This is a genomic window from Actinoplanes campanulatus (assembly GCF_014647795.1).
Classification (GTDB): Bacteria; Actinomycetota; Actinomycetes; order Mycobacteriales; family Micromonosporaceae; genus Actinoplanes; species Actinoplanes campanulatus.
The window spans coordinates 343,986-384,515 of the sequence record NZ_BMPW01000007.1 but is presented as its reverse complement, the minus strand read 5'-3'; the positions used below and the strand labels follow the sequence as shown (position 1 = coordinate 384,515).

Here is a 40,530-nt window from a genome sequence, read left to right as displayed (position 1 = left end):
CTACGGCACCGCCGAGACCGTGTTGCCCGGAGTGCCGATCGCGGCCGCCATCGGCGATCAACAGGCGGCACTGTTCGGGCAGACGTGCTTCGAGCCGGGCGAGGCCAAGTGCACCTACGGCACCGGCGGATTCCTGCTGATGAACACCGGCACCAAGCAGGTCCGGTCGAGTCATGGGCTGATCACCACGGTCGGCTACCGGATCGGCGCCGAGAAGCCGGTCTTCGCGCTGGAGGGATCGATCGCGATCGCCGGGTCGCTGGTTCAGTGGCTGCGCGACAACCTGGGCCTGATCGGCACCGCCTCGGAGATCGAGACCCTCGCCGGGACGGTCCGCGACAACGGCGGCTGCTACATCGTGCCGGCGTTCTCCGGCCTGTTCGCGCCCTACTGGCAGAGCGAGGCGCGGGGCGTCATCGTGGGGCTGACCTCGTACATCACGAAGGCGCACCTGGCCCGTGCGGTGCTGGAGGCGACCGGCTGGCAGACCCGCGACGTGGTCGACGCCATGAACGCCGACTCCGGCCTGGCGCTGACCGCGCTCAATGTGGACGGTGGGATGACCGCGGACAACCTGCTGATGCAGATCGTCGCCGACTTCCTGGAGGTCCCGGTGCTGCGGCCGATGGTCGCCGAGACGGTGTCGCTGGGCGCCGCCTACGCGGCCGGGCTGGCCGTCGGCTACTGGGCGGATCTGCGGGATCTGCGCGCCAACCGGCACATGGCCGGCCGGTGGCGGCCCCGGATGGACGCGGCCCGGCGCGCAGGTGAGTACGCGAACTGGCGGCGCGCCGTGGAGTGCTCGATCCTGTTCAGCCGGCCCGAACCGTCCTGACCGTCGTGACCGTCCTGACCGGACAGCCGTCAGCGGATCGTGAAGGCGTCGAAGCCCTCGGCCGGCTCCTCGTGAACCTCCAGGTTGTCCACTCGGGCGCCGGTCGGGCCGGTCCGCGCCCAGCTGACCAGCTGCGCGACGCCCTCCGGGTCGCCCTCGAAGACCGCCTCGACCCGGCCGTCCGGCAGGTTGCGCACCCAGCCGCGGACCGCGTGGCGGCAGGCGACGCGGCGGCAGGAGTCGCGGTAGAAGACGCCCTGCACCAGGCCTTCGGCGAGGACGCGTTTGCGGATCATCGGCCCACCCTACGTCGGGATGTGTCACCGGGAGTCGTTATTGAACCGGCGTCCGGCGAGCTTTCCGGTTAGCCGGATGGTGAACATTTCACTTCGATCACACCAACCCCAGCTATCTCAAGATCCACTACAGTCGCGTGCACACACGCGCGCCGGCCGGGTCGCGTGAAGCAGGCATGCGAAAGGAGGCCGACGTGGGTAAGACCAAGGAGAAGGCCAAGAAGGCGGTAGTGGTCGAGGCCGCGCCGGTTGTCGAGGCGCCGGTTGTCGAGGCCAAGGTCAAGAAGGCCAAGAAGGAGAAGGCGGCCGCTCCCGCCGAGGCCGCTCCCGCCAAGGCGGAGAAGAAGTCCAAGAAGGACAAGAAGGCCAAGAAGAAGTGATTCGCCGGACCGCCGCGCAATCGTGCGGCGGTCCGTTTCACGATGCGTTCGTGAACAGTTCGCAAGTCATGTTGTAGTACCGATCGGTCTGTCCCAGGTGGCGCATTCCGAGCCGTCGGCAGACCGCCTGCGAGGCGGTGTTCTCCGGCCAGGTGACGGCCAGCACGGGCGAGACGCCGGACCGGGCCGCGTACGCCATCACGGCGTTGGCCGCCTCGGTGGCGTACCCCTTGCCCCACGCGTCCGGATGCAGGTGCCAGCCGATCTCGGTCTCGCCGGTGGGGGCCAGTTTCTCGCCGGAGCCGAGCAGCGGGACCAGCAGTGCGGTGCCGAGCAGGTGACCGGTCGCCCGGTCCTGGATCGCCCAGATCGTGTGCACGTCGTCCTGCCGGGCCCGCCACCGGGTCAGCGTGGCGACGGCGTCGTCGTGGCCGGCGAGGGCGCGTGGCGCCGAGCCGAGATACTGGGCCACCTCCCAGCGCGAGTACATGTCGAGGAGGAAGTCGATGTCCTTCTCCTCCCACTCACGCAGAAGCAGCCGTGGCGAGATCAGTGACCGCATCGCCGCAGCGTAACGGGGAAAGTGAAGGAATGTAACCGGCCGGTAACTCGGCAACGTCTGTGACGTTGGAAAGGCGTGCACTCGGAGGAACTCGTCATAGGCATGGTCTACGGTCGGCACGTGCTTGAAGAGGAGACGGAGTCCAGTGGTGGCTTCACGGTCCGGTTGGAGAATTTCACCGGGCCGTTCGATCTGCTTCTGCAACTGATCGGCAAGCACAAGCTGGATGTCACCGAGATCGCGCTGCACCAGGTCACCGACGACTTCATCGCCTACATCCGGGCCATGGGCGACGGCTGGGACCTGGGCGAGACCAGCGAGTTCCTGCTGGTCGCGGCGACCCTGCTGGACCTCAAGGCGGCCCGGTTGCTGCCCGCCGCCGAGGTCGAGGACGAGGAGGACCTGGCCCTGCTGGAGGCGCGCGACCTGCTGTTCGCCCGGCTCCTGCAGTACAAGGCCTTCAAAGAGGCGGCCGCGCACATCGCGGAGCTCGAGGCCACCGGGGCGCGTCGCTGGCCGCGGCTGGTCACCCTGGAGCAGCGGTACGCGGACGCGCTCCCCGAGCTGGTCCTGGGCGTCGGCCCGCAGCGGCTGCTGAAACTGGCGCTGAAGAGCTTCCTGCCCAAGCCCGGCCCGCCGCAGGTGTCGATCGCCCACATCCACCAGGTGCGGGTGAGCGTCCGGGAGCACGCCACGCTGCTGCGCGACCGGTTGCGCCGGGCCGGCACCGCCACGTTCAGCCTGCTGGTCGCCGACTGTGCGAGCACGCTCGAGGTGGTGGCCCGGTTCCTGGCCCTGCTGGAGCTGTACCGGGAGGGGCTGATCGAGTTCGAGCAGCCGGTGTCGCTGGACGAGCTGACCGTCCGTTGGGTCGGCGGTGACTCGGACGTCGAGCTCGACATCGACGACTACGAGGGCAGCAAACCGGAGGCCGAAAGTGCCGAATCGGGCGAAACACCGGCGGAGCGGCTTGACGATCCCGGCTCCGATGGCGATCTTGGCACGGGTGATGAGGCCCCGGTGGCTGTGGAGGAGAGTTCGTGAACAGCGAGGAGCGTCCCGAGTCGCTGGCGGCGCAGGCGGCCGCGTGGGTGCCGCCGTGGGAGCGGCGCCGGGAGCCGGACCGGGATTATCAGGACGCGGTCGAGGCGGAGCTTCCGGACGAGCCTTCGCCTACGTCGGAGCCTCCGGCCGAGGCGGAGCCCTCGCAGCCCGAGCCCTCGCAGCCCGAACCGGAACCCTCGGAGCCTGAGCCCTCGCAGCCTGAGGCGGAGCTTCCGCGGCCTGAGCCCGAGGCGGAACCGCAGCCGGAACCCAGGGCCGCGGTCCCCACCCAGGCGCGGCCACGGCGGGAGGATTCGCCCGCTCCCACCCGTACCCCCGCTGTTGTGATGGACGACGCAGAGCTGGCGGCGGCGCTCGAATCGATCATGCTGGTGGTCGACGAGCCGGTAGGCGAGTTGCAGTTGGCGCAGGTCCTGGAGCAGCCGGTGGAGCGGATCGCCCGCGTCCTGGAGGACGTCTCGGCGCGCTACACCGCGGCCGGGCACGGCATCGACCTGCGGCGGGCGGCCGGCGGCTGGCGGCTCTACACCCGCCCGGAGTACGCACAGTACGTCGAACGGTTCGTCCTCGACGGCCAGTCGGTCCGGCTCACCCAGGCCGCCCTGGAGACACTCGCCGTGGTCGCCTACAAACAGCCGGTGACCCGATCGCGCATCTCGGCCATCCGCGGTGTGAACTGTGACGGGGTGATGCGTACGCTGGTCACTCGTGGCCTGATCGAGGAGTGCGGCACCGAACCGGAAACCGGGGCATACCTGTACCGGACGACGTCGCTGTTCCTCGAGAAGCTCGGCCTCAACTCGGTCGACCAGCTGCCGCCGCTCGCCCCGTTCCTGCCCGACGATGTGGAAGAAGTGCTCGATGCCTCAGGCTGACACCGCCGAACGCCTCCAGAAAGTCCTGGCTTCGGCCGGTGTTGGATCCCGGCGCGCCTGCGAAGACCTGATCTTCCGGCGGCGCGTGACCGTCAACGGCCGGGTCGCCAAGCTCGGCGACAAGGTCGACCCCGCCACGGCGGAGATCCACGTCGACGGGCAGCGGGTGATCACCAACACCAAGCTCGTCTACGTGGCGCTGAACAAGCCGCGCGGCGTCGTCTCCAGCCTCGACGACGAGAAGGGCCGCACCGAGCTGGCCGACTTCCTCGGCGCCAACTTCGAGCAGCGGCTGTTCCACGTGGGCCGGCTCGACGCCGACTCCGAGGGGCTGCTGCTGTTCACCAACGACGGCGGGCTGGCGCACAAGCTGATGCACCCGTCGTACGAGATCAACAAGACCTACCTGGCCGAGGTGGTCGGGCCGCTGCCGCGCACCGTGGGCCGGGCCCTCCAGAAGGGCATCGAGCTGGAGGACGGCCCGGCGAAGGTGGACTCCTTCCGGCTGGTCGACGCGATCGGCAAGACCGCCCAGGTGGAGATCGTGCTGCACGAGGGCCGCAAGCACATCGTCCGCCGGATGATGGACGCCGTGGGGCACCCGGTCACCCGGCTCATCCGGACGGCGGTGGGCCCGATCCGTCTCGGCGACCTGCGACCCGGCGGGTTCCGCCACCTGTCGCAGGCGGAGATCGCCGCCCTGTTCAAGGCGGTCGGCGACTAGTAGGTGCGGTCGGGCAGCGCGTCGGCCGCGCTGTCGGAGTCGAAGACCGCCTTCTGCGACTCCACGCGCTTCTGCACCTGGCCGCCGAAGAAGAGGTCGACGACCACCGCCATCAACTGCTCGCCGATCTCCGGGCTGCACTCGACGACGTAGTTCAGCTTGCCCGCCGCCAGGGCCGTCAACCCGGCCCTGGTGGCGTCCACCGTGACGATGCGGACGTCGGTGCCGGGCTTCTTCCCGGCGGCCTGCAACGCCTTGACCGCGCCCAGGCCCATGTCGTCGTTCTGCGCGAAGACGGCGTCGATCTTCTTGACCCGGCGCAGCAGCTTCTTCATGGCCGCCTCGCCGCCGGCCACGGTCCAGTTGCCGGTCTCGCTGTCCATCACCCGCAGCTTGCCGTGCCGGGCGGCGGTCTCCCGGAAGCCCTCGGTACGCAGTTTGGTCGGCGACGATCCGCGGGTGCCGAGCAGTTCCACGACGTTGATGTGGCCGCTCGTGTCCTCGTAGTCGTTCTCCAGGTAGAGCGCCGCCAGGTTGCCCTCGGACGCGAACTCGGCGCCGATCGAGCTGACGTACAGCGACTCGTCCGCGGTCTCGATGAGCCGGTCGGTGAGCACCACCGGGATGCCGGCGTCGCGGGCCTGGCGCAGCACGGCGTCCCAGCCGGTCTCCACCACCGGCGAGAAGGCGATCACGTTGACCTTCGCGGCGATGTATGACTGGATCGCCGCGATCTGCTTCTTCTGGTCGCCGTCGGCGTTGTCGAATTTCAGCGTGATCCGGTTGCGCTCGGCCGCCTTCTTGATCGACGCGGTGTTCGCCTCACGCCAGCCGCTCTCCGAGCCGACCTGGGAGAACCCCAGGACGATCGGGCCGCTGGGGACGTCCCGCAGGTTGAAGCCCTCTTGCTCGTCGTTCCCGCAGCCGGCCAGCGCCGAACACATGCCGGCGGCTCCGAGTGATATGAACAAACGTCTGCGCATAGGTGAAACCCCCGTCAACGGCGATCATCAATCCCGGAACGGGTGTCGACGATAACAACGCGTTGATCGTGGCTCTACCCCATGTGGCGCCAGCAGTGGAAACCACCGCCGGCGCCACAGATGATCACGCTCTCATGACCGTGGCGATGGGAATTCCGGCCGCCCGGACCGCCGGGACGAAGCCACCGAGCACACCGGCGATCAGTCCGGCGATCACCCCGGCCACCCCGGCGTCCCAGGGGAAGACGACACCCTGGAGGAACGGCTCGGAGTTGCCGGCCACCATGACCACACCCTTGAGAGCCACGGCGCTCACCCCGATCGCCAGGGCCGCGGTGAGCAGGCCGGTGATCAGCGTTTCGGCCAGGACGATGCCGGCCAGCAGGGCGCGGGGTGTGCCGACCGCACGGCGCAGCGCGAACTCCTCGACCCGCTCGCCGACGGTGGCCAGGCCGACGTTCAGGATGCCGGCCACACCGATCAGCAGGACCAGGCCGGCCATCGACAGGAAGATCAGCCGCATCAGGGCCAGTTCCTTCTCCTGGTCCTTGCGCGAGTTGATCAGTTCGACGTACGGCTCCGCGTTGATCGCCTTGAGCTTGCTGGTGAGCACCTGCTCGACCGGCGTGTTCCCGGTCATCAGCACGTTCATCTCGCCCATGGACGGGTCGACGAGTTTCGTGGCCGGGATCCAGTTGGCCATCTCGTCCATCCGGACGTACGCCCGCGGCTGGTAGTCCCCGTCGTCGACCACACCGATGAGCTGCGGTGTCACGTTCGCGCTGGCGCCCGGCACACGCATCTCGGCCGGCACCTTGTAGCGCTCGAAGCCCTTGGCCGCCTCCTTGTTGAGCACCAGCCGCGGCGCCATCATCGGCATCGAATCGAAGTCGAGCCACTGGCCGGACTCCGGGCGGAAAGGCTTGAACTGGCGGATGTCGCCGGTGAGCGCGGTCAGCCGTACCTCGATGGCCTGTCCTTCCGGACCGGCCTCCGCGGACGTCTGCTCCCGGCAGTTGCCGGTCGCGTCGCACACCATCGGCATGCCGTAGAACCCGATCTCGTCGAACGGCGAGGCGTTCGGGTTGACCGGCCGGACGCCGGGCTCACCGATGATCGCCGAGACGCCCACCACGGCCACCGCGTCGTCCCGGCCGGGAACGGTGTCCATGATGATCTCGCTGACCCGCGGCTGCGGGGCCATGCCCATGACCTTGGTGCCGTCGATGCCGCGCTGGAGCTCCATGTCGGCGAGCAGGGCGCGTTCGGCGATGCTGGCGCCGGCCTGCACCACCACGACGGCGAGCACACCGAGGAAGAGGCTCACCATGGACAGCAGGGTGCGGGTCTTGCGGGACCGGATGCCCTGCAACCCGATGATGAGAGCCGAGCGGAACCGCCCGGAGAGCCGGATCACACTGCACCTCCGGAAACCCGCACAAGACCGCGATCGTGACGCTCGCTTCGCTCGGTCACGCTGTACCACCCCAAACCCGCACAAGACCGCGATCGTGACGCTCGCTTCGCTCGGTCACGCCGCCACCTTCTGCTCGGCCAGCACACCGTCGTTGAGGTTCAGGATCCGGCCCATCCGGGCCGCGTGGTCCCGGTCGTGGGTGACCAGGATGAGCGCGCACCCGCGGGCGGTGACCCCCTGGAGGGCGTCGATCACCAGCGTGCCGGTCTCGGTGTCCAGGGCGCCGGTCGGCTCGTCGGCCAGCAGGATCCGCGGTTGCCGCACCAGCGCGCGGGCGATCGCCACCCGCTGCTGCTCACCGCCGGACATCTTGGCCGGCCGGTTCTTCGCCAGATGCGCGATGCCGACCTCCTCGAGAGCGGCCATGACCTTGGCCCGGCGCTGCCGGCGGGGCAGCCAGCCCTGGCCGTTGACCAGCGCCATCGCCACGTTCTGCGCGGCGGTCAGATGCTTGAGCAGGAAGAACCGCTGGAACACGAAACCGAAGTGCGAACTGCGCAGCTTCGCGGCCCGGCGCTCCGGCAGCCGGCTGATCTCGGTGCCGTCCAGCAGGTAGCTGCCCTGGTCCGGGCGGTCGAACAGGCCCAGCACACTGAGCAGGGTGCTCTTGCCGGAACCGGACCGGCCGACGATGGCCAGGCTCTCCCCGGGGTGCACGCTCAGGCCGACGCCGTCGAGGATCGTCCGCGGCTGTTCCTGTCCCTTGAGGACCTTGGTGATGCCGTTCAGCTCGATGAGGGCCGTCACCCGGTCACCTCGCCCGGCGGCGGGGTCGGCAGGTTCGGCCCGGGCACCGCGATGGTCTCGTTCCCCTGGAGGCCCTTCTTGATCTCGATGACCTTGCCGTCCGAGATGCCCAGCGTCACGTCGATCGTCTTGCGCCGCCGCTCCTCGCCGATGACCAGGTCGACCTTGCCCCTACCCTGCGAACCGGCGACCGCCTCGACCGGCAGGACCAGCGCGTCCTCGGACCGGCCGGTGATCACGTCGAGGGTGACGTCCGAGCCGTTGATCAGCTTGATCTTCGCCGGGGCGACGCAGACCACCTGGAGGCCGGTCGGTTCGGAACCGGTCGCGCCACCGGCGTCGGGCGCCGGCTCCTCCTTGAACACCGGGGGCGCCGACGGGTTCGCGGTCGGCTGCGTGGTCGGATCCGGCTCGGGCTCCGGCAGCGTTCCGGCGGGCAGCGCCGCGATCGTGCCGATCGGCTCACAGTTGAACGGCCCCGGGCCGTTCTTGATCTGCGCCTTGATCGACTTCACGGCGCCGGAGATCCGGTACGCCTGCGCGCTGTCGATATCGGCCACGATCCCGTAGCCGACGTGCTTCGCCGAGATGATCGGCATGCCCTTCGACACCGGCGACTTGTCTGCCATCAGCCGCCCGGCCATGATCGAGCCCTCCGGGACGTACACCCGGCGCGGGGCGCCCCCGGCCCACACCGATGCCACCCAGGTGTCCCGCACCACCGGCACGGTCGTCGGCTGCCGGTCGGTGAACCGCAGCTCACCCCCGGCCGGCGCGACGATCCCGAAGGTCGGGTTGATGGTCACCTTTCCGGCCAGGCTGATCTGGTTCACCAGATCCTGCCGCGTCGGCTGAACGGTGGTGAGCACGGTCCCGCGGGCCTCGAGCTCCGGGGTCTGCGGCTGCTCGCCCTCCGACGTACAGCCACCCAGGAGCACCACGACAGCCGAGGCCATCACGCACACACGTCTCTTCACCCGGTTCCCCGTTCACGCTGACAGCGGACATTCCGGTATCGAAGGTGATCCCCACCCGATCCCGGCGCGACGGAACGGTACATGACCGTCGCAAGCCAGGGCGAGCCCCGTGAGTCTCGGTATTCGAGACGCCACGATGAGTCATCACCAGGTACGACATCCGTTGCTGTGCGACAGCTGTGCGTGATCGGCAGGCGTGGCCCGGGCCCGGTCCGTGAGTGATCGGCGGGCGCGGCCCGGCTCAATCCGTGCGGTATCCGTGCGCCGCGAGCACCGTCAGCAGCCGCTCATCGAATGCGGTCTCGTCCCCGTCGCGCCATCGGTGCCCGCCGGGACACTCCCAGTTGGGTGGCTGCGGGGGCATGAGACAGCCACCGAGGGCCAGCTCTCCGCTCCGCGCGGCCGCGAGCGCCTCCGGCACCGGAAGACCGAAGATCAGTGGCACCCCGGCCACGCCGCATTCGGGACACAAACTCACCCCCGCACCGTACCCGTGACCTCGCCCACCGCACCCGGGTCTTCCGCCTCGGCTACGCCTTCGCCGCCACCCCGGTCACCCCGGTCGTTCCTCTTCCGCCTTCTTTTCCGGTACGCCTACGCGCCCCCATTCGTGCGGCCGCGGCCTGCCTGCTCACGCCCGCGAGACCCGCGCCGGGCCTGGATCGCGTGCCCCCGCGCGCCGCCGTGGAGCCAGTCGCGGTGAGCCGCCTCCCGGAGCCTCGAGAGCAGGTCAGCGCGCACGATCGAGTGGCCGTGACAGTGGTGACCGCACACGCGGGACCCCGCGTGTGCGGGCACCACTGTCAGAGGGCGGGCAGGCGCACACGAACCCGCGAGTGTGTGCGATAGCCGGGACGGCGTTCGGCGAGAGGCTGAGATCAGCCGGACCCAGTGGCCCGTGCGGCGCCAGCCGCCCGGGCGGGCTGGGGTGAGGTGGGGCACGCGATCTAAGCCCGGCGCGGGCCTCGCGGGCGTGCGTGGCAGGCAGGTCGCGGCCGCACGAATGGGGGCGCGTAGGCGTACAAAAGTGAGAAAGAGGCGAAGCGGAGCGAGCCGGGTCAGGTCAGACGGGTGACCAGGATGCGGCCGCCCTCGAAGACGCCGCCGTCGACGGCGATGACGCGGCCGCCGGTGTAGCGGTGGGCCGAGACGGCCTGGGCCGGGGTCAGGCCGAAGTGGCTGAGCAGCGTGCTGTGGCCGTGCACGATGGCCGAGCCGCCGTAGGCGGACAGCAGCTTGTCGACGGCGGCGGGGGAGCGGAGGTCGCCGCGGCCGCAGAAGCGGGACCACAGGTGCAGCCAGATGTACGGGTCGCTGCTGGCCAGGGCGCCGGTCACGTGATCGTTGACGGCGGTGAGGGTGGCGCCGAACTCCAGGTACGCGGTGCTGTCGCAGTGGGCCAGCAGGTGGTCGTCGGCGACGGTCAGCGCCGGCAGCGTGGCCAGCCAGTCCAGGTGGTCGGGGGTGAGGCCGCGCAGGTCGTTCTCGCGGCCGCCGTAGAGGCGCCAGGCCCCGTAGTAGCCGCCCTCCGACGCCGGCCATCCCGGCACCGGATCGGTGCCGAAGCGGCGTGCGGCCAGCAGGAACACCTCGTGGTTGCCGAGCAGCGCCCGGACGTTGCCGCCGGACTGGGCGGTCAGGCGGCGGATGTCGTCGACGATGCCGAGGCCGTCGGGGCCGCGGTCGAAGTAGTCGCCGAGCAGCCACAGCCGGGCGTCCGCGCCGCACCAGTCGCCGGCCGCGTCGACCAGGCCGGCATCGCGCAGGGCGTCGCGGAACTCGGTTCGGTGTCCGTGCATGTCACTGGCGGCGAAGAGAGGCGGCACGGGCGAGGACTATAGACCTGTCATATGTCGGTGGTGTTGAGATTCATGCGGTCAGCACCGGGGCGTTGAGCAGGGCGTCGATGTCCGCGGCCGGGATCGGGCGGGAGAAGTGGAAGCCCTGGGCGTACCGGTAACCGAGCGCGTGCAGCCGGTCCGCCTGGTCCTGGGTCTCCACGCCCTCGGCCACGGCGCGCAGGCCGAGCGTCGACGCGATGGTGCTCAGGGACGAGGCGATCGCCTCCTGCTCGGCGGTGCCGTTGAGGTCGTCGATGAACGACTTGTCCACCTTGAGGGTGGTGACCGGGCAGGTCCGCAGCAGGGTGAGCGAGCTGTGCCCGGTGCCGAAGTCGTCCAGCGCCACGCCGACGCCGAGCTCGCGGAGCTCGCGGACGGTCTCCAGGGCCGCGCCGCCGGCGAACACCGCGGTCTCGGTGATCTCGATGGTGATCCGGTCCGGGGTGAGGCCGTGCCGGTGCAGGGCGTCGGCGACCATGCCGGGCAGGACCGGGTCGAGCAGCTGCCGGGCCGAGACGTTGATGTTGACGCGTGGTCCGGCGATGCCGTACCGGAGCTGCCAGGCGGCGGCGTCGGCGCAGGCGGTCTCGAGGATCCAGGCGCCCAGGTCGATGATCAGGCCACTGTGCTCGGCGACCGGGATGAACTCGGCCGGCGAGATCACCGGCTGGTCGTTCGGCTGCCAGCGGATCAGCGCCTCGACACCGGCGACCGAGCCGCTGGGCAGTTCCACGATCGGCTGGTAGAGCAGCTTGAACTCGCCCCGTTCGAGGCCGCGGCGCAGGCCGGCGGCCAGTTCGGCGTGGTGCTGGGCGGTGGCGTCCAGGGCGCCGCTGTGCTCGCGGGCCCGGTCCGCGCCGGTGTACTTGGCCGCCTGGAGGGCGAGCTCGGCGCGGCGCAGCAGGTCCGGCACGGCCTTCCCGGTGCCGGTCGCCACCCCGGACGTGACGGTCACCAGGAGGTCCCGGTCGTCCACCCGCAACGGGGTGCGGAACGCGTCCACCAGGGTTTCGGCGAGGTTCCCGTCGATGCCGGGCATCAGGACGCCGAACTCGTCGCCGAGCAGCCGGGCCACCACCACGGCGCCGCCGGTGACCGCGGTGACCCGTTCGGCGGCGGCGCGCAGCAGGGTGTCACCGGTGTCGTCGCCGAGCTGGTCGTTGAGCGCCGCGAACCCGTCCAGGTCGCAGACCGCGACAGTGGTCGGCGCGGTGCGCTCCGCCAGGGTGGTGGTGAACAGGCGCCGGTTCGGCAGGCCGGTCAGGTCGTCGTGGTGGACCTGGTCCTCCATCCGGTCGAGCAGCACCGCGTTGTCGAGCAGCGCGGCGAGCTGCCGGATCATCACGAGGACGGTCAGCGCCACGGAACCGCCGGCCAGATCGGGCGGCAGGAAGCCGGTGTGCAGGGTGACGGTGATCAGCATGACGAGGGCGACCCCGACCGCGATGTACGGGACGAGGCTGATCCGGCGTTTGGTGGGCCGGGGCTCCGACGTCACGGTCCGGGTCTGGACCCAGGCGGCCAGCGTGAACAGGAGACCGGCGATCGGCGCCGTGACGACGGCGCCGCTCAGGTGCGGCCAGTGGTTGAGGACGGGCTGCAGCACCCAGGCGGCCGGGCCGAGCAGGCCGCCCGGGGCGAGCGCCCACAGTGCCGGAGCCACGGCCGGGGCGGTGCCGGTGACGCTCACCTTGAGCACCATGACGATCGTCGAGGACGCGATCACCACCACGGTCACCATCAGCGTGGTGGTGATCGGGCTGCCGGCGGCGAAATCGGGGGTACGCCGGAGGAAATGGGTGAGGACGACCGCGGCGGCCACCCCGACGATCGCGACGTCCAGGAAGGTCGCGAGGGCGGCCCGCCAGTTGCGGCGGGTCGTCGGCAGCCGGAAGACCGCCAGCATCGCGTAGCCGGCCGCCGCGGCGAACAGGGCCGCCGTGATCGGGCTCATCGGCTTCAGCGCGTTGCCGAGGACCACCTGGCTGACGATCTGCGTTCCGACGCCGGCGAGCAGCAGCGAACAGGCGGTCGAGAACCGCCGCCAGAGAAGACGGACCGGCCCCTCCCCGAGGGCCGCGGCGACCCGGCAGGCCGCGATCGCGGTGCCGATGCCGCCGACGGTGGCCGGCCAGATCAGCCAGGACGGCACCGGCCGCAGCACGCCGACGACGCCGAGCGCGAGGGCCGCCAGCGCCCAGGCTGCCGCCCACACGGCCAGCAGGTTGGCGGTACGCAGGGATGGTCTCGTCACGGCCGCTCGATCGGCAACGGAGAGCCGCCGGTTGAGTCAATCGGTGGGGAGTAAACCCTTTTGCACCTTGCCCATAACGTTGCGGGGCAGTTCGCTGACGTGGCGCACGCGGCGGGGCCGTTTGTGGGCGGCCAGGCGCTCGGCGACGAAGGCGATCAGTTCCTGCTCGGTGACCGGGTCGCCGACCACGTATGCGGTGATCTGCTCACCCAGGTCGGCGTGCGGGGTGCCGATCACCGCGGCCTCCCGGACCGCCGGGTGCAGCAGCAGGGCGTCCTCCACCTCGCCGGCGCCGACCCGGTAGCCGCCGGTCTTGATCAGGTCGGTGGAGGCGCGGCCGACGATGCGGTGCCAGCCGTCGGGGGCGATCGTCGCCACGTCGCCGGTCGGGTACCAGCCGTCGGTCAGGTCCGGGGCCCGTACGCCACCGTCGCGCAGATAACCGTCGAGCAGGGTGGGGCCGGTCACCTGGAGGTGGCCGATGGTCTCGCCGTCGGCGGGCAGGGGCGCGCCGGACTCGTCGACCAGCCGGGTCGCGACCCCGGGCAGGGGAGTGCCCACCTGGCCGGGGCGGCGTTCGCCGTCGGCGCGGGTGCTCACCGTGATCAGGGTTTCGGTCATGCCGTACCGCTCGACCGGGGATTGCCCGGTCAGCGTGGCGAGACCGTCGAAGACCGAGGGCGGGAGCGGGGCGCTGCCGGAGACCAGCAGGCGGGCCGGTCGCAAGGCTTTCGCGGCGGTGGGGTCGGCGGCGATCCGGGACCAGACGGTGGGTACGCCGAAATACATGGTTCCGGCCGCGGCCGCGTAGTTCGCCGGGGTGGGGCGGCCGGTGTGGACCAGGCGGCATCCCAGGCGCAGTGGTCCCAGGACGCCGAGCACCAATCCGTGGACGTGGTAGAGGGGCAGGCCGTGGACCAGGGTGTCGTCGGGGGTCCACTGCCAGGCCGCGGCCAGGGCGTCGAGGTCGGCGGCGATGGCGTCCCCGGAGATCACCACGCCTTTGGGGGCGCCGGTGGTGCCGCTGGTGTAGAGGACGAGCGCTCCCCGCACATCCGACTTGTCCAGATTTAGGGGTGTAAAGTCGGGCAGGGCTAGCGCCGCTCGCGAGTCCTCCAGGATGTGCCGCCGCTCCAGAACGCCCGCGTCCGGCGGGATCGGCACGATCGGCACCCCCGCCAGCAGCGCCCCGGTCACCGCCACGATCGTCGACAGGCTCGGCGTCGCGTCCACCGCCACGATCGGCGCACCCGTGATCTCGGCGGCCACCTGACCGGCCCGGTCCAGCAACTCATGACGGGACAGCGCCCCGTCCGGCGTGGTCACCGCCGCCTCCAGGTCGGTGGCTTCGTGCAGTGCGGTCAGCAGCGGCATGACCGGATCCTACGAAAGTGCGACGGCTCGCCCCTTGCCGCGCCTGGCATCCGGGCGCCGGCGTTGTCCTGCCCGAAACGTCTGCCTACGGTCTAAATCTCCTGGTGTCTGAATCTCCTGGTGAGAGGGGCGGTGGGATGGCTGACCTGGCCCGGTGGCGGGATCTGCACCGGCTGGCCCGCGGCTATCGCGGGCGCATCCTGGGAGCGGCCGCACTCAGTCTGTTCGGAACCCTGCTGGCGCTCACCCAGCCGCTGCTGGCCCGGATCGCGGTCGACGGCGCCGCGGCCGGCCGGCTGCCGTGGCCGGTGATCGGCGCACTGGCCGCCCTGTTCGCGGCGCAGGCCAGCGCTCTGGCCCTGGCCCGGTACGTCCAGGCGCACACCGGCGAGACGATGACCCGTGACCTGCGCCGGAACGTGACCGGTCACCTGCTGCGGGTGCGGCTGTCGGTGCTGGAGCGTGGGCGGACCGGGGATCTGATCGCCCGCGCCTGCGGCGACACGGCCGCCGTGAAGACGCTCATCGCGCAGAGCCTAGGCACCGGCGTGGCCGGGCTGATCGGCCTGATCGCGGCGGTCGGCGTACTGGCCTGGCTGGACCCGTGGCTGCTGGCCGCCGTGGTGGCGCTGTTCGGCGGCTCGTTCGGGGCGCTGCTGGCGGTGGTGCGCCGGGTGCGGATCGCGTCGCGCAGCGCCCAGTCCGCCGAGGGCATGCTGCTGTCCGATCTGGAACGCGTCCTCGGCGGCATCCGGGTGGTGCGGGCCTGCCGGGCGGAACGGGCCGAAGCCGACCGCCTGAACTCGTCGGCGCGGCATGCCTACCTGGCGAACCTGCGGATGGCCGGCATGGTCGCCCTCAGCGGCCCGGCCAACGACCTGGCGGTCAGCGGAGCGTTCCTGGCGGTCCTGCTGGTCGGCGCGTCCCGGGTGTCGTCCGGCGCGATGACCCTCGGTGAACTGGTCGGCTTCACCCTGGCGATGACCTACCTGGCGGCGCCCATCTACGAGATCTTCCAGGCGGTGAGCGCCGTCCAGCAGGGCTCCGGCGCGCTGCACCGGATCAACGAGGTGCTGTCCCTGCCGGTGGAGGGCGACCGCCCGATCGCGGTGGCCCGGGTCCGCGGCACGTCCCGCCGGCCGTCACCGGTCCTGGAGTTCCGCGACGTCTGGTTCGGCTACGAGCCCGGCCGCCCGGTGCTGCGCGGCATCGGCTTCACCATCCCGTCCCGCGGCCAGACGGCCCTGGTGGGCCCGTCCGGCGCCGGCAAGTCGACGATCTTCGCCCTGGCCGAACGCTTCTACGACCCGGACCACGGCACGGTCCTGCTGAACGGCCGCGACGCCCGCTGGACCCGCTACGCCCACCATCGAGCAGCGGTGGGCCTGGTCGAACAGGACTGCCCCCTGCTGGCCGGCACCCTCCGCGAGAACCTCCTCTACGGCGCCACCCGGCCCGACGACCGCGAACTGGCCCGCGTCCTGGCGATGACCGGCCTGCTCCCGGTGGTGGCCGCCCTCCCACTGGGCCTGGACACCCCGGTAGGCGAACGGGGCCGCCGCCTCTCCGGAGGCCAGCGCCAGCGCGTCGCGATCGCCCGCTGCCTGCTGGCCCGCCCCGAGTTGATCCTGCTGGACGAGCCCACCGCTCACCTGGACCCCGACAGCGAACGGGCCCTGACCGCCACCCTCCGCGAGGTCTCCGCGGTCTGCTCCCTCATGGTGATCGCCCACCGCTCCACCACCGTCCGCTCCGCCGACCAGATCCTGGTCATAGACGCGGGCGTGGTCACAGCCACAGGCACCCACAGCGAGTTGTCCCGCTCCGACCCCTACTACCGCTCCTTGGCAGATCAAACCCCATCAATTGTACGAATTTCCCCGTCCCCTCTCCTATGACCGCCCCACCAGCTCCCGCGACCCAGTCCCTACTCCAGCCCGTGCCGCCCCCGCCGGGCTTAGCTGCCCACTCACCCTTACCCCCACCCGCCCCCGTCACCCCTTCGCCCCGCGCCGGCCCGCCTCCTTCTCGCCGTCTCCCGCACCCCCCCCGCGCCCGTCACTCGTTCGTCCCGCGCCGGCCCGCCTCCTTCTCGCCGTCTCCCGCACCCCCCCGCGCCCGTCACTCGTTCGTCCCGTGCCGGGCTGGCTCCTTCTCGCCGTCTCCCACGCCCCCGCGCCCGTCACTCGTTCGTCCCGTGCCGGGCTGGCTCCTTCTCGCCGTCTCCCACGCCCCCGCGCCCGTCACTCGTTCGTCCGTCGCCGACACCCGGCTCCCTCTGGCCGTCTTCCGTGCTCATGTGTCGCTCACCCGTTTGCCGCGTGCCGGGCTGGCTCCTTCTCGCCGTCTTCCGTGCTCATGTGTCGCTCACTTGTTCGCCGCGTGCCAGCCCGGCTCCCTCTGGCCGTCTTCCGTGCTCATGTGTCGCTCACCCGTTTGCCGCGTGCCGGGCTGGCTCCTCCTCGCCGTCTTCCTCACCCGTGTGCCGCTCACCCGTTCGCCGTGCGCCGGGGTCGGGTCCCTCTCACCCTCTTCCGCGCTCATGTGCCGTTCGGGCGTTTGCCGCGCGCCGGGCCAGTCCCCCCACCCTCGTCCGCGTCCACGCCTTCACCCGCGCCCGCGTGCCGCTCAGGCGATTGCCGCGCGGAGCCTGGGCCTGTCCGTTTTCGGGTGGCTGTGCGCCATGGTCGATCTTGTCCGGCTGGTTCTGAGTGCCGTCTCGGAGCGCTCGAGACAGCACTCACGACCAGCCGGAACCGACCGGCTGGCGCTGAGGGCTGTCTGAACGGTGCCGAGACAGCGCTGACGACCAGCTGGGCAAGATCAGCCGCTATCCGAACAGTCCCCGGTCTGAGCTGCCACTCGTGCTTCTCCGCGCCCGGGCTCCGCTCGGGCGTTTGCCGCGCGCCGGGTTGGGTTGCCCGGTCATCTTCCGTGCCCGGGTGCCGCTCTGGGTGCCGTCTCAGCGCCGTTGAGATGGCACCCAGGGCCAGCCGGACAAGATTGACCTCGTCGCGCAATCGCCTGAAAGCGGACACGCCCGAACCGGTCTCGCGTATTGCGTGCCAATTTGTAGCGCCCGCTTCATGGTGTCGACATTGAGGCGCGAGCCATTCCGGATGGCCAGCCGGAAAAGTGCGGCAGGTGAAGGAATTGAAGTGTAAAGCGGCGGTGCTCGGTTCCTGCTTCAGCCACGAGACAAAGTTACTGAAGGCGCTTTCGTTCGCCGAAACGCGGCTCGGACCTCCGGATCTATTCGATTTCGCGGCGCGGGCGCGTGGGTGTTTTGTGCCTGAATAGCTGAGTTGGGGTTGTCTGGGCTGCCGGGCTGCATGGGACTGGCCGGCGTATCACCCGCGCTCGGTGAGGTGGGCTGACCAGTGGGCTTGGCTGATCGCCGGTTGGTGGCCCTGGCGGACGTGCGACGGAGCTTCGTCGGCGAGTGGCACCACATCGCGGAACAGTTGAGGGGTGACGTAGGCCTGCGAGCCCGGCAGAAGTCCTGTTTTCGCTGGCGGGTGCCATTGCTGACCGGCCCTGCTCTGGTTTCTGTCTTGGAGCGGCGGGCCGGCCGAGTCCCAGAGCCTCCACGCTGATGAGGGTTTGAGTTCGACCCTCGGCTGTCGAGAGCTGGGATCCCACGACCGCTCGTCGATCGGGCGTCGTTGCCCTGCCGGCGACCGTCGGTGAGCTGGTTGGGCGCCATGCTGCCGCTTCGAAGTAACGGGCTCGAATGTAAATACGGGGCGATCTCGCAGCCTGATCGGCGTGGTCGTCACCTTCAGCTCGGTTGCGGCTCCTGACCCCGGCATGGGCCTGGGCCACAGGAGAGGTTTGAGCGCAGACGCCGGCGTCGGTGCGGGCCTCGGAGAAACGTCGTGAGGGGATGCCGGTGTCGCCCCGGTCCCTGGGCATCGCGTGGGGCTGGTTACAGGGCTCCGGCAGGGCGTCGGCATCGGCGGAGTTGTCGGGAAGGGTTTGAGCGCGGGCGTCCGTGTGGGCCTGGGTTTCGGGCGGGGTGTCGGTGCGGACCTTCGGTAGGGCGTGGGTATGGGCCTCGGTCTCGGGCACGGTGTCGGCGTGAACCTTGGGCAAAGCGTGGCCCTGGGCCTGTGCGTGAACCTGAACCTGGACCTGGTCGTGGACCTGGGCGTGCGCGTGGACCTGGGCTTGGGTTTGTGCCTGTGTGCGGACCTGGGCCTGAGCCTGGGTGTGGGCCTGGGCCTGGGCCTGGGCCTGGGTGTGGGCCTGGGTGTGGGCCTGGGCGTAGGTGTGGGCCTGGGTTTGGGCGTGGGCATCGAGCACGGGGTCGGCGAGGGTGTGGGGCCTGGGGAGGGCCGGGGTGCGGGCGCGGCGCAAGCGCTGTGCGTGGCGCTGGCCCAGACCCCATGCGCGATGACGCTCATGCTCGCGGCGGAAGTCCTCAGCGGCCGGAGAGTAGTTGCGACGCGCGCGCCGATCGCGCATTGTGGCAATCGCTCTCGCAGTGAACAACTGGATCTGGGCCATGCATAAATTGTCCTGCGCCCGGAAGGAAAAGTGTAAGGCCGCACAAGAATTCGATCATGCCAATCTGGGAGGCGCGATCCGTGCGGAAATTGTTGTCACAATTCTCGCTAGATTTCCCGGCAGCGGGATGCATGCCTGATTCACCTGATCGCAATCGGTCCTGGCCGGTCGGGTGCCGTGGTGGTGAGTGGTGGGTGCGGCTGGCCGGCCGCCGGGTTGATGAGTGGTGGGGCGCGGCCGGTTGGTGGGTGTGCGGCCGGTTGGTGGGGCGCGACCTGGGCGGCCGGTTGGTGGGTGTGCGGCTGGTCGGTGGGGCGCGACTTGGGCGGTGGGTGGTGGAAGCGCGGCTGGTCGGGTGCCGTGGGTTGGTGGCGGTGGGGAGCGTGGCTGGTCGGGGGTGTGCCGGTGGTGGGGGCGGGGGGTTAGGCGTCGTGGTGGCGGAGCCGGCGTGGCTGGTCGGGGCTGTGCCGGTGGTGGGGCCGCGGGGGGTTGAGCGTCGTGGTGGTGGCGGTGGGGAGCGTGGCTGGTAGGGGCTGTGCCGGTGATGGTCGCCGGGTTGGGCGCCGTGGTGGGCGGGGGTGGCTGGTCGGGGTGGTGGGGCCTGGTTGGTCGTGGGGTGGGCCGGGTGCCGCGGGTGGGGTAGGGCCCGGAGGGTGAGTCGCGGGCCGGACCGGCGCGGGCCTCGCCTGATGGACCGGTGATCAGGTGGCGGACAGCTTGGGGACGGACTGGTTGTGGTTGGGGACGGGCTCGTCCGTACAGGATGCGGGGGGTTATGAGTGAGTGGCGCACCTCCATCGAGCCTCGTCGGGGTTCCACCAGCAGCGCGGGCAGGGGTGGTGGGGGAGGGGCGCCGCCTCGGTGAAGGCCTCCTCGGCGATCCATGCGGCGTAGGCGGCCGGGCCCATCTCGGCGATCAGGGTCGAGGTCTGGGTGGTCTGGGCGGCCAGGGCGCGCAGTTTGCGGTCCACAGTGGGTTCGTCGAGGGTGAGGTGCAGGGTGAGGGCCTGTTCCGGCCGGGTTTTCGGGTAGCCGGGGAGGAAGATCTGGAAGCGGTCGTTGACCGTGCGCCATCGGTCGGCCCAGGTGTCGGATACGGCGGTCTGGAGCAGGCGGGTGTGTGCGGGGGCCGCGTGGTCGACGGCGGTGGCGGTCCAGCGGGCGACGGCCTGGTGGTCGGGGTGGCCGGTGTTGCCGTCGGGGCCGAAGCTGACGACGGTGTCCGGGCGGATCTCGGCGATCAGGGTGCTGAGCCGGTCGATCGCGGCGGCTGGTGGGATTTCGGCGCAGTGGCCGTCGGGGTAGCCGAGCCAGTGGTGTTCCTCGACGCCGAGCAGGCGCAGGCAGGCGTCGAGTTCGATGGTGCGGCGCTCGGCCAGGCGGCGTGGTGGCCAGGTTCGAGGGTCGGGCGTGCCGCGTTCGCCGAAGGTGGCGGTGACGCAGACCACCCGGGAGCCGGCGTCGCGGGCCAGGGCCATCAGGCCGCCGGACAGGTAGGCCTCGTCGTCGGGGTGCGCCCAGACGCCCAGGATGGTGCCGAGTTCGGTGAGCATGGTCTCACTCTGGGGCCGCGTGCTTGCCGAGTGCTTGCGGTTCGCTTGTACGGGTTACCCCGGAAAGGTGGCCAGCTCCTTCACGGCCATGGCGAGGCGGGCGTCGAATCCGGAGTGGACCAGTTCGCGGCAGTCGTGGTCGCCGGCGGTGGCGAGGCGGCGGATGTCGTGGATGGCGGCGCTGATGCGGTCGCGGACCTCGCGGATCATGTCGGCGGCGGTGCCCTGCCAACGGTAGGCGTCGAGCAGCATCCGCAGCCTGCGGGGCCGGTCGGCGAAGGCGGTCCAGCCCTCGGCGAAGGCTACGTCGCGGGCGTTGAGCGGGACCCAGGCGAAGGCGGTGAAGGCGAGGTCGGCGGCGCGGGTGACGGGGCCGGCGAAGTCCCAGCCGACGAAGCCGGTGAGGCGCTGCCCGGCGCGGGTGGCGTTGTAGGGCGCGACGTCGTTGTGGCCGATGACGAGCCCGGGTTCCCAGGCGCCGCCCTTGCGCCAGATCGCGTCGCCGGGCGGGACGAAGTCGGCGACGGCCTCGTGGTATTCGCGCAGCCACTGGGCGACCTGCCAGAGGGTGTCGTCCTGGCGGGTCCATTCGGGCCAGGGGAGCACGGTTCCGGTCCGTACGCCGCGGAGGGTCTGCTCCTCGACCGGCGGCGCGCCGTCGAATCCGGCGTCCGCCAGGTGCCGCAGCAGGGCCTCGACCGCGGGGGTCCAGGGCTCGCCCGGTAAGTCCTCGTCCTGATTCATGATCAACCTCCGGCATGGACGGTAGTCCGGAGATCATGGATCATGCATCGGCCGGGTGTCCGACCGGCCGCCGTCAAGTGACCGATATCGCCCAGGCCCGCCCCCCTTTTTCAGGGGAGCGGACCCGGCGGAGACTCAGGCGAAGATCTCGCCCGCGTCCGCCTTGGCGATCAGCAGCGGCGGCGGGGTGAACCGGTCGCCGTAGCGCTCGGCGAGCTGCCGGGCGCGGGCCACGAAGCCGGGCAGGCCGCCCTCGTACTGGTTGATGTACTGGAGCACACCGCCGGTCCAGCCGGGGTAGCCGATGCCGAAGATGGAGCCGATGTTGGCCTCGGCGACCGACAGCAGCACCCCCTCGTCGAGGCATTTCACCGTCTCGATCGCCTCGATGAAGAGCATCCGCTCCTTGAGGTCCTCGAACGGGATGCTCACGTCGGGCTTGGCGAAGGTGGACAGGCCCGCCCAGAGCCCGGTGCGCCTGCCGTCGGCGTACTCGTAGAAGCCGGCCCCGCCGGAGCGGCCGGGCCGCCCGAACTCGTCGATCATCCGGTCGATGACCTCGTCGGCGGGGTGCGCCTCCCACTGCTGGCCGGCGGCCGAGGCGGCGGCGCGGTACTCGTTGCGGATCTTGCGGGGCAGGGTGAGGGTCAGCTCGTCCATCAGCTGGAGCACCGGGGCCGGGTAGCCGGCTTGGCTGCTGGCCTGTTCGATGCTGGCCGGCGCGACACCCTCGGCGAGCATCGCGATGCCCTCGTTGGTGAAGGTGCCGATCACCCGGCTGGTGAAGAAGCCGCGGCTGTCGTTGACCACGATCGGCGTCTTGCGCAGGCGGCGGACCACGTCGAGGGCCCGGCGTACGGTCAGGTCGCTGGTCTTCTCGCCCTTGATCACCTCGACCAGGGGCATCTTGTCGACCGGGGAGAAGAAGTGCAGGCCGATGAAGTCGGCCTGGCGCTGGACGCCGTCGGCGAGCGCGGTGATCGGCAGCGTGGAGGTGTTGGAGCAGAGCAGCGCGTCGGGCGCCACGATGCCCTCGATCTCGGCGAAGACCTTGTGCTTGAGGGCCGGGTCCTCGAAGACGGCCTCGATCACCAGGTCGGCGCCGGCCAGGTCGGCCACCTGGTCGGTGGCGGTGATCAGGTCGAGCAGGGCGCGGCCCTTGTCCTCGCTGATCCGTCCGCGGCCGATGTCCTTGGCGACGATCTTCTCCGAGTAGCCCTTGCCGCGGACGGCGCCTTCGAGGGAGACGTCACGCAGGACCACCGGCAGGCCGGCGCGGGCGCAGACGTACGCGATGGCGGCGCCCATCATGCCGGCGCCGAGCACGGCCACCTTGGTGATCGGCGGCACCTCGCCGATGTCGCGCTGGCTGACCTCGTTCAGGTCGAAGAAGAACGCCTTGATCATGTTCTTGGCGACCGGGCCGGTGACCAGCTCGACGAAGTAGCGGGTCTCGATGACGAACGCGTTGTCCACATCGACCTGGGCGCCCTCGACGGCGGCCGACAGGATGTTGCGCGGCGCCGGGTAGAACGCGCCCTTGAGCTGCTTGCGCAGGTTCGCCGGGAAGGCGGGCAGCATCGAGGCGAGCGCCGGGGTGGACGGGGTGCCACCGGGGATCTTGTAGCCCTTGGTGTCCCACGGCTGGGCGGCGGCCGGGTTGGCGGCGATCCACTCGCGGGCCGCGGCGATCAGCTCCTCCGGGGTGTCCACCACCTGGTCGACGAGACCCAGCTTGAGAGCGGCGGCGATCCGGTGCCGGGTGCCCTGGAGCAGCACCTGGGTCAGAGCATTGACAAGACCGAGCAATCTCACGGTACGGACGACGCCGCCACCCGCGGGGAGGAGGCCGAGGGTGACCTCGGGCAGGCCGATCTCGGTCTTCGGGTTGTTCAGCGCGATCCGCCGGTGGCAGGACAGCGCCAGCTCCAGCCCGCCGCCGAGCGCGGAGCCGTTGATGGCGGCCACGACCGGTTTGCCGAGCGTCTCGAGCCGCCGGAGCTGGCCCTTGACCCGGGTGGACAGGTCGAAGACGTCCTGACCGCGGTCGGCCGGCACGGAGCCGAGCTGGTCCAGGTCACCGCCGGCGAACCAGGAGTTCTTCGCCGAGGTGATGATGACGCCGGTGATCTGGTCGCGTTCGGCCTCCAGGCGGGAGACGGTGGCCTCCATGCTGGCGACGTACGCGTCGTTCATGGTGTTGGCGCCGCGGCGCGGGTCGTCGAGGGTGAGCACGACGATGCCGTCGTCACCGCGGTCGTAGCGAATGGTGTCAGTCACTGTCGGTTTTCCCCTCAGAGCCGTTCGACGATGGTGGCGATGCCCATGCCGCCGCCGATGCAGAGCGTGGCCAGGCCGTACCGGCCACCGCGCCGCTCCAACTCGTCGACGAGGGTGCCGAGGATCATGGCGCCGGTGGCGCCCAGCGGGTGGCCCATGGCGATCGCGCCGCCGTTGACGTTGACCTTCTCCGGGTCGAGTTTGAGGTCGTCGATGAAGTGCAGCACGACGGCCGCGAACGCCTCGTTGATCTCGACGAGGTCGAGGTCGTCGACGGTCAGGCCGGCCTTGGCGAGCGCCTTGCGGGCGGCCGGGGCCGGGCCGGTCAGCATGATGGTGGGGTCGGCGCCGCTGAGCGCGGCGGAGACGATGCGGGCGCGCGGGGTGAGCCCGGCGCGCTGCCCGGCTCGCTCGGAGCCGATCATGACCAGTGCCGCGCCGTCCACGATGCCGGAGGAGTTACCGGCGCTGTGCACGTGGTTGATCTTCTCGACCCAGTGGTATTTCTGGAGCGCCACGGCGTCGAAGCCGCCCTGGTCGCCGATGGTGGCGAAGGAGGCGGGCAGCTTGCCCAGGCTCTCCACCGTGCTGTCCGCGCGGATGTGCTCGTCGCGGTCGAGGATCAGCAGGCCGTTGCGGTCGCGGACGGCGACGACGGAGCGGTCGAAGTAGCCGTTCTGCCAGGCCTTCGCCGCCTTCTGCTGGGAGCCGACGGCGAAGGCGTCGACGTCCTCACGGCTGAACCCGTCCATTGTGGCGATCAGGTCCGCGCTGATGCCCTGCGGGATGAAGTCGGTGTTCAGCGCGGTGTCCGGGTCCATGGCCCAGGCGCCGCCGTCGGAGCCCATCGGCACCCGCGACATCGACTCGACACCGCCGGCGAGGACCAGGTCCTCCCAGCCGGAGCGGATCTTCTGGGCGGCGATGTTGACCGCCTCCAGGCCGGAGCCGCAGAAGCGGTTGAGCTGGACGCCGGCCGACTCGTACGGCAGGCCGGCGGCCAGCGCCGCGGTCTTGGCGATGTCGGAGCCCTGGTCGCCGAGCGGGGACACCACGCCGAGGACCACGTCCTCGATGTCGGCCGGGTCCACCCCCGGGTAACGTCGCCGCAACTCGTCGATCAGGCCCACCACCAGTGAGATGGGTTTCACCCCGTGCAGGGATCCGGTCTTCTTCCCCCGGCCGCGCGGCGTGCGCACGGCGTCGTACAGATAGGCCTCGGTCGTCATCGACTGCTCCCCTGGATGCGAATTGCGGCTAACTTTTGCCGATGTTTCCGCTAGGTGTCAAGGATATGGCGACGAAGGTCGGGCGAACCACAGATCACCGATACGCTGTTCAGCATGAGCATCGCCGCGGCCGGCGAGCCGGCCCCAGCCGAGGTCCGCAAGCGGCCGAAGAACCGTAAGACGCAGCTCGCCCTGGCCGCTGCGGAGATGTTCTGTGACCGGGGTTACCACGGCGTGAGTCTCGACGAGATCGCCACCGTGGTCGGGATCAGCGGCCCGGCCATCTACCGCCACTTCCCGAACAAGTACGCGATGATGGTGCACGCCACCCGCCAGCTCGCCGACGCCGTGCTGGCCGCCACCGACCTGCCCGACGGCCCCGATCCGGGGCAGCGTCTCGACCAGTTGCTGGCGGTGCTGGCCCGGCTGGCCGTCGAGCACCGCCGGGTGGCCGGGCTCTACCAGTGGGAGTGGCGCTATCTGACGCCCGAGCACCGGGAGGAGTTCATGGTCGACCTCGGGGTGCTGGCGGAGCGTCTGGCCGTACCGTTGCGGGGTCTGCGGCCCGAGCTTTCCGGCCGGGACGCGGCCGCCATGGTCCGTGCCGCTCTCAGCGTGTTCGGCAGCCTGGGCACGCACCGGGCGGTGATCGCGCGGGGCCGGGGTGAGGCCGTCCTGCGCCGCGTGGCCTGGGCGGTGCTGCGCGACGAGCCGGCGACGCCGGCGGCGCCCACGACGGAGTACCCGGAACCGGAGCCGGCGCTGGGGGTGACCGCGCGCCGGGAGATCCTGCTGGCCGAGTCGGTCAAGCTCTTCCACCGGTACGGCTACCACGCCGTCGGTGTCGAGGACATCGGTCGTGCCGCGGGGATCAACGCGTCCAGTGTCTATCGTTACTTCCCCGGCAAAGCCGACATCCTGGCGGCAGCCTTCTACCGGGCCTCGGAGCGGGTCGCCGAGTCGACGGCCGCCGCCCTGGCCGGCGCGACCGACGACGAGGACGCGCTGCGCCGGATGGCGGAGTCCTACGTGGAGCTGACCTTCGAGCGCAGCGCGCTGGTGTCGGTCTACCTCGCGGAGAACAACAACCTGCCCGAGGCCGACCGTCATGAGCTGCGCAAGGTGCAGCGGCTGCACGTGGAGGAGTGGGTCCGGCTGCTCGGCCGGCTGCGGCCCGGACTGCCCGTCCCGGAGGCCCGGGTGCTGGTCCATGCCGGTCTCAACCTGGTCACCGACCTGAGCCGGCTGGTCCGTTTCGATCGTCGCTCCGGCATGGACCGGCACCTCGTCCGGCTCGCTCTGACGGTGCTCCGTGCCTGATCCACGACGAAAAAGTTAGGCCGGATTCGCTCGCCGCCTTCCCAGGAAGTTAGTGCGCGTTTACAGTCGCGCCATAGCCGTCCGTCTTCGGCTCTCCAGGAGGCAGCTCATGGATCCCGCCCTTGCACAGCGATGCTCAGACGTCGCCCGCGATCTGACGATTCCCGCACTGCTGCACCGCAACGCCACCGAACACCCCGATCTGCCGGCGCTCAGTTGGCTCGGCTCACCAGAGACGCTGACCTGGCGGCAGCTGCGCGACGAGATCACCGTGGTCTCCCGCGGGCTCGCCGACCTGGGGCTGAGCTCCGGCGACCGGCTGCTGATCATGATGTCCAGTCGGCCCGAACACTGGATCGTCGACCTCGCCGCCGCCCATCTGGGCGCCGTCCCGTCGACCGTCTACGCCACCCTCTCCACCGACCAGCTGCGCTACCTGGCCCGGCACAGCCACGCCGAGATCGTCGTCCTGGAGAACCAGGCGGCGCTGGAGCGCTGGCAGCCGATCCTCGACGAGGTGCCGGAGATCCGCCGGGTGGTGGTGGTCGACGCGGAGAACACCGGCGACAGCGACGCCGACCGGGTGGTCTCGCTGCGCCAGGTCGCCGTCCGCGGTTCCGCCGCACACCAGGCCGACCCGGCCGCGTTCGAGAAGGCGTGGCGGGAGGTCCGGCCGGACCAGCCGGTCACCCTGCTCTACACCTCCGGCACCACCGGCGACCCCAAGGGCGTCGTGCTCACCCACCACAACGTGATCTACCAGACCGTGGTCATGCAGCACACCATCGACACCCCGGAGCACACCGAGTCGCTGGCGTACCTGCCGCTCGCGCACATCGCCGAACGCGTCCTCGGCGTCTACAACCCGATCTACCGCGCCGGGCACGTCACCATCTGCTCCGACCCGGCCCAGCTTCTCGCCGGGCTGGTCAAGATCCGGCCGGTGTCGTTCTTCGGCGTGCCGCGGATCTGGGAGAAGATGGTCGCCGGGGTGCAGGCGCAGCTCGCCGCCGCCGACCCGCAGATCAAGGCGGCCGTCGACATGGCCCGGGAGGTGGCCCTCCAGGTCTACCGGCTGCGCGGGGCCGAACAGCCGGTGCCCGAGGAGCTGGCCGCCAAGCACGCCACCCTGGACGCCCAGGTGCTCAAACCGCTGCGCGCCAAACTCGGCATGGACAACATGCTGTGGGCCGGCAGCGGCGCGGCGCCGATTCCGGTCGAGGTGCTCGACTACCTGGCCAGCATCGGGATCGACGTCCTCGAGGTGTGGGGCATGACCGAGACCACCGGTACGGCGACGATCAACACGCCGGAGCACTTCCGTACCGGATCGGTCGGCCGGCCCAACGGCGGCATGGAGATCCGGCTCGCCGAGGACGGGGAGATCCTGGTCCGCGGGCCGCTGGTCTGCGCCGGCTACCTGCGCGCCGACGGCGGCATCGAGCCGATCACCGACGCCGACGGCTGGCTGGCCACCGGTGACGTGGGCGTCCTCGACGACGAGGGTTTCCTCACCATCACCGACCGCAAGAAGGAACTGATCATCAACTCGAGCGGGAAGAACATCTCACCCGCGCAGATCGAGAACCTGCTGCGGGCGCATCCGCTCATCGCGCAGGCGGTCGCGGTGGGTGACCGGCGGCCGTACGTGACCGCGCTGATCGTCCTGGACGAGGAGATCGCCCCGCTCTGGGCCCGGTCCAAGGGCCTGCCGTCCAGTGCCGTCGCCGAGCTGGCGAGCGATCCGGTGCTGATCGCCGAGATCGAGGCGGCGGTGGCGGTCGCCAACGCGAAACTGTCGCGGCCGGAACAGGTGAAGACGTTCCGGATCCTGTCGCGCTCGTGGACCCCGGAGACCGGGGAGCTCACCCCGACGCTGAAACTGCGCCGCCGGGTGATCCAGGAGCGCTACGCCGGCGAGATCGGCGCACTGTACGGCGGATGAACGGCACCGGCCGGAACAGCACTGTTCCGGCCGGTGACGTCAACAACACTCAGCGGCAGAAGATGCGCCATCCCCGGGCGAAGCCGGTGTCGTAGCCGCGCTCGTAACCCCGCTCGTAGGCGTTGCGGTAGCCGCCGCCGTACCGGTAGTTGTAGCCGCCTGCCTTGCGGCAGAACCGCTTGGCCTGACGGAAGCCTTCCTCGTAGCCGCGGTCGAATCCGGCACGGAAGGCGCCCCTCTCGCCGTAGCCACGGTAGACGTCGTCGTAGCGGTCCCGGTAGCGGTCCCGGTAGCCGTAGTCGTAGTCGTCGTCATCGTCCGGCGGCGGGTAGACGGAGGCGACGGTCATCGCGGTGCTGGTGTCCGGCGCCGCCATCGCGGGCGATCCGGTCAGTGACGTTCCGACGGTCGCCAGGACGAGCGTGCTGGCGGCCAGGACACAACTCTTGCGAAGTTTCATGAGTACTCTCCCCGTTGTCGCCGGAGCCTTTTGTGGCGTTCCGGCACTCGGCAAAAAAGCTACGCTTCAAGTCCGCGGGCATCCGGCGAAACGGCGTGGCAGAGACGTTCGGCCGGATTTCTGAGGTCGTTCAGGTAACAGCGCGCGAGCCAACCCGCGGAGTGGTATCAATCAGCGGCAGTTCTTCCCGGACCCCTTCGTGAAGCCCGACTCGAATCCCTGCGCATAGCCGCGCTCGAAGGCTCCGCCGCTCTTCGTCGGCGCGTCCCGGTAGCCCGACGGACGCTGGCACGACTTCCTGGACAGCTTGAGGCCGTCCTTGAAGCCCTCCTTGAAGCCCTTCTTGAACTGCTTCTTCGACGCCTTTCCGGTGTCGCGGAAGTCGTCGAACCTGCGATCGTCGTCCTGGAAGCCACCGGGCTTGCGGTCGTCGTCCTGGTAGCCGCCGCCGGGCATCCCACCGGGCATTCCACCGGGCATCCCGCTGTCGTCCGGGTAGCCGCCTCCGCCGGGGTAGCCGCCTCCGCCGGGGTAGCCGCCTCCGCCGGGGTAGCCGCCCCCACCGGGGTAGCCGCCACCGCCCGGATAGCCGCCACCGCCGGGGTAGTCGTCCCCGCCGGGATAGCCGCCACCGCCGTCGCCATACGGGTCGCCGGGTGGCGGATAGTCCACGCCCACCACGACGGTGTCCGGCGCGGCCACGGCCGGAGCGGCGGTGGTGAGGGCCAGCCCGGCAGTCGCCAGGACGAGGCACCCGGTGGCCAGAACACGATTCTTACGAATTCTCATAAACCAATCTCCTGATTCTCGCCGAGGCCGCCGGAACAGCGTCCCCGGCACTCGCCGATGAAGTTACGTGCCATTTCGGTCACCGTCCGGGAAACGGCCGACACGGTCGCGGACGGCCCGGTGACAACCGGACAAGAATGCCCGCGGAGGCCTTGTCGGACATGGTGGAAAGTGCCCGGGATCCGGCTGTGGGCTTGGTCATCCGGCTGTTCAGGTGAGACGCGTTCCGCGCCGGTAGGGCATGATGAGGCGGATTCACGGGTCGTCTCATCGGGGGTGGGTGTCGTTTTGGAGCCGGGCAACGGGCGTGTGCTGAAGCGCCGTCAGCTGCTGACACTGCTGGCTCTCACCGGCGCCGCCGGCTGCGGCTCGGCGTCGTCAGCGGAGACACCGGCCGCGCAGGCGGGAGGAGGCACTCCGCCGCCCGCGCCGCCGTCCGCGTCCCCCGGGGCGACCGCCCGGCTCGGCTCGGCGATGACCGTCACCTCCAGCGCTCCGGCCCCATCCGCCTCGGTGTCCACCGTGGCGTCCTCCGGTCTCGGCGGCGCCGTCCAGGCCCCGGCCGACCGGGTGATGCTCGGCTCCTATCTGGCGCTCGGCGGCCGGAGTCTCCAGCAGAGCCTCGCCCTGCGCCGCCGGCAGCTGGGCCGGGAGCAGCGGATCGTCCACCGGTTCTACCCGTGGGACGGCTATGTGCCCACCTCCGAGCCGGAGGTCGCCAAGAGCAGCGTCCTGATGGTCTCCTGGCACGGCGCCCCCTACGCTGGCATCCTCGACGGCGGCTCGGACGGCAACATCCGCTCGGTCGCCCGCAAGCTCAAGGGCATGAAACGCCCCATCCTGCTGCGCTGGGGCTGGGAGATGAACGGCGACTGGTTCGAGTGGGGCGGCGCACAGAACGGTCAGAGCGCCGCGAACTACGTGAAGGTGTGGCGTCGCCTGCACCGCATCTTCGCCGAGCAGGGCGCCGACAACGTGTCCTGGGTGTGGAGTCCCAACTGGAACTCGTCACCCGGCGACTCCTGGAACAGGGTGCAGGGCTACTACCCCGGCGACGACTACGTCGACTGGGTCGGCATCTCCGGCTACAACTTCTTCAACGAGACCCCGTCGACCCTGTTCGACCCGATCACCGACCGGTTCGGCGGCAAGAAGCCGATCATCCTGTCCGAGACCGCCGCGGTCCAGGGCAAGGCCAAGTGGATCAAGCAGCTGCAATCCTGGGTCGAGAAGACGCCCGCGGTCGGCGCCGTCGTCTGGTTCGACACCGACATCCAGGAGGGCACCGACAACAACTTCCGCTTCGACACCGACTCCGCCGCGCTCGCTGCCTACCAGGCCATGGCCCGCAGCCCCCGCTTCAGCGGTTGATTTTGATCGTACGGGCGGGGCGTGCAGACTTCGGGGATGTCCGGAGCGATGCGCAGCGTTGATGACCTGGTGGTGGCGGAGGTCACCGAGCAGCGGCTGAGGTTCCTGTTCTTCTGGGGGCACCAGCCGGAGCACGACGGCAGCATCGGCGCCGGCTGTCTCAGTCAGTGGTTCCCGTCGCCGTTCACGGTGGACGGCACGCGGTTCGCCACGGCCGAGCACTACATGATGTGGCGCAAGGCGGTGCTGTTCGGCGATGACGCCATGGCGCAGCGGATCCTGGCCGCCGGGCATCCGCACGAGGCGAAGAAGCTGGGCGGCCGGGTGGCCGATTTCGATCAGAAGACGTGGAACGAGCACCGCGTACCGATCGTGGTGGCCGGCAATCTGGCGAAGTTCGGCGGCGACCCGGCGCTGCGCTCCTACCTGCTGGGCACCGGCGACCGGATCCTGGTCGAGGCCAGCCCGCGGGACCGGATCTGGGGCATCGGCCTGTCCCGCGACGACGACGCCGCCTCGTCCCCGTCCCGCTGGCGCGGCCTCAACCTGCTGGGTTTCGCGCTCATGCGGGTCCGCGAGGAGTTGCGGTAACGGGGCGGTCGCCTTCCTCAGGAGAGCGTCAGAGTCTGACGTGGGGCGTAGCCGTCCCGTTTGAGCCAGTGATCGGTGTAGACGATCCGGGCCGGGCTGATCACCCCGAGCACGCAGCGTGACGGGTCGGCGAGGAAGCCGGCGCGTTCGGCCTCGTCGATCCGTGGGCTGACGATCGCCCAGTGCTCGTCGAAGGCGCTGTCCCCGGGCGCCAGCACCCGCGCGGTCCCGAAGAGCTGCGCCCCGCGGCTGCTCTCCGGCCCGGCGAGCGGCGCGAAGACCCCGGCCGAGATCCGCGGATCGGCCCGCAGGTTCCGGATCTTCGGCGAGCTGCCGAGCGACGTGAAGATCAGCGTGAACTCCCGCGAGAAGTAGCGGACCGGTGTGGCGTGCGGCGCCCCGTCCGGATCACTGGTGGCGAGCACGCACATGTTCAGCGACGCGAACAGGTTGAGGACACGCTCCGCGAGCCGGTCCCGCTCCAGTGTCCGGGTGGGCTTGATCGTCATCCCCCCAGCAAACACCCGGGCGCCCACCGCGGGAACGGCGGGCGCCCGGCGTGCGGGGAACGGGAGGCCGGTCAGCCGCCGAGGCTGGTGGCGGCGGAGCGGATCGCGGCGGAGAAGTAGCTGACCTGGGTGTAGACGCCGGGCTTGTTCGGGCGGGCGCAACCGTCGCCCCAGCTGACGATGCCGACCTGGACCCAGCCGGACGCGCCCTGGCGGAACATCGGGCCGCCGGAGTCGCCCTGGCAGGTGTCGACGCCGCCGGAGGTGTAGCCGGCGCAGATCTCCTCGGCGGCGATCACGTCGCCGCCGTACATGGCGGAGGAGTTGCAGGTGGCGTCGCTGACGAACGGCACGGTGGCCTTGAGCAGGTAGCGCTGCTGGGAGCCACCCTCGCTGGCCGCGCCCCAGCCGGCGATGGTGAAGGTGCCGCTGTCGTACGCCGTGGACGTGACGATCGGCAGCGTGGCGATGCCGGTCACCGGGCTGGCGAGGCGGACGAACGCCCAGTCGTCACCGTTGCCGTTGTAGCCGGGCGCCCGGTAGACGTAGTTGGACCTGCGGGTGATGCGGCTGGACGACTGGAGGTCGACGACCCCGAGGGTGGCGGTGATCGACGTGTTGGCGCCGGTGCGGCTGACGCAGTGGGCGGCGGTGAGCACGAGCGTCGGGCTGTAGAGCGCGCCGCCGCACCCCATCGAGAGCCGGACCATCCACGGGAACTCGCCCTGGGCGGCGCGGGTGCCGCCGACGACGTACGGAGTGACGGGGTCCGAGGCCGCCGCGGGGCTGGGGGACATGGTGGCGGCGGTGACGACCGCGGCCAGTATCGCCAGAAGGGTTCGCCATCTGCGCATCTCGGTTCTCCTCTGAATCTGGGGTGCACCGAGCTTTTCATTGATGTGCGTCGATATAAACATCCCGGCTCGCTTATATCGCGAGCGGGCGGTCCCGGCGGGAGCCGGAACCGCCCATCGGAAGCGAGGCTCAGCAGTACGTGGACTGCTTGTTGATCACCTTGTACGGGCAGTCCGCCGCCTCGGCCAGCATCAGCGCCGCCGTCCGGTTGCGGGAGGTCTGCGCCGGGATCACGCTGGCCGGCGGGTAGAAGCCGCCACCGCCCGAGCTGCCCGGGTACAGCTCGAAGGTGTACGCGAAGATCTTGTGCACGCCCCACAGCCAGTCGAGCGAGTCACCGTCGGTGATGTAGAGGTCGCTGGACTGCTGCGGTGTGTAGCCGTTGGTGGCCGCCATCTGCCGCCCCAGCGTGGCGAACGTGTTGGCCTGGTCGGCGTTCATGCCGGTGGCGGTGTTCGCCGTGGTGTGCCCGTACGGCCACAGCACCAGCTGCGAGTAGGAGTGGAAGTCGATGGCCACCTTGATCTGCTGCACCCCGCCGACGACCCGGCTGTTGACGAAGTCCCGGATGACCCGGGTCTCCGGCGCCGAGAACGCGGACGGACCGCGGTAGGTGGCCGACGACGTGCTGCCCGACGAGCCGCCGCAGCAGCCCCAGTTGTAGCCGTAGTTGCGGTTCAGGTCGGTGCCGACGTAGCTGGAGCCGCTGTTGGGCTGCCGGTTCTTGCGCCACGACCGGTAGCTGCCGGTGGCGATGTCGTACTCGACGCCGTCCGGGTTGACCATCGGGACGATCCAGATCTCCCGGGTGTCCACGATGTTCTTGATGCGCGTGTCGGTGGCGTACGACCTGGTGAACTGGCCGAGCAGGTAGAGCGCCTGCTCCACGGTCAGGTGCTCACGCGCGTGGTGGTTGGCGTCGAACAGCACCTCGGGCTCGGACTCGTCGGTGCCCACGTTGTCGGAGATCTTCACGGCCACGATCTGCCGGCCCTCGTACGTCGTGCCGAGCACCCGCTTGCTGGCGATCGCCGGGTACGCGGCCACCACCGAGTTGATCTCGGCGATCGTCTCGGCGTAGTTGTGGTAGGCCGAGTCGGCGGGCGGGAAGTCGAGCGTGCGCAGCACCGGTTCGACGGTGAAGCCGAGCCGCTTGAGCCGGGACACCTCGGCGCCGGTGGCGGTCACCGTGGCGACGCCGTGCTCGATGTCGTCGATCGACACACCGGTGCGGGTGATCGTGTTGCGCTGGGCCAGTGTGCGGACGTCGTAGATCTCGTACTCGCCGGCGGGGTCGGGCACCGGTTCGGCGGTGGCGGGGGAGGAGGCGCTGATCGCCGCGGTCGCGCACATCGCGACCGCGGCGAGCACCGCGAGGGACCGTCGTCTCATGAACGACCTCCGGATCTGGGGAAGACAGTGCTCACAGCAAACCCCCAGAGATAGAAGGTCAGCAATGCATCAGGCCATGTCAATATTCCCCTGGTCCTGACGTGATGGCCGCCGCAGCTCCTCCGGCAGATCGTCCGGCGGAGGCGGCGCACCCAGGTCGGACGGCCGGTAACCGGTCGGATAACCCGGGTACGTGTGGTTGCTCTTCGGCCTGCCGAGCACCGACTCACGGCGCGGCGGGAAGAACCGCAACGCCCCGGCGCGGGCTTTCAGACCGGCTCCGGCCAGGGCGCCGACCCACGCGGGGGCCGGCTCGAACCCGAACGCCCGCAGCATCCGGTCGTCGAGCATCCCGCGGACACCCAGGCGCACGGCCGGGCGCGCGAACCCCGGGAACCAGCCGGCGAACAGGCCGACCGTGTACTCCCCGATCTCCCGGTTGGTGTCCGAATAGACGAAGTGCTTCTCCTCGTACGAATCCTTGAAGTTCCGGAAATCCGGAAAGGTCTGCGGGATGTCCTTGATCCCCATCCGCCTGCCGACCTCGCGGTAGTAGAAGTAGGCCGCCAGCTTCTCGTTCGAGTGCAGCGGCCGCCAGCCGTAGCGGGTGATCCAGTCGATCGGGTCGTAGATGAACGTCGACAGCACGTAGAGCATGTCGTCGTTGCTGATCGCGTAGTTGCCGTGCGCCCGGTTCACCACCTTCAGCGCCTCGCGGCCGCGGTCCGAGTCGTAGCCGTGCGCCGCCATCTCCGCCATCAGCAGCGCCGTGTCGTCGTACCGTCGCTGTGCTCTGTCCCGGAATTCGCCGGTCGCCGCCAGCAGCTTCGAGATGCTCGGCACGCAGTAGGTGCGGAACAGCGCGAACTCCAGCGCCCGGGTGTAGTCCCAGGGGAACTCCTGTCCGGAGGAGATCTGGTAGATCTCCAGGTGGTCCTTCTCGGGGTCCAGCGCGGCGATGCGTCTCGCCAGGTCGAAACGGCCCATCTCAGCTGATCAACTCCTTCACACGGGCGATCTGGCGCAGCGGGTCACCGAACGGGATCACGTTCAGCACGGTCACTCCGGCCTCCTTGTACGCGGCGATCCGGTCCCGGACGTACGACTCCGGGCCGATCAGGCTGGTCAGCTCCAGCAGTTCGTCGGGGACCGCGGCCGCCGCCTCCTGTTTGTGTCCGGACAGGTACAGCTCCTGAATGCGGTCGGCGGCGGCCTCGAACCCGTACCGGCTGACCACGTCGTGGTAGAAGTTGCGGCCCTTGGCGCCCATCCCGCCGACGTACAGGGCGACGATCGGCCGGGCCAGATCCCGCAGGCCGGTCACGTCGTCGCCGATCGCCAGCGGACCGCCGGCCACCACCTCCAGCGGCGCCAGATCGGTCGGCCGTTTCGCCGCGCCCTCGGCCAGCGGCTTGCCCCACACGTCGGCGGCGCGCTCCGGGATGTAGAGGAACGGCAGCCAGCCGTCGGCGATCTCGGCGGTCATCCGGACGTTCGCCGCGCCCAGCGACGCCACGTAGACCGGGATCCGGTCGCGCACCGGGCGGGTGAGGATCTTCAACGGCTTGCCGAGGCCGTCGGGCAGCGGCATCCGGTAGAGCCCGTCGTGCTCGATCACCTCGCGCCGCCAGATCGCCCGGCAGATCTCGATGATCTCCCGGGTCCGGCCGATCGGCTTGTCGTAGGGCACCCCGTGCCAGCCCTCCACGACCTGCGGCCCGGACGCGCCCAGTCCCAGGATGGCCCGGCCGCCGGACATCGCGTCGAGCCCGGCCGCCGTCTGTGCGAGCAGCGCCGGCGTACGCGAATAGATCGGCAGGATCGCCGAGCCGATCTGCACCCGCTCGGTCTTCGCCGCGAGATAGCCCATGATCGTGGGAGCGTCGAACCCGTACGCCTCCGCCACCCACAGGATGTCGAGGCCCGCCCGTTCCCAGCCGGCCACCTCGTCCGCGGTCGTCCGCGGGTCTCCCGCATACATCAGTGTCGTTGCCAGGCGCATCGTCAAACCTCCCGTGTTTTTTGATATTTGATACGGTGAAGCCCGATAAAGCGAGAGGTAGACGGACATGCTCTCCGAAGAGGTCGCATCCGCGCTGCGGACCAGGATCATGTCCGGAGACCTTCGCCCCGGCGCCCGCATCAGGCTCGAGGAGGTCGCCGCCGGCCTCGGGGTCAGTATCACCCCGGTCCGGGAGGCGTTGCTGACACTGCGCGGCGAGGACATGGTCATCCTGGAGCCGCGCAAAGGATATGTGGTGGCCCCACTGTCCCGGCAGGACATTCTCGACGTCTTCCAGTTGCAGGGCGACATCGCCGGTGAGCTGGCCGCCCGGGTGGCCGTCGCGATCGGCGAGGCCCAGCTCGCCGAGCTGCGGGTGGCGCACGCCAAGGTGGCCCGCGCCCGCCGCGCCGCCGACGTCGAGACGTGCGAGTACGAGTTCCACCGTGCCGTGAACCGGATGGCCCACTCCCGCAAGCTCAGCTGGTTCCTGCGCACCGCCACCCGCTACACCCCGGCCCGCGTCTACTCCGCCGACCCCGGCTGGCGCGACGGCATGCGCACCGACCACGAGGCGCTGCTCACCGCCTTCGCCGAAGCCGACGCGGCCGGCGCCCGCACGGCGATGACCAGGCACTTCACCGATGGGGCGGAGCGCCTGGTCAAACACCTCGACGGCCTGGGCATCTGGGACAGCTAGCTAGCGCCCGTGGCGCATCCGGAAGAGCTTCACCGCCCGCGCCATCACCTTCGGGTCCCGGTCCAGCCGCATCAGATCCAGCGGCGCGTGGAACCGCTGCCGGGTCACCGACTGCGCCCGGGAGAACTCGCGCAGCCCGTCCGCCCCGTGGATCCGGCCGAACCCGGAGTCACCCACCCCACCGAACGGCAGTGACGGCACCCCGGCGAACCCCAGCACCGCGTTGATCGACGCCGCCCCGGTCCGCAGCCGCCGCGCGATGCCGGTCGCCGCGTGCGCGTCCTTCGTGAAGATCGACGCGGCCAGGCCGTACTTCACCGCGTTCGCCCGGCGGACCGCCTCGTCGAGGTCGGCGACCGGGTTCACCACCAGCGTCGGCCCGAACGTCTCCTCGGTCACCGCCGTCGAGTCCTCCGGCACGTCGGCCAGCACCACCGGCGCGATCCGGGCGCCCCGCACCGACTCCGGCCCGCCGACGATGGCCCGGCCGCCGCGGGCCAGCGCGTCCTCCACGTGCGACAGGACGATCGCCGGCTGCTCCGGGGTGGTCATCGGGCCGTACGACGCCGACTCGGCCAGCTTCTGCAATCGGTTCAGGAAGTCCTCGTAGACGGACCGGACCACGTACACCCGCTCCACGCCGGCGCACGTCTGCCCCGAGTTGCCGAACCCGCCGAACGCCGCCGCCCGGGCCGCCGCGTCCAGATCGGCGTCGGCCGCCACGATCAGCGCGTCCTTGCCGCCGCCCTCCACCACCAGCGGGGTCAGCGTCTCCGCGCAGGCCGCCATCACCTTGCGGGCGGTCGCCGCCGACCCGGTGAACGCGATCTTGTCCACTCCGGACCAGCACAGCGCCGCCCCGGTCGTGCCGTCACCCACCACGGCCTGGAGGACCGGCTGCTCACCCGGCCACGCCTCGGCCAGCCACTGCCCGGTGCCGGGGGTGTGCTCGCTCGGCTTGAACACGACCGCGTTGCCGGCGGCCAGCGCGTACGACACCGAGCCCAGCGGCGTGTAGACCGGATAGTTCCACGGCCCGATCACCCCGACCACGCCGAGCGGCAGGTACTCCACTGTCGCCGCGTGGTTGGCCGCCAGCATCCCGGACGGCACCTTCCGCCGGCCCAGCACCTTCGGCGCGCTGCGGGCCGCCCAGTCCAGATGCTCGACCGCGAGCATCACCTCCAGGACGGCGTCGTCGACCGGCTTCCCGGTCTCCGCCGACACCAGTGCGGCCAGTTCCTCGATCCGGGTGGCGATCGCCCGCTTCCAGGCGAGCAGCCGCACCCGGCGCTCCTTGAAACTCAGGCCACCCCACCAGCGGGCGGCGTCCCGGGCCCGGTCGACGGCGGCCCGGACGGCCTCGGAATCGGCGACCGGGTACTCCCCGACGACGTCCGTGGTGCCGGGTGAGTAGGAGCGCAAGACAGTGCCCATGGCGAACTCCCGACGCTGAAAATTTGATATTTGATATGTTACGGTCGCTGTCAACATTACGCGCCACCTGCACAAACCATCGGAAGGTGACGACATGAGCATCGATCTAACGGATGAGCAGCGGGCCTTCGTGGACGCCGTCGCCGACTTCTGCCGCCGGGAGACCGGCACCCGCGAACAGCGCGGCGACGGCCCCCACCACCCCGACATCTATCGCAAGATGGCCGACCTCGGCTGGCTCGGCGTCACCGTCCCCGACCAGTACGGTGGAGCCGGCGCCGGCATGGTCGACACCTGCCTCTTCCTCGAACAGGTCGGCTACGGTCAGGCCCCCGTCGGCGGCTTCACCACCTCCGCGATCGTCGCCGCCGCCGTCGAACGCTCCGGCAGCGAACCCCAGAAGAAGACCGTCCTCGGCGGCCTCGCCACCGGCCGCGTCTACGCCATCGCCATGTCCGAACCGGAAGCCGGCTCCGACGTCGCCAACCTCTCCTGCCGTGCCGTGCTCACCGACGACGGCTACGTCATCAACGGCCAGAAGACGTGGTGCTCCAACGCCCACATCGCCGACGCCATCCTGCTGGTCGCCCGCACCGCGGGAAGCCCCGGCGACCACCATGGCCTCACCATGCTGCTGGTCCCCACCGACAGCCCCGGCCTGCGGATCAGCGGCATCGAGACGATGGGCGGCCGGGAGGTCAACGACCTCTACCTCACCGACGTCGTGGTCCCCGCCGACGCCGTCGTCGGCACCGTCGACCGCGGCTGGCAGCAACTCATGGCCGGCCTCAACGTCGAACGCCTCATCCTCGCCGCCCTCATGCTCGGCACCGCCCAGCGCGCCTTCGACGACGCCCTCGACTTCATCAAGCAGCGCAAACAGTTCGGCCGCCCGGTCGGCTCCTTCCAGGCCCTGCGCCACCGCGTCGCCGACCTGGCCACCGAGATCGAATGCTGCCGCCTCCTCGTCCACCGCGTCGCCACCCTCACCGACCGCGACCCCCACAAGGTCCTCCCGCGCGAGAGCTCCATGGTCAAACTCAAGACCACCGAGGTCGCCCGCCAGGTGGCGCTGGCCGGCATGCAGATGATGGGCGGCTACGGCTACGCCACCGAATACGACATGGAACGCCACGTCCGCGCCACCCTCGTCAGCACGATCTACGGCGGCACCAGCGAAATCCAGCGCGACATCATCGGCAAGACCTACGGCCTCTGAAGACCACCCCTTTCCGGTACGGGTGAGCCCGCACCACAACCACAACGACGGCCGTCCCGCCAGTTCGGGACGGCCGTCTGCCGGGTCAAGGCCGTAGGCCCGCTGCGGGCGTGACTGCGACCAGGGCTTCAGTGCCGCCACCACATCCGGCCCGGTGATCGCAATGCCGGTAACCCGGTGGACGGTCGTGAACCGCTCCCCGGAATGACTTCCGTTCACTGTCGGTAATGCCGCGAATACCGTGGTGTGAAGCGGCTACGGAAGGCGGGGATGCCATGGGAACGGCGACGATCAGGCGGATGGCGGTTCTGGCGGGATTCCTCGCGAGCCTCCTGATCGCGACACCGGCCAGCGCCGACAGCGACGACGAGATCTGGTACCAGCCCGGTGGCGACCAGTTCACCCCGTCGTTGATCTGGCATTTCGACTCCGGCACCGGCAGCGGGTATTCGACGACCTATCTACCCAGCCAGACCGCATGGCCGGTACAGAGTCAGAAAACCTTCACCTACGAGGTGTCCGAGTCGACGATCACCCTGAAATACCCGGTCTGGGGCACCACCGGCACCGTCGAACTGCTCCGGTACGCCGACTCCTCCGACACCCTCACCGTCAAGGTCGACGGATACCAGCAGAAATGGTACGGCTGCCAGGCCTCCGGACTACCGGCCGCGGTCATCGCGGCCTGCTGAGGCGGCTCGGCACCTTGTTTTCGCGCCTGTTTCGGCAGCTAAGCCCGGATGCGGCCGCACGGGCGCGCCCCGGCAGAAGATCGCCGGGAACTCCCGGGAACGGGGCGAATGCGGCGGAACTGCCAGTCCCGTACCGGAAAAGGGGTGATGAATTTGAGAGAGTGGCCCCGTGCTGAGCGAAAGAGACCGGGAAACCGCCGCCGAAGCCGGGATCGTGGTTTTCGCGAACCGGATCATCACCGAAGCGGAACCGCCGATCGACGGCGAAACCCTCGCGGCCGTGGCGGCGCGATGTTCCGGAACCATTCCGGTGGAACTGGTCGCGCTGTGGCGGACCGCTTTCGGCGGGCGCCTCGATTACGACCTGGACGCGCCCGTCTCGTTCAGCGAGGTGTTCGGTTCCCACGACGGCTATCACGACCTGTGGGGATGGATCGACCACGAGGCCGAGCTGGCCGGATCACCGAAGCTGCGATATCTGCCGTTCGGCGGATTCGAATACCTCGACCGGCTCTATGTGGACACTCACGGCGGCGGCGCCGT

Annotated in this window: 37 protein-coding genes (1 of these 37 cut by a window edge); 15 read left to right on the top strand and 22 right to left on the bottom strand. The window is 70.2% G+C overall.

Annotated elements, in window-relative coordinates; all coding sequences use genetic code 11:
- A partial coding sequence (locus IEZ13_RS16410; protein ID WP_268240106.1) for an FGGY family carbohydrate kinase occupies positions 1 to 835 on the top strand: 835 nt, incomplete at its 5' end.
- Between the two features lie 29 nt (positions 836 to 864).
- Here the strand turns inward: IEZ13_RS16410 and IEZ13_RS16405 are convergent.
- A complete protein-coding gene (locus tag IEZ13_RS16405; RefSeq protein WP_183221676.1) occupies positions 865 to 1,131 on the bottom strand; it encodes an acylphosphatase in 267 nt (88 codons plus the stop codon).
- 194 nt (positions 1,132 to 1,325) lie between these two features.
- On the opposite strand from IEZ13_RS16405, the gene IEZ13_RS16400 reads away from it, so the two are divergent.
- Positions 1,326 to 1,511 carry a hypothetical protein gene (locus tag IEZ13_RS16400; RefSeq protein WP_183221678.1) on the top strand — a complete coding sequence of 62 codons (186 nt, stop codon included), beginning with the start codon at positions 1,326 to 1,328 and terminating at the stop codon, positions 1,509 to 1,511.
- 37 nt (positions 1,512 to 1,548) lie between these two features.
- On the opposite strand, the gene IEZ13_RS16395 is transcribed toward IEZ13_RS16400, so the two are convergent.
- A complete protein-coding gene (locus tag IEZ13_RS16395; RefSeq protein ID WP_183221680.1) occupies positions 1,549 to 2,073 on the bottom strand; it encodes a GNAT family N-acetyltransferase in 525 nt (174 codons plus the stop codon).
- Positions 2,074 to 2,175: 102 nt separating this feature from the next.
- On the opposite strand from IEZ13_RS16395, the gene IEZ13_RS16390 reads away from it, so the two are divergent.
- From IEZ13_RS16390 to IEZ13_RS16380, 3 genes are read left to right on the top strand one after another with little or no spacing between them, the layout of a single operon-like run.
- The gene (locus tag IEZ13_RS16390) at positions 2,176 to 3,117 is read left to right on the top strand and encodes a segregation and condensation protein A (protein ID WP_183221682.1); all 942 of its coding nucleotides are present in this window, start codon (positions 2,176 to 2,178) and stop codon (positions 3,115 to 3,117) included.
- Positions 3,114 to 4,013, top strand: a complete 900-nt coding sequence (gene scpB / locus IEZ13_RS16385; RefSeq protein ID WP_183221684.1) for an SMC-Scp complex subunit ScpB — start codon at positions 3,114 to 3,116, stop codon at positions 4,011 to 4,013. The genes IEZ13_RS16390 and scpB overlap by 4 nt, the downstream gene beginning before the upstream one ends.
- Positions 3,982 to 4,737, top strand: coding sequence for a pseudouridine synthase (locus IEZ13_RS16380; protein ID WP_183221686.1), 756 nt, complete (start codon positions 3,982 to 3,984; stop codon positions 4,735 to 4,737). Before scpB ends, IEZ13_RS16380 begins: the two co-directional genes overlap by 32 nt.
- Here the strand turns inward: IEZ13_RS16380 and IEZ13_RS16375 are convergent.
- The 8 genes from IEZ13_RS16375 to IEZ13_RS16340 all read right to left on the bottom strand — a co-directional run bounded on the left by IEZ13_RS16375 (position 4,734) and on the right by IEZ13_RS16340 (position 14,390).
- A complete protein-coding gene (locus IEZ13_RS16375; protein WP_183221688.1) occupies positions 4,734 to 5,720 on the bottom strand; it encodes an ABC transporter substrate-binding protein in 987 nt (328 codons plus the stop codon). The two genes, IEZ13_RS16380 and IEZ13_RS16375, sit on opposite strands and share 4 nt — an antisense overlap.
- Positions 5,721 to 5,844: 124 nt before the next feature.
- Positions 5,845 to 7,137: an ABC transporter permease gene (locus tag IEZ13_RS16370; protein ID WP_183221690.1), complete on the bottom strand. Its 1,293-nt coding sequence runs from the start codon at positions 7,135 to 7,137 to the stop codon at positions 5,845 to 5,847.
- A 114-nt stretch (positions 7,138 to 7,251) separates the two neighbouring features.
- Entirely contained in the window at positions 7,252 to 7,944 is a 693-nt protein-coding gene (locus IEZ13_RS16365; RefSeq protein WP_183221692.1) for an ABC transporter ATP-binding protein, read from the bottom strand.
- Complete coding sequence (locus IEZ13_RS16360; protein ID WP_203834112.1) at positions 7,941 to 8,921, bottom strand: efflux RND transporter periplasmic adaptor subunit; 981 nt, start codon at positions 8,919 to 8,921, stop codon at positions 7,941 to 7,943. The genes IEZ13_RS16365 and IEZ13_RS16360 overlap by 4 nt, the downstream gene beginning before the upstream one ends.
- Positions 8,922 to 9,162: 241 nt before the next feature.
- A complete protein-coding gene (locus IEZ13_RS16355) occupies positions 9,163 to 9,399 on the bottom strand; it encodes a hypothetical protein (protein ID WP_183221694.1) in 237 nt (78 codons plus the stop codon).
- Positions 9,400 to 9,979: 580 nt separating this feature from the next.
- Positions 9,980 to 10,747: a metallophosphoesterase gene (locus tag IEZ13_RS16350; protein WP_203834111.1), complete on the bottom strand. Its 768-nt coding sequence runs from the start codon at positions 10,745 to 10,747 to the stop codon at positions 9,980 to 9,982.
- Between the two features lie 43 nt (positions 10,748 to 10,790).
- Positions 10,791 to 13,016 carry a putative bifunctional diguanylate cyclase/phosphodiesterase gene (locus IEZ13_RS47510; RefSeq protein WP_183221695.1) on the bottom strand — a complete coding sequence of 742 codons (2,226 nt, stop codon included), beginning with the start codon at positions 13,014 to 13,016 and terminating at the stop codon, positions 10,791 to 10,793.
- Positions 13,017 to 13,052: 36 nt separating this feature from the next.
- Positions 13,053 to 14,390 (bottom strand): AMP-binding protein, encoded by a 1,338-nt coding sequence (locus tag IEZ13_RS16340; protein WP_183221697.1) that lies wholly within the window; start codon positions 14,388 to 14,390, stop codon positions 13,053 to 13,055.
- A 137-nt stretch (positions 14,391 to 14,527) separates the two neighbouring features.
- On the opposite strand from IEZ13_RS16340, the gene IEZ13_RS16335 reads away from it, so the two are divergent.
- Positions 14,528 to 16,288, top strand: a complete 1,761-nt coding sequence (locus IEZ13_RS16335) for an ABC transporter ATP-binding protein (RefSeq protein WP_183221699.1) — start codon at positions 14,528 to 14,530, stop codon at positions 16,286 to 16,288.
- 2,152 nt (positions 16,289 to 18,440) lie between these two features.
- Positions 18,441 to 18,905 carry a hypothetical protein gene (locus tag IEZ13_RS16330; RefSeq protein WP_183222027.1) on the top strand — a complete coding sequence of 155 codons (465 nt, stop codon included), beginning with the start codon at positions 18,441 to 18,443 and terminating at the stop codon, positions 18,903 to 18,905.
- Between the two features lie 767 nt (positions 18,906 to 19,672).
- Here the strand turns inward: IEZ13_RS16330 and IEZ13_RS16325 are convergent.
- The 4 genes from IEZ13_RS16325 to IEZ13_RS16310 all read right to left on the bottom strand — a co-directional run bounded on the left by IEZ13_RS16325 (position 19,673) and on the right by IEZ13_RS16310 (position 24,705).
- Positions 19,673 to 20,452, bottom strand: a complete 780-nt coding sequence (locus IEZ13_RS16325) for a PIG-L deacetylase family protein (protein ID WP_183221701.1) — start codon at positions 20,450 to 20,452, stop codon at positions 19,673 to 19,675.
- 54 nt (positions 20,453 to 20,506) lie between these two features.
- Positions 20,507 to 21,196 (bottom strand): phosphotransferase, encoded by a 690-nt coding sequence (locus IEZ13_RS16320; protein WP_183221703.1) that lies wholly within the window; start codon positions 21,194 to 21,196, stop codon positions 20,507 to 20,509.
- Positions 21,197 to 21,331: 135 nt separating this feature from the next.
- A complete protein-coding gene (locus IEZ13_RS16315) occupies positions 21,332 to 23,476 on the bottom strand; it encodes a 3-hydroxyacyl-CoA dehydrogenase NAD-binding domain-containing protein (RefSeq protein ID WP_183221705.1) in 2,145 nt (714 codons plus the stop codon).
- A gap of 14 nt (positions 23,477 to 23,490) precedes the next feature.
- Positions 23,491 to 24,705, bottom strand: coding sequence for an acetyl-CoA C-acetyltransferase (locus IEZ13_RS16310; RefSeq protein WP_183221707.1), 1,215 nt, complete (start codon positions 24,703 to 24,705; stop codon positions 23,491 to 23,493).
- A gap of 114 nt (positions 24,706 to 24,819) precedes the next feature.
- Here IEZ13_RS16310 and IEZ13_RS16305 point away from each other — a divergent pair, with 114 nt between their 5' ends.
- Complete coding sequence (locus IEZ13_RS16305; protein WP_183221709.1) at positions 24,820 to 26,025, top strand: TetR/AcrR family transcriptional regulator; 1,206 nt, start codon at positions 24,820 to 24,822, stop codon at positions 26,023 to 26,025.
- Positions 26,026 to 26,134: 109 nt separating this feature from the next.
- Positions 26,135 to 27,970: an AMP-dependent synthetase/ligase gene (locus IEZ13_RS16300; protein ID WP_183221711.1), complete on the top strand. Its 1,836-nt coding sequence runs from the start codon at positions 26,135 to 26,137 to the stop codon at positions 27,968 to 27,970.
- A 49-nt stretch (positions 27,971 to 28,019) separates the two neighbouring features.
- On the opposite strand, the gene IEZ13_RS16295 is transcribed toward IEZ13_RS16300, so the two are convergent.
- Positions 28,020 to 28,430 (bottom strand): hypothetical protein, encoded by a 411-nt coding sequence (locus IEZ13_RS16295; RefSeq protein ID WP_183221713.1) that lies wholly within the window; start codon positions 28,428 to 28,430, stop codon positions 28,020 to 28,022.
- 171 nt (positions 28,431 to 28,601) lie between these two features.
- Complete coding sequence (locus IEZ13_RS16290; RefSeq protein WP_183222028.1) at positions 28,602 to 29,219, bottom strand: hypothetical protein; 618 nt, start codon at positions 29,217 to 29,219, stop codon at positions 28,602 to 28,604.
- 276 nt (positions 29,220 to 29,495) lie between these two features.
- Here IEZ13_RS16290 and IEZ13_RS16285 point away from each other — a divergent pair, with 276 nt between their 5' ends.
- Positions 29,496 to 30,590 carry a glycoside hydrolase family 26 protein gene (locus IEZ13_RS16285; protein WP_183221714.1) on the top strand — a complete coding sequence of 365 codons (1,095 nt, stop codon included), beginning with the start codon at positions 29,496 to 29,498 and terminating at the stop codon, positions 30,588 to 30,590.
- Positions 30,591 to 30,638: 48 nt separating this feature from the next.
- Complete coding sequence (locus IEZ13_RS16280) at positions 30,639 to 31,181, top strand: NADAR family protein (RefSeq protein WP_229794731.1); 543 nt, start codon at positions 30,639 to 30,641, stop codon at positions 31,179 to 31,181.
- A gap of 17 nt (positions 31,182 to 31,198) precedes the next feature.
- Here the strand turns inward: IEZ13_RS16280 and IEZ13_RS16275 are convergent, their stop codons facing one another.
- The 5 genes from IEZ13_RS16275 to IEZ13_RS16255 all read right to left on the bottom strand — a co-directional run bounded on the left by IEZ13_RS16275 (position 31,199) and on the right by IEZ13_RS16255 (position 35,939).
- Complete coding sequence (locus IEZ13_RS16275) at positions 31,199 to 31,690, bottom strand: pyridoxamine 5'-phosphate oxidase family protein (protein ID WP_183221718.1); 492 nt, start codon at positions 31,688 to 31,690, stop codon at positions 31,199 to 31,201.
- Between the two features lie 71 nt (positions 31,691 to 31,761).
- The gene (locus tag IEZ13_RS16270; protein ID WP_183221720.1) at positions 31,762 to 32,544 is read right to left on the bottom strand and encodes a S1 family peptidase; all 783 of its coding nucleotides are present in this window, start codon (positions 32,542 to 32,544) and stop codon (positions 31,762 to 31,764) included.
- 130 nt (positions 32,545 to 32,674) lie between these two features.
- A complete protein-coding gene (locus IEZ13_RS16265) occupies positions 32,675 to 33,937 on the bottom strand; it encodes a M14 family metallopeptidase (protein WP_183221722.1) in 1,263 nt (420 codons plus the stop codon).
- 69 nt (positions 33,938 to 34,006) lie between these two features.
- A complete protein-coding gene (locus IEZ13_RS16260) occupies positions 34,007 to 34,924 on the bottom strand; it encodes an oxygenase MpaB family protein (protein ID WP_183221724.1) in 918 nt (305 codons plus the stop codon).
- 1 nt (position 34,925) lies between these two features.
- On the bottom strand, positions 34,926 to 35,939 hold the full coding sequence (locus IEZ13_RS16255) for an LLM class F420-dependent oxidoreductase (RefSeq protein ID WP_183221726.1): 1,014 nt from the start codon (positions 35,937 to 35,939) through the stop codon (positions 34,926 to 34,928).
- Positions 35,940 to 36,006: 67 nt separating this feature from the next.
- Here IEZ13_RS16255 and IEZ13_RS16250 point away from each other — a divergent pair, with 67 nt between their 5' ends.
- Positions 36,007 to 36,639 carry a GntR family transcriptional regulator gene (locus tag IEZ13_RS16250; protein ID WP_183221728.1) on the top strand — a complete coding sequence of 211 codons (633 nt, stop codon included), beginning with the start codon at positions 36,007 to 36,009 and terminating at the stop codon, positions 36,637 to 36,639.
- On the opposite strand, the gene IEZ13_RS16245 is transcribed toward IEZ13_RS16250, so the two are convergent.
- Complete coding sequence (locus IEZ13_RS16245; RefSeq protein WP_183221730.1) at positions 36,640 to 38,076, bottom strand: aldehyde dehydrogenase family protein; 1,437 nt, start codon at positions 38,074 to 38,076, stop codon at positions 36,640 to 36,642. It lies immediately after the preceding gene.
- Positions 38,077 to 38,170: 94 nt separating this feature from the next.
- Here IEZ13_RS16245 and IEZ13_RS16240 point away from each other — a divergent pair, with 94 nt between their 5' ends.
- The 3 genes from IEZ13_RS16240 to IEZ13_RS16230 all read left to right on the top strand — a co-directional run.
- Positions 38,171 to 39,295, top strand: coding sequence for an acyl-CoA dehydrogenase family protein (locus IEZ13_RS16240; RefSeq protein WP_183221732.1), 1,125 nt, complete (start codon positions 38,171 to 38,173; stop codon positions 39,293 to 39,295).
- A gap of 299 nt (positions 39,296 to 39,594) precedes the next feature.
- A complete protein-coding gene (locus IEZ13_RS16235; RefSeq protein ID WP_183221734.1) occupies positions 39,595 to 39,987 on the top strand; it encodes a hypothetical protein in 393 nt (130 codons plus the stop codon).
- A 169-nt stretch (positions 39,988 to 40,156) separates the two neighbouring features.
- Positions 40,157 to 40,530 carry the start of an ankyrin repeat domain-containing protein gene (locus tag IEZ13_RS16230; protein ID WP_183221736.1) on the top strand. 766 nt of this gene lie beyond the right edge of the window, so only the first 374 of its 1,140 coding nucleotides appear in the window; it begins with the start codon at positions 40,157 to 40,159; its stop codon lies off the right edge, out of view.

What these genes read in the sequence shown, in the direction of transcription:
- IEZ13_RS16405 (WP_183221676.1), bottom strand. Translation starts at nt 1,131, where the DNA reads ATGATCCGCAAACGCGTCCTCGCCGAAGGCCTGGTGCAGGGCGTCTTC.
- IEZ13_RS16395 (WP_183221680.1), bottom strand. Translation starts at nt 2,073, where the DNA reads ATGCGGTCACTGATCTCGCCACGGCTGCTTCTGCGTGAGTGGGAGGAG.
- IEZ13_RS16390 (WP_183221682.1), top strand. Translation starts at nt 2,176, where the DNA reads ATGGTCTACGGTCGGCACGTGCTTGAAGAGGAGACGGAGTCCAGTGGT.
- IEZ13_RS16380 (WP_183221686.1), top strand. Translation starts at nt 3,982, where the DNA reads ATGTGGAAGAAGTGCTCGATGCCTCAGGCTGACACCGCCGAACGCCTC.
- IEZ13_RS16375 (WP_183221688.1), bottom strand. Translation starts at nt 5,720, where the DNA reads ATGCGCAGACGTTTGTTCATATCACTCGGAGCCGCCGGCATGTGTTCG.
- IEZ13_RS16340 (WP_183221697.1), bottom strand. Translation starts at nt 14,390, where the DNA reads ATGCCGCTGCTGACCGCACTGCACGAAGCCACCGACCTGGAGGCGGCG.
- IEZ13_RS16335 (WP_183221699.1), top strand. Translation starts at nt 14,528, where the DNA reads ATGGCTGACCTGGCCCGGTGGCGGGATCTGCACCGGCTGGCCCGCGGC.
- IEZ13_RS16330 (WP_183222027.1), top strand. Translation starts at nt 18,441, where the DNA reads ATGGGCCTCGGTCTCGGGCACGGTGTCGGCGTGAACCTTGGGCAAAGC.
- IEZ13_RS16325 (WP_183221701.1), bottom strand. Translation starts at nt 20,452, where the DNA reads ATGCTCACCGAACTCGGCACCATCCTGGGCGTCTGGGCGCACCCCGAC.
- IEZ13_RS16320 (WP_183221703.1), bottom strand. Translation starts at nt 21,196, where the DNA reads ATGAATCAGGACGAGGACTTACCGGGCGAGCCCTGGACCCCCGCGGTC.
- IEZ13_RS16310 (WP_183221707.1), bottom strand. Translation starts at nt 24,705, where the DNA reads ATGACGACCGAGGCCTATCTGTACGACGCCGTGCGCACGCCGCGCGGC.
- IEZ13_RS16305 (WP_183221709.1), top strand. Translation starts at nt 24,820, where the DNA reads ATGAGCATCGCCGCGGCCGGCGAGCCGGCCCCAGCCGAGGTCCGCAAG.
- IEZ13_RS16300 (WP_183221711.1), top strand. Translation starts at nt 26,135, where the DNA reads ATGGATCCCGCCCTTGCACAGCGATGCTCAGACGTCGCCCGCGATCTG.
- IEZ13_RS16295 (WP_183221713.1), bottom strand. Translation starts at nt 28,430, where the DNA reads ATGAAACTTCGCAAGAGTTGTGTCCTGGCCGCCAGCACGCTCGTCCTG.
- IEZ13_RS16290 (WP_183222028.1), bottom strand. Translation starts at nt 29,219, where the DNA reads ATGAGAATTCGTAAGAATCGTGTTCTGGCCACCGGGTGCCTCGTCCTG.
- IEZ13_RS16280 (WP_229794731.1), top strand. Translation starts at nt 30,639, where the DNA reads ATGCGCAGCGTTGATGACCTGGTGGTGGCGGAGGTCACCGAGCAGCGG.
- IEZ13_RS16275 (WP_183221718.1), bottom strand. Translation starts at nt 31,690, where the DNA reads ATGACGATCAAGCCCACCCGGACACTGGAGCGGGACCGGCTCGCGGAG.
- IEZ13_RS16270 (WP_183221720.1), bottom strand. Translation starts at nt 32,544, where the DNA reads ATGCGCAGATGGCGAACCCTTCTGGCGATACTGGCCGCGGTCGTCACC.
- IEZ13_RS16265 (WP_183221722.1), bottom strand. Translation starts at nt 33,937, where the DNA reads ATGAGACGACGGTCCCTCGCGGTGCTCGCCGCGGTCGCGATGTGCGCG.
- IEZ13_RS16260 (WP_183221724.1), bottom strand. Translation starts at nt 34,924, where the DNA reads ATGGGCCGTTTCGACCTGGCGAGACGCATCGCCGCGCTGGACCCCGAG.
- IEZ13_RS16255 (WP_183221726.1), bottom strand. Translation starts at nt 35,939, where the DNA reads ATGCGCCTGGCAACGACACTGATGTATGCGGGAGACCCGCGGACGACC.
- IEZ13_RS16250 (WP_183221728.1), top strand. Translation starts at nt 36,007, where the DNA reads ATGCTCTCCGAAGAGGTCGCATCCGCGCTGCGGACCAGGATCATGTCC.
- IEZ13_RS16245 (WP_183221730.1), bottom strand. Translation starts at nt 38,076, where the DNA reads ATGGGCACTGTCTTGCGCTCCTACTCACCCGGCACCACGGACGTCGTC.
- IEZ13_RS16240 (WP_183221732.1), top strand. Translation starts at nt 38,171, where the DNA reads ATGAGCATCGATCTAACGGATGAGCAGCGGGCCTTCGTGGACGCCGTC.
- IEZ13_RS16235 (WP_183221734.1), top strand. Translation starts at nt 39,595, where the DNA reads ATGGCGGTTCTGGCGGGATTCCTCGCGAGCCTCCTGATCGCGACACCG.